The sequence below is a fragment of the Rhodoplanes sp. genome, from assembly GCF_013377085.1.
Classification (GTDB): domain Bacteria; phylum Pseudomonadota; class Alphaproteobacteria; order Rhizobiales; family Xanthobacteraceae; genus Rhodoplanes.
Map to the genome: position 1 here is coordinate 1 of NZ_JACAAX010000051.1, position 46833 is coordinate 46833.

Genomic DNA, 46833 nt, shown 5'->3' on the forward strand with positions numbered 1-46833 from the left:
CCGCGGCACCGCCGCCCCGTCGGGCCGGCGAGCGGCTCGCCAGTGCGCCGCTCGAGCGGCTGCGCCCCTATGTCAACGCGCATGATCCGGCCAAGCCGGCCGCCGCCGGCGAGTCCGGGCTGATTGCGCGCCTTCAGGCCTATGCGACCTCGGGCGTCGGCGCCGACGCGCTGCGTGACGCCGCCCTCGCGGCACGACCCGCCGGCCTCGAGCCGCCCGGCACCAGCACCGGACCGGAGGTCGGCCGTACGCCGGAGCGCAGCGTCACGGCCCCGGCCGTGGACCCCGCGGCCGATCCCCACGGCGGCATGGGCCATGGCGGTCCCGCCGCCGGAGCCGCGGGCACGCCGGCCGAGCCGCCCGCCATGGCCGGTCCTCCGGTCGGCAGCACGGCCCCGACCACACAGTCCAACGAGGACAATCGCTGAGGCACTGACGCTCGCGGCTGAAGTTTTTCAAGAACTTCAGCCGCGTCGTCCAACGGATTAAAATGTCTTCAGAAAAGTCTTGCGCCGAACCGTCGGGGAGAGGCGTCGAAACGCCGTGTTGGTCGCCGCCGGCGGGCGGGAGGGACCGTTGAATCCCGACCTGTTCATCCCCTTCCTGCTGCTCACCTTGGTGCTGATCCTCACGCCGGGGCCGATCGTCACCCTGATGATCTCGACCGGCGCGACGCAGGGCCCGCGGGCCGTGCTCGCCACCTCGGTCGGCACCATGGCGGGCAATACCGTGCTGATCGGCTCGGTGGCGTTCGGCCTGAGCCTGGTTCTGGCGAGCGCCGCCGTGGTGTTCGAGGTCATCCGCTGGGCCGGCGTCGCCTATCTGATCTGGCTCGGCGTCCAGGCTTTTCGGCGGGCCGGGCAAGGGGCGGCCGCGCCGGCGCCCGGCGGCGTCCACGTCTCGCGCGGCTTTCTGGTCGCGGTGTCGAACCCCAAGACCATGGCGTTCTTCACGGCCTTCCTGCCGCAATTCGTCGACCCGAGCCTGCCGACGACCTTCCAGCTCGCCGTCATGGTGGCCGTCTCGGTGCTGCTGTCCGGCCTGCTCGATGCGGCCTGGGGCATCGCGGCCGGCTTCGGCCGCGCCTGGTTTCTGGCGCCGTCGCGCCAAAAACTGCTCGGCCGGGTTTCGGGTGCCGTGCTGATCGGCGGCGGCGTCTGGCTGGCGCTGTCGCGGCGGCCGGCGTGACGTCGCTGCATCACGATACCGTCCGGCACCTTGCCGGCTCTGCGCCGGCAGGCTAGACCCGCACCATGCTGCGCACCGCCCTCTATGCCGGATCGTTCGATCCGGTCACCAACGGCCATCTCGATGTCGTTCGCCAGGCCGCCCGCCTGGCCGATCGGCTGGTGCTGGCGATCGGCATCCATCCCGGCAAGGTGCCGCTGTTCTCGGCCGAGGAGCGCGCCGCCATGCTGGTGGAGACCTGCACGCCGTTGGCCGCGCGCGAGGGCTGCGCCATCGAGGTCGTCACCTTCGCCGGCCTGGTCGTCACGGCGGCGCGGGAGGCGGGCGCCGTCGCCCTGATTCGCGGGCTGCGCGACGGCACCGACCTCGACTACGAGATGCAACTCGCCGGCATGAACGGGGCAATGGCGCCCGAGATGGCCACCGTGTTCCTGCCCGCCTCGCCGCTGGTGCGCCCGATCACCGCCACACTGGTTCGCCAGATTGCGGCGATGGGCGGGGACGTCTCGGCCTTCGTGCCGCCGGCCGTGGCCGCCCGGCTGAAGGTCCGGTTCGCCGCCCGGCCTCCTGGACCCTGAGACGCGCGCTTCATGCGATCAGCCCGTTTCACGCCTCGCCGTCGGCGCGTGCCCGTCCGGGCCGCCGTCGATCGTTCCATCGCAACCCGCAAGGACGTTCCATGATCCGACTGATTGCCGCCTTCGCCGTGCTGATGCTCTCGGCCGTCGCGCAGGCCCAGCCGCTGCCGGCCGGGGTCGACCCCCAAAACACCATCCTGCTCGACACCAAGGACGGCCGCATCGTCATCAAGCTGCGGCCCGATCTCGCGCCCAAGCATGCCGAGCGCTTCAAGCTGCTCGCCCGCGAGAAGTACTACGACAACGTGCCGTTTCATCGGGTGATCGCCGGCTTCATGGCGCAGACCGGCGACGGCCAGTTCGGCAACGGCACGGGCGGCTCGAAATATCCGAACCTGCCGGCCGAGTTCTCCAACGTGCCGTTCAAGCGCGGTATCGTCGGCATGGCCCGCTCCAGCGATCCCAACTCGGCCAACAGCCAGTTCTTCATCATGTTCGCCGAGAACCCCGGCCTCGACGGCAAGTACACGGTGGTCGGCGAGGTGGTCAGCGGCATGAACGTCGTCGACAAGGTCAAGAAGGGCTCGGAGACCGACAACGGGCGGGTCACCAATCCGGACAAGATCGTCCGCATGCAGGTCGCCGCCGACGCCAAATGATCGCGGCGCGAAAAATGATCACTGCCTAGGAGACGCATCGGCCGCGGCCCGAAGCGCCGCGCCGATGACGAGACGACAAACCGAGTTCGCCAACCAGGGACAGCCAAAGAACCATGAGCGAAGCGACCGAGAACACCCTTCTGCTGGAGACCACCAAGGGCCCCGTCACCATCGAGATGCGGCCCGACCTCGCGCCCGGCCATGTCGCGCGGATCAAGGAGCTGGTCCGCCAGGGTTTTTACGACGGCATCGTGTTCCACCGCGTGATCGAAGACTTCATGGCCCAGACCGGCTGCCCGCACGGCACCGGCACGGGCGGCTCCGGCCAGAAGCTCAAGGCCGAGTTCTCCAAGGAGAAGCACACCCGCGGCACCGTCTCGATGGCCCGCGCCCAGAGCCCGGATTCGGGCGACAGCCAGTTCTTCATCTGCTTCACCGACGCGACCTGGCTCGACGGCCAGTACACGGTTTGGGGCAAGGTGACGGCCGGCATGGACAACATCGACAAGATCGAGCGCGGCGAGCCGGTCAAGACTCCCGACAAGATCATCACGGCCCGCATGGCCGCCGACGCGGCGGCCTGATCCGGCGCTTCTTCACCTTTCCCCGCGCGCGGGGAGAGGTCGACGCGCGCCGCGCGGCGGGTGAGGGGGCGCCTCCGTATCCACGCAACGCCGCCTCATCCCGACCTTCTCCCCGCGCGCGGGGAGAAGGAGAGCGGTCTCCGTGCCGGCGACTTTCATCATGCGCACCGATCTCTTCGATTTCGTCCTGCCGCCCGACCTGATCGCGCTGCGGCCCGCGAGCCCGCGCGATTGCGCGCGGCTGCTGGTCGTGCGTCCCGGCGGCGCTCCGGAGCTCGACGACCGCGTCGTGCGCGACCTGCCGGCGCTGCTGCGCCCCGGCGACCAGATCGTCGTCAACGACACCAAGGTGATCCCGGCGCAGCTTTTCGGCCGGCGGCTCGGCCGCGGGGCGGAGGCCCGCGTCGAGGCGACGCTGATCGAGCGGCTCGACGGCTCGCGCTGGCGGGCCCTGGTCAAGGGCGCCAAGAAGCTCGCCGCCGGCGACGTGGTGCGGTTCGGCGACGAGGGAAAGGTCTGCTTCCTCGGCCAGCTCGATGCCACGGTGGAGCAGAAGGGCGACGACGGCGCCGTGACGCTGGCGTTCGCGTTCCACGGCCCGGTGCTCGACCAGGCGATCGACGAGCGCGGCGCCATGCCGCTGCCGCCCTATATCGCGGCGCGCCGTCCTGCCGACGAAAAAGACCGCGCCGACTACCAAACCCTGTTCGCCCGCCAGGAGGGGGCGGTGGCGGCGCCGACCGCCGGCCTGCACTTCACCGACGACCTTTTGGCGCGCCTGTCCATGGCCGGCATCGGGCTGCACACCGTGACGCTGCATGTCGGCCCCGGCACGTTCCTGCCGGTGAAAGCGGAGGACACGGCGGATCACCGCATGCATGCCGAGCACGGCGTGGTGACGGCCGAGACGGCCGCGGCCTTGAACGCGGCGCATGAAAAGGGCGGCCGCATCGTCGCGGTCGGCTCGACCTCGCTGCGGCTCCTGGAAAGCGCCGCCGCCGAAACCGGCGTGATCCGGCCGTTTGCCGGCGCGACCTCGATCTTCATCACGCCGGGCTACTGTTTCCGCGCCGTCGACGTGATGATGACCAACTTCCATCTGCCGCGCTCGACCCTGTTCATGCTGGTCGCGGCCTTCTCCGGCCTCGACACCATGCGGCGCGCCTACGCGCATGCGATCGAGACGCGATATCGCTTCTATTCCTATGGCGATGCCAGCCTGCTGTTCCGCGGCGCGTGAGCCGGCCCATCACGTCGGAAGACGGGACTAGACTATTTTCCGCCGAGGTCGACCCACACTCCGTTCATTCCCGCGAAAGCGGGAATCCAGTGCCACGCGTCGAGTGGCCCCTGGATCCCCGCTTTCGCGGGGACGAGCGGACATCAGGATTGATTCATCGCTATCGAAAACTGCTCTAGGCCGCGCCATCTGATATTCAGTGTCCCCGACACGGACCCGAGACACTCTCGATGAACTTCGATCTCCTCTCCACCGACGGCGCCGCCCGGCTCGGCACGCTCGAGACGCCGCACGGCACGGTGCGCACGCCCGCCTTCATGCCGGTCGGGACGCAGGCCGCCATGAAGGGCGTGCACTGGCACGAGGTGCGCGAGGCGGGCGCCGACATCGTGCTGTCCAACACCTATCACCTGATGCTCCGGCCCGGCGCCGAGCGCATCGGAAAACTCGGCGGGCTGCACGCCTTCATGGGCTGGTCGGGCCCGATCCTCACGGACTCCGGCGGCTTTCAGGTGATGTCGCTGTCGGACCTGCGAAAGGTCGACGAGCAAGCGGTGACGTTCCGCTCGCATGTCGACGGGGCCACCGTGGTGCTGTCGCCGGAGCGCGCCGTGGACATTCAGCGGCTGCTCGGCTCCGACATCGCCATGCAGCTCGACGAATGCGTCGCGCTGCCGGCCGAGCGGGCCGATCTGGCCCGCGCGATGAATCTGTCGCTGCGCTGGGCGGAGCGCTGCAAGCGCGCCTTCGAGCCGGATCTTCCCTCGGGCCGCGCCCTGTTCGCCATCGTCCAGGGCGGGGACGTTCCGGCGCTTCGTCGCGAGAGTGCGCAAAAACTCGTCGAGATGGATTTTCAGGGCTACGCCATCGGCGGACTGGCGGTCGGCGAGCCCCAAGAGACCATGCTGGCCATGATCGAGGAGACGGCGCCGCTGCTTCCCGAGGACCGGCCGCGCTACCTGATGGGGGTCGGTACGCCGGACGATCTTTTGAAGTCGGTGGCGCGCGGCATCGACATGTTCGATTGCGTGCTGCCGACCCGCAACGGCCGCCACGGGCTCGCCTATACGCGCTTCGGGCCGGTCAATCTGAAGAACGCGCGCCACCAGGAGGACCCACGGCCGCTCGATCCGGAGAGCCCGTGCCGGATCGCCCGCGAGGTGCCGCGCGCCTATCTGCACCACCTGGTGCGGGCGAACGAGACGCTCGGCGCGATGTATCTCAGCATCGTCAACATCGCCTATTTCCAGACCCTGATGCAGGGCGTGCGCGCCGCCATCGCGGAGCGCCGCTTCGCCGATCACGCGAGCGCCGTCACGGCCGGCTGGAGCGCCGGCGACCTGCCGGCGCTGTGAGGGCAGTGCGGGTGAAGTGATTGCAGATTCGCGGCGCCAGCTCTCCCTCTCCCCGCATGGCGGGGAGAGGTGAAGCAAGGGCGCATCGGATCAATCCTGCTGCATGCCGCCCGACTTGGCGTAGACCTCGAGCCGGCTGCGCTCGTCGGCGATGTAGCGGGCGAAGTCCTCGATCGAGCCTTCCGCCGTCTCGATGTCGGAGGCCGCCAGCTTGGCCTTCACCTCCGGAGACTTCATGGCAGTCTGGATGGCGGCGTTCATCCTCTCGATGATCGGCTGCGGCGTTCCCTTGGGCGCGTAGAGGCCGGCCCAGTGGCCGATCCGGATGTTGGGGAAGCCCTGCTCGGTCGCGGTGGCGAGATCCGGATAGGTGCTCATGCGCTTGCCGTGGGTCGAGGCGATCGCCTTGAGGTTGCCGGCGCGCACCTGCGGCAGCACCACGATGCTGGCCTCCGAGGTCGCCGGCACGCTGTTCTGCAGCACCGCCGTGACACCCTCGCCGCCGCTCTTGTAGGGGACGATCTGCAGGTTCAGGCCGGAGGCCTCGCGCAGCATCTCGGCGACGAAATGCGGGGTGGTGCCGCGCCCCGCGGTCGCCCAGTCGGTGCCGCCGGGCCGGCTCTTGGCCCAGGCGACGAAGCTCTTCAGGTCGGTCGCCGGCACGCTCGGATTGATCGCGATGATCGAGGGCGACACCGCGATCATGCCGACCGGGACGAGGTCGGAGTCCGCGTAGGGCAGCTTCTTCGACAGGAGGCTGTTGACCACGACGCCACCGGCGCCGATCAGGAACGTGTAGCCGTCTGGCCGCGACTTCGCGACATAGTCGGTGCCGATCACGGCGCCGGCGCCCGGCTTGTTCTCGATCACCACCGGCTTGCCGATCTGCTTCGACACGGCCTCGGCGGCGACCCGCGCGACCAGGTCGTTGGCACCGCCGGGACCGAACGGGACGATCCAGCGGACGGTGGTTTCGGGCCATTCGGCCTGGGCCGAGAATGTGCCGCCGAGAAGCAGGAGAGCCGCGAGCAGAGCGCGGGGGAGGGTCATCATGGTCATCCCTGAAACGACAGTGTGGGGCCGAAGCCCGCCGCCGGGGACGTGTCGCCGATGAGGTGAGACATGGACGCGGCCGGCGGCGCGGAGCGATGAACGCCCGCGTTCTGGCGGGTGGGGCGGGTCGTGCCGGACCGGCGCGAGCGGCCGCCCGCCGAAAGATTACATCGCGGTCCGGCCGCTGGCTACGGCCGAACCACGGCCGGGTCGAACGGCATGCGTGCTGCTCCGGCGTGCATCGGGATGCCTTGCGGTGGCGTCCAGGCGCGGCCGAGGGCGGCGACGTCGTCGAGCGTCTCGAAGGCCAGCAGCGCCTCGCGCAGCCGCAGCACGGCCCGGGGCGGCAGCGCCTTGGCGGCGCAGCCGGCGAATTTCGCGGCGATCAGCTCGGGCGGCGCCGGGTCCTCGGGGCGCCGGCCGTAGGGCGAGTCCATCTTCAGGTGGAGACGACGGCCGTCGGTCAGCGTCACGGTCAGCTCGGTCAGATAGTTGCCGTCGATGGCCTGCGACGGATCCGGATGCGGCGCGGCCGTGACCCGGCTCATCAGCTCCTGCAGGCGCGGCTCGGCGCGCGGTGCGGCGCCGAAACTGTCGAGCCCGATGCGGCCGTCGAGCAGGCCGCGGGCGAGGCAGTACTGAACGCTGAACTTGGCGTCGAGCTCGGTCGCCAGCGTCGGCCGGTCGACATGCAGCAGCCGCAGCGGATGCACCAGCACGTCCATGCGGGCGACGTCGTCGACCGTGAACGCGTGCCGCTTCGCCAGGGTGAACAGCGCATCGAGCGCCGTGTGGGTGCTGTCGCAGCAGGGATAGAGCTTGATCCCGATGCCGGGCTCGACGATGTCGAGCGGCGCCGCCCAGTCGCGCGTCGCCGCCGCGGGGTCGAAGGTGCCGGTGCCGTTGTAGACCAGGAAGAATCCCTGCTTGTGCTCGAACGCATCCGGGTTGGCCGTGAAGCCCTCGCGGGCCAGCAGCGCCGCCATCAGGCCGTTGCGGGCGCAGTGGCCGACATGGAACGGCTTGGTCATGGTGCCGAAGTTGGCCTTGATGCCGCTGGCCAGCGAACCGCACATGGACAGCGCCATGGCGACCTGCTCGGCCCGCAGGCCCAACAGCTTGGCGCAGGCCGCGGCGGCGCCGAACACGCCCATGGTGGCGGTCGGGTGCCAGCCCTTCTCGTAGTGATGGAAGTTGACGCAGCGGGCGAGCCGCGTCTCGGTCTCGAAGCCGGCCACGAAGGCGAGCAGCAGGTCGCGCCCGCTGACCGTGCGGGTCTCGGCGAGCGCCAGCAAGGCCGGCAGCACCGGCGCGCTCGGATGGCCGCCGATCGCGACATTGACGTCGTCGAAGTCGAGCGCATGCGCGGCTGCGCCGTTGACGAGCGCTGCGCAAAGAGGGTCGAGGCGCTCGCGGCGGCCTATCAGCGAGGCCGGCCCGGGCGTGGCGAGCCCCGGCGTGCGCAGCAGGGTGCGCACCACCGGCTCGTCGGCGCCGGCGAGCGCGCAGCCGACCGTGTCGAGGATCACGGTCTTGGCGTTGTCGACGGCGCAGGCGGTGAGATCGTCCTGGCTCAGGCGGACGATGCGCTCGGCGAGATCCAGGCTGATGCTCATGATGAACTCGATCCTTGACCATGCGCCGGGACGGTGCGGCGCGAAAAGACGGAGCGTCGTCGTCGCGATCGTCAGTCGACCGTCACGCCGCTCTGGCGCACCACCGCCTGCCAGATGTCGAGCTCGCGCTTCAGGACTTCGCCGAAGGCCTCGGGGCTGCCGCGGAACGGCGCGGCGCCTTCCTCCTCGAACCGCTTCACCAGCCCGTCGCCGGTCGCGGCCTCGTTGATCGCCTCGTTGAGGCGGGCGAGCAGCTCCTTCGACATGCCGGGCGGTCCGACCACGCCCCACCAGGTGCTGACGTCGAAGTCCTTGACGCCCGCTTCCATCACGGTCGGCGTGTCGGGAAACAGCGCCGAGCGCTCCCTGCTGGTGACGGCGATCAGCTTGACGGTGTTGCCGCGCACCTGCCCGAGCATGGTCGGCACGGTGGCGAAGAACAGCTCCGCCTGGCCGCCCATCACGTCGACGGCCGCCGGCGCGCTGCCGCGATAGGGGATGTGAGTCAGCACCGTGCCGGTGCGCTGGCGGAACAGCTCGCCCGACAGGTGGTTGATGCTGCCGACGCCGGCCGAGACGTAGTTCAGGGCGCCGGGCTTCGCCTTGGCCCGGGCAACGAGTTGCTCGACCGTGTCGATGCCGATGTCCTTGTTGGCGACCAGCAGCAGCGGGCCGCGCCCGAGCAGGGCGATCGGGGTGAAATCCTTCAGCACGTCGTAGCCGAGCTTGCGGTCGATCGACGCCGTGGTGATGAAGGTCGAGGTGACGAAGAGGAGCGTGTGGCCGTCCGGCTTGGCGCGCGCCACCGCCTGGGCCGCGATGGTTCCGCCGGCGCCGCCGCGATTGTCGACCACGATGGTGTGGCCGAGCTTCGCCTGCAGGTAGCGGACGAGGTCGCGCGCGATCGCGTCGGTGCCGGCGCCGGCGACGAACGGCACCACCATGGTGATGGGGTAGTTCTGCGGAAAGGTCTGGGCCTGCGCGGCGACGGGCAGGAGCCCGATCGCCAGTGCGAGGACGAGACGGGCGGCATGGCGCGACGGCAGGGCCCGGATCATCTGCGTTCCACTCGATGTCGGAGGAGGTCGTCGGGACGTCGAGGGTTCAGCATATGTCGGCGACGCGGGGAGGCGCAAAGCCGCACGCGCCCGGCCGCGTGCGCCGGACGCAGTGCCCCCCTGATGTCCATGCATGCCGTCGGGGCGTCGCCCGCCGCAGTCGCGGGCGACGCCGAGCTCCGTCAGTCCGCAGCCGACTGCGGCCGCGAAAAGGCGAACAGGCCCACATCGATGGCGCCGAGGCGGAAGCCGGTCTCGCAATAGGCGAGGTAGTACTCCCACATGCGGCGGAAGCGGTCGTCGAAGCCGTGCGGCGCGACCGTGGGCCATGCGACGATGAACCGGTGCCGCCACTCGGCGAGCGTGCGGGCATAGCTTGCCCCGAACGCCGTGTCGGCGACCGGCACCAGGCCGGCGCGGCGCGCGTGCTCCAGCATCATGGCGCGGGTCGGCAGCATGCCGCCCGGAAAGATATAACGTTGGATGAAGTCGGGGTTCTTCCGGTAGCTGTCGAAGCGGCTCGCCTCGATCGTGATGGCCTGCAGCACCGCGGTGCCGCCGGCGCGCAGCCGGGAAAACAGCGTCTCGAAATAGGTCGGCCAGTATTTCTCGCCGACCGCCTCGATCATCTCGATCGAGACGATGCGGTCGAAGGCGCCGTCGACGTCGCGGTAGTCCTGCAGGCGGAGATCGCAGGCTTCGCCGAAGCCGGCCGCCGTGAGCCGCTGCTGCGCATGGGCGTGCTGCTCGGCCGACAGCGTCAGCCCGGTGACGCGGCAGCCGGAAGCGGCGATCTTTTCCGCGAGCGCGCCCCAGCCGCAGCCGATCTCCAGAACGTGCTCGCCGCCCGACAGCTTCAGCAGCGTCGCGATGCGGTCGAGCTTTTCGCGCTGGGCATCCTCGAGCGACTGGTCGGCGTCCGTGTAGATCGCCGACGAGTAGGTCATGCTGCGGTCGAGCCAGGCCGCATAGAAGGTGTTGCCGAGGTCGTAATGCGCCGCGATGTTGCGGCGGCTGCCGCGCTTCGTGTTGGCGCGATTGCGGTGGCGCAGCCGGTCGAGCAGGCGTTCGGTCTTGAGGCCCGCATAGACGTCGGTGAGGCCCGCGTCGTTCTCCGAGAACAGCGTCAGCAGCGCGGGCAGATCCGGGGTCGACCAGTCGCCGTCCATGTAGGACTCGGCGAAGCCGAGATCGCCGCGCCACAGCACGCGCCACAGCGGTCGCCAGCGATGCAGCACCCAGGTGGCGGCGGAGCCCGGCTTGCGGCCGCGATGCTCGATCCTGAGCCCCGACGGCAGCACCACGGTGAGGCTGCCGACATCGAGCCGGCGCAGCACCCGCGCCAGCAGATGACCGGCGAGCGATCGGCGCGGCCGCGCGACGGCGGCCGGACTGGACGCGACGGCATCCGCGTCGCAACGGGTGTCGCAAGGGGCGACGTGTGTCATGCTCCACTCCGCACGATGGTGACGGGTTGCGCCGGCGGGGCCGGGTGGGGCCGAAGCCCGATGCCCTTGCGCCACAGCTTCAGCGCTTCCCAGTGGATCGCCGCGATCACCTTGGCGGTGACCAGCGGATGCGTCAGGAACGTCTTCAGCAGGGTTGCGTCGCTTATCTCACGTCGCTGTCCGGTCAGCGCCGCGACGATCACGCCTTCGCCTGCCTTGAGGCAGCGGATCGCCACCGAGACCGTGCGGTCGGGCGGCGACACGCGGAACTCGTAGCGCAGGTCCATGTCCATGAACGGCGATACGTAGAAGAGCTTGTCGCACTCTTGCCGAACGGCGCCGGTCTGATCAGGTTCCGCCGGGATCAGATAGGAGTGGCGCTCGCCGAACGTGTTGGAGACCTCGTAGAGGACGGCGGCCAGCGTGTCGTCGGCGCGCCGGCAGAAATAGACGCTCAGCGGATTGAAGACGTAGCCCAGCACCCGCGGCATGCACAAAATCTGAACCGAGCCGCCGGTGATGTCGAGGCCCGCTTCCGCCAATATATTGTCGATTTGGCTGCGCAGCGGCTCGTCCGTGCCGGCGCCGTGATCGGCGTCGCGGAACGAGAACAGGTTGAGCTTTTTTCGCGAGAACAGTGTCAGTCGCGACGCCAGGTCGTCGATCTCGGCGAGGTCGAGCAGCATCCAGAAGCAGCGGTAGCGCAGCGCGTGCGACCGCGGCTTCAGGCGGCGATGGACCACGGCACCCGTGTAGACGGCGGATCTCGGGGCGGCAGATCTGGGGGCGGCAGGTCTCGTCATGCCGGCAGCGTCGGTTGCGGCACGCGCTTGCGTGCCTTGTCGAGCGGAATTCTGCCGCTCTCGTTCGCCACCGTCCAGGGGCGGCGCACGTCGCCGATCGCCTCGGCGACGGCGAGCCCGGCCTGCAACCCGTCCTCGTGGAAACCGGCGCCGAAATGGGCGCCGCAGTACCAGGTGTTGCCGACGCCCTGCAGCGACCAGAGCTGGCGTTGTGCCGCGAACGCCTCGAGATCGAACAGCGGATGCTCGTAGGTCTCGCTGTGGATCAGCGTGCCGGCGTGCGGCGGCCGCGGCGGGTTCAGGGTCACGAACAGCGGCGTCTCCTCGGGGAGGTTCTGCAGCTTGTTCATCCAGTAGGTGACGGTCACGCGGGGCTTGTCGCCGGGACCCGTCCGGGTTCCGATCGCGTTCCAGCTCGACCACGCGGCCCGCCGTTTCGGCATCAGCGAGTCATCGGTGTGGAGAACGGCGACATTGCGGCTGTAGCGGAAGGCGCCGAGCAGGGCGCGCTCGTCGAGGCTCGGATCGGCCAGCATGGCGAGCGCCTGGTCGGCATGGGTGGCGATGACGACGTGATCGAACTCGTGCGCCTCGTGGTTCTGGTCGATCACGGTGACGCCGGCAGCGTGCCGTTGAATGCGCGCCACGCCGCAGTCGAGGCGGATGCGGTCCTTGAAGGCGCGGGTGAGGCGCTCGACGTAAGTGGCGCTGCCGCCGACCACGGTGCGCCACACTGGCCGGTCGCGGATCTTCAGCAGTCCGTGGTTCTCGTGGAAGCGGATGAAGGCGGCGGCCGGATACTCCAGCATCTCCTGCGGAGCGGCCGACCAGATCGCGCCGGCCATCGGCAGCAGATGGTCGTCGCGGAACGCCCGCGAATAGCCGTTGCGGCGCAGATAGTCGCCGAGCGTGACATGCACCTCGTCGAGCCCGCCGGCGTCGTGCGGCGCCTGCCGGTAGAACCGCAGGAGGCCGGCCAGCATCGACCAGAAGCGCGGCCGCAGCAGATTGCGCTTCTGCGCAAGCAGCGCCGAAAAGCTGCCGCCGCCGTATTCCAGCGCGCCGTCGTCGAGCGACACCGCAAGCGACATGTCGGACGCCAGGGTCGGCACCTCGAGATGGCGGAACAGCGCCGTCAGGTTCGGATATGTGCTCTCGTTATAGACGATAAAGCCCGTGTCGACCGGCAGGCTGCCATGGGTCTTTGGGGTGCGCACCGTGTTGGAGTGGCCGCCGATCCGCTCGGCACGCTCGAACACCGTGACGTCATGGGCTTTCGACAGCAGCCAAGCCGCCGCCATGCCGGAAATGCCGGTGCCCACCACCGCGACCGAAAGGCGTCGCCCGCCCGCTTGATCCGCCATTGCCCCTCGACCCCGTGCGTGCGCCCGCCTGTTGCGGCTGAGATGGATTACGGAGTGGCCTTGCGGTTGGATCACCGGCGCGGCCGGGGCGTGCCCTGGTGATCCAAGCCGCCGGGATCGCCGTATCGGGGACATGCTTGTTAGAACCGCCAATCCCGATCACAGTCCCCTGGGCGGCGCCGTGGCGGTGCTGCTGCCGGGACGGCGGTCCCGGCCGTTCCGGCCGGGACAGGCCATGGCGACCGTCGAGGAGGCAGCGGGAAGCGTGCGGGACTACGACCGGCTGATCGAGGCGATCGCGGCGCGTCAGGACCGCGAGGCCTTCGCGGCCTTGTTCGGCCACTATGCGCCGCGCGTAAAAGCGTTTCTGATGCGCTCCGGCACGCCGGCCGACCTCGCCGAGGAGCTCGCCCAGGAGACCATGGTCACGGTGTGGCGCAAGGCCGCACTGTTCGACGCGGCGCGGGCAGGCGCCTCCGCCTGGATTTTCGCCATCTCCCGCAATCTGCGTATCGATGCGGCACGGCGGCAGCGCCGCGAGGCGCTGCATGCGCTCGCCGAGGAGCCGGAGGCCGAGCTCGCCGCCGCCCCCGACCACGACATGGTCGCGGCCGAGCGGCAGCAGCGGGTCCGCGCCGCCCTCGACCATCTGCCGGGCGAGCAGCGCCGCATCGTCGAATTGTCGTTCTTCGAGGGGCGGGCGCATGGCGACATCGCCGGCCTGCTCGACATTCCGCTCGGAACCGTCAAGTCGCGTCTGCGTCTCGCCATGAACCGGATGCGAGCATTGCTGGGTGACCTGATATGACCGTGGCCCATCATCCGACCGAAGCGACGCTGGCTGCCTTCGCGGCCGGGACCCTCGACGAGGGCCGCATGCTGGTCGTCGCAGCCCATCTGGCCGCCTGTCCCGACTGCCGCCGCAGCGTGCGCATGCTGGAGGCGACCGGCGGCGTCATGCTCGACGATCTCGCCCCGGCCGACTTCGCCGCCGACGGGCTTGTCCGCGCGATGGCGCAGCTCGATGCCCCGCCGGCCGCGCCGGTGGCGGCGCGGCGCGCCGAGACGATCCCCGGCCTGATGCCGGCGCATGCTCGCCTGCTCGCCCCTTACGATCTCGGACCATGGCGCTGGGTCGGCCCGGGCGTGTCGTGGCGCATGGTCGACGCGCCGACGCTGCCGGGCGGCCGGGTGTTCCTGCTCAAGGCCACGGGCGGCACCGCACTGCCCGACCATACCCACACGGGCACCGAGCTCACCTGCGTGCTCACCGGCGCGTTCCGCCACGAGCACGGCCGCTACGGCCCCGGCGACATCGACGAGGCGGACGACGAGGTCGATCACACCCCGGTGGTCGAGGCGGGCAGCGACTGCATCTGCCTGGTCGCCATGCAGGGACGGCTCAAGCTCAACGGCCTCCTCGGCCGGGTGCTGCAGCCTTTCGTCCGGCTCTAGCGGGGAGAGGCCGTCATGCTGGAGCTCTCCCTGCTGGTCGCCCTGGTCGTCGCCGCGGTGGCGTTCTCGATGGTGATGTCGGTCGCCACCGTGATCGAGCGGCGGACCGGCAATGCCGGCTGGGTCGACACCATCTGGACCTTCGGGCTCGGCGCCGTGTGCGCCGGGGCGGCGCTGGCGCCGCTCGGCTTCGAAGGCTGGCCGGCCGCCCGCCAGCTCCTGGTCGCTGTGCTGGTCGCAACCTGGGCGGTGCGGCTCGGTAGCCACATCGCCAAGCGCTCGGCCGGGGCGGGCGACGATCCGCGCTATGCGGCGCTGCGCCAGCAATGGGGCCGCGATGCGCCGCGCAAGATGGCGATCTTCCTGCAGATGCAGGCGCTGGTCTCGATCCCGATGATCGCGACGGCGCTTCTGGCCGCGCACCGGCCGGCGCCGGGACTGGGCCTGTCGGATCTCGTCGGCCTCGCGCTGGTGGTCGCCGGCATCGCCGGCGAGGGCCTGTCGGACCGCCAGCTCCGCGCCTTCCGGGCGGAAAAGGCCGAGAAGGGCCGCATCTGCGACGCGGGGTTTTGGGGCTGGTCGCGCCATCCCAATTACTTCTTCGAGTGGCTGACCTGGGTCGGCATCGCCGTGATCGCGCTCGACGTGTCGGGCAGCTACTGGGTCGGTTGGCTGGCGCTCGGCGGGCCGGCCTGCATGTATTGGCTGCTGGCGCATGTGTCCGGCATCCCGCCGCTCGAGGACCACATGCTGGCCCGCCACGGCGCCGCCTTCCGGGCCTATCAGGCGCGCACCAGCGCCTTCTTCCCGCTGCCGCCCCGTTCCACCACCGCGACGGACCACCCCCGATGAGCCTGATCGCCACCGCGATCGGCGGCGTCGAGCGCCTGCCGATCCCCGACCGCGTCACCCGCGCCGGCATCGCGTTCCTGGTCGGCCAGACCCGCCGCAAGCTCGTCGATGTCGATCCGGCGCTGGAGCGCCGCTTCGCCGTCGACATGGCGGAGCACCCGATCGCCGTCCATACCGGCGAGGCCAACGCCCAGCACTACGAGGTGCCGGCAGAGTTCTTCGCGCTGGTGCTGGGCCCGCGCAAAAAGTACTCGTGCTGCCTGTACGGGGAGGGGGCCGAGACGCTGGCGCAGGCCGAGGAGCGCGCGCTCGCCGAGACCATGGCGCACGCCGATCTGGCCGATGGCCAGAGAATCCTCGAGCTCGGCTGCGGCTGGGGCTCGCTGTCGCTGACCATGGCCGAGCGGTTTCCGAATGCCCGCATCACCGCGGTGTCGAACTCGCTCTCGCAACGCGCCTTCATCGAGGGCGAGGCGTCACGGCGCGGCCTGCGCAATCTTCACGTGGTCACGGCCGACATGAACGCTTATCGGCCGGAGCAAACATTCGACCGGGTCGTGTCGGTCGAGATGTTCGAGCACATGGCCAACTGGCAGGCCCTTCTGGCCCGCATCCGGACCTGGCTGACGCCGGGCGGGCGGCTGTTCGTGCACGTGTTCAGCCACCGCGCCGCGCCCTACCGGTTCGACCATCGCGACAAGACCGACTGGATCGCCCGGCACTTCTTCACCGGCGGAATCATGCCGAGCCACGGGCTGATCCGTGTCTTCGACGCGTTCAGCGTCGAAGCGGAGTGGCGGTGGAACGGCCGGCACTATCAGCGCACGGCCGAGGACTGGCTGAAAAGATTCGACGCTGCCCGCGAAAGGATTGATCCGATCCTGGCCGACGTCTACGGCCCCGACGCCGCCCTGTGGGGGCGCCGCTGGCGGCTGTTCTTCCTCGCCACCGCCGGCCTGTTCGGCCACGCCGACGGCGACGAATGGGGCGTCAGCCACTATCGCTTGAAGCCGACCGGGTGGTGAGCGGGCGAAGTCGGTCTTGCGACGCCACGCGACGCCGCGGCGTCGCGTGATCGCAGGATGACGACCCGGTCTTTCGCGCCGTGTCCCGGCCGAACCCAGACAATCCCTGGTCTCTCATCCCTCCGCCGGTGGTTCGCGGAACGGAGCATGTCGGACGCCGGGCCGCGCCGGGGCCGTCGCGCTGCGGCCGGCGGCGCGACGCGATACAAGGATTGACGCCGCTCGCAATGGTTGTGTTATCGTCGAATTTCGTCGCCGCGACATTCCTGATCATCCCGGCAACGGTGCAGAGCGTTTTGTCGGTCGACCCGGGGATCGAGCGTGCGGCTCTCGACATCGAACCGCAATGCCATAGGCGTTCGGTCGCTTCGTTTCGATCGCCTGCAAGCTTTCAACTTCGACAGGGGATTGGGCATGGTGTGGAAAGGCGATGCCAAGAACCGGCTGGCGAAAAGCTTGGTCACTTTGATCGACGATATCGATCAGAAGGTGCCGTCGCGCGACACCCACAACGATGGAACCATCGGTGACGCAGCTCACCAGAAAAAGGGAAAGGCCTCCGATCACAATCCCAATCTGACGCAGGGCGGCAAGGGTATCGTCACGGCCATGGACGTCACCCATGATCCGGCCGACGGTTTCGATGCCGGCGCATTTGCCGAGCAGCTTCGGCTGGCCCAGGACCCTCGCATCAAATACGTGATCTTCGACGGGCGGATTTTCAGCAGCACGGTGTCGCCGTGGACATGGCGGAACCGCGACAAGGGGCCCGGCGACCACAGCGAGCACGTTCATATCTCGGTCGTGGACGATCCGGCGCTGTTCGACGACACGCGGGCGTGGCCTGTCAATCTGCCCACGTCGACCGTCGGGCGGGTGACCGGCTTCCCGCCCACCATCAAGCTCGGCAGCAGCGGACCGGCCGTACTCGATCTGCAGAACCTGCTGGGGGTCGGCGCCAGCGGCGAGTTCGGACCGGAGACCGAGCAGGCGGTGCGGGCCTTCCAGGACAGCCGCAACCTGCTGGCCGACGGGATCGTCGGGTCTCACACCTGGGGAGCCTTGTTCGCATCGCGGTCCCGGTCGGCTGAGCCACGTAGCGCGGGCGGCCTTTCACCGGCGCTCATCGAGCAGATCTGCACCCTCGCCGGTCGCTCCGATCTCGCCCGCGTCGATTGGCCCGGTCGCCGGGTCGCGCCCGTGGGCTACGTCAAGGGTATGGCCGTCGCGTTCGGCCACGTCTACGCGAAATGGAAGGGAGGAGATTCCGCCGCCCGTCTGATGGCTGCCAAGAACAGCGGCAACGACGCCAGCGACGCCCTCTCTTGGTACGATTCCCGTTTCCGCGCCGCCGGCATGGACAATTCCGAGTCCGGCGCGACGACGTTGCGTCACCTGTTCGTGCTGCTGATCGGACTCGGCATGCGCGAGAGCAGCGGGAGGCACAATGCGGGGCGCGACATGTCGGCGAGCAATCTGGACGCCGACACCGCGGAAGCCGGACTGTTTCAGATGAGCTGGAACGCGCGGCGCGCGAGCCCCGAGATACGGCGGTTGTTCACGGCCTACTCGGCCAAGCCGGAGGGGTTCCTCTCGATCTTCCAGGAGGGCGTGCCGCCGCCCGCGGCCTCGGACCTGGAGAACGTCGGCACCGGCGAAGGCGTGGAGTATCAACGGTTGTGCAAGGCGTGTCCGGCCTTCGCGGTCGAGACCACCGCCGTCGGGCTGCGGGTTCTCCGCAAGCATTGGGGACCGATCAACCGCCATGAGGCGGACCTGGCGCCGGCGGCCGATCGGCTGTTGCAGGAGGTGCAAGGCGCCGTCGATGCCGCCGACGTCGTGGCGGTTGTTCCGCAGCCCGAGCCAGCCGGCACCGTGCCGAAGATCGTGGTGCCGCCGCTGGCCACCGACCCCCTGCATCTGCTTGTCCTCGTCCTCGTGTTGCTGTCGAAGGAGAAGGCAATGGCCGACGGATCCGCAAGGACGGGACAGGGCGTTGATCCCGTCACCATCCTGTTGCCGCTGCTGCTGCAATCGCTGCTGACCGGCAAGCGGATCGACACCACGGAGCTTCTCGCCTCCCTGGTGACCGGAAAGCCGATCACGCCGCCGGCGGTCGGCCAGACGCCGTCGGCGACGCCCGCAACGCAGTCCACGCCGGTGACGGCACCTGCGGCTCAGACGCCGATGGCGCAGCCCATCGATCTCGGCGCGCTGCTGATGCCGTTGATCTTCGAAAAGATCACCGGAAAGCCATGGCCCGGCACGACACCGGCCGAGCCGCCCAAGCCGGAGCCCAACCCCAACGAGCCCGTCCTCTCCAAGCCGAGTGTGCAACTCGGTGTCGCCGGCCTCGCGCTGAGCACGATCCTGCAGGCGCTCGGTGTCGTCGGGCTGCCGTTCGGCATGGGAGGCGGCGGTGCCGCGACTCAGAACGGCACGCTCGCCACTCTGATCCCGCTCGCGACCGCCGCGGTCGGCGCCACCGGCGGTTTCGGCGCATTGGCGAACGGAGCTGTTGTTCTGCTCGGCGGGCTGGTGAATCTGCTGAAAAAATCCAAGTAGCCGGTCGTTGCCGTCGATACTGGTCCAGCCCGCTCGTCGCGGGCGAGCCCAGTTCGCTCCGAGCCGGACAGGACGGGTTTCGCGAGGGTCACGGCCCCAGCCTCGTCTGCAGCAGCATTTATGCGACAAGGCCGGGGCCGTGAACACGACCGGGATGGCTGATCACCGGTCGTGTATCGGGGTGTCGTCGCACACCGTCCCGGGGGGTGCGTCGAGGCGAAACGTCTCAGCCCGCCATCCAGTTGCGCGACGCGGACGCCGCCAGATAGCCGGCCGCGGCGCCGAAGCCCGAGAGCACGGCGCCCCAGGCGATGTCGGCGAGGGTGAGCTGCAGCGTCCAGTTGCGCAGCGTCGCGTAGTTGGTGAGGTCATAGGTCGCATAGGCCAGCGCCCCGAACAGGGCGCCGTAGGCGATCGCCGGGGCGATGCTGCCGGCCTTGAGGGCCGGCGCCACCGCGAAGGCGACGATCCCGATCGGATAGACCAGATAGAACACCGCGGCGGGCGCCAGCCGGGGCGCCTCCAGCAGGATGTCGCCGAGGGTCGGCCGGTACAGCACGCTGCCCATCTTGTAGAGCCAGACCGCGTCGACGGCGATGAAGGCGACGAGCGTGCAGACATAGGCAATGGCGTAGGGCACAGGGCAATTCCTCTGGTTGATGCCCCGCTTACGCCGGGGATCCGCCGGCGGATCACCGTGCCGGGACGGAGCAGGCCGGCCGGGACGGAATGCCGCAAGCTGATCCACGCGCGGCTATGCGGCGTAATCGCTCCGCTCTATAGAATAGGAGACGACATGACCCCGGCCGTGCAGGCGATCGACACGATGGCGAAGCGGACCAAGCTCACCGAGCGCTCGAAGATCAAAAAGCCCTCGCGCGCGGAGGTGGAGGCGGCGTTCCGCACCATCCTGCGCTGGACCGGCGACGATCCCGATCGCGAGGGCCTGGTGGAGACGCCGGCGCGCGCCGCGCGCGCCTACGAGGAGTTCTTCCGCGGCTACGACCAGGACGCGGCCGCGATCTTGCGCAAGACCTTCGAGGAGACCGACGGCTACGACGAGATGGTCGTGTTGCGCGGCGTGCGCTTCGAGAGCCACTGCGAGCACCACATCGTGCCGATCATCGGCCGCGCCTGGGTGGCCTATGTGCCGGACGGGCGGGTGGTCGGCATCTCCAAGCTCGCCCGGGTGGTCGAGGTGTACGCCAAGCGGCTCCAGATCCAGGAGAAGCTCACCTCGCAGATCGCCAACACGATCCAGGAGGTTCTCAAGCCCCAGGGCGTCGCCGTGGTGATCAAGGCCGTGCACCACTGCATGACGACCCGCGGCGTGCAGCAGCACACCACCGATCTGGTCACCAGCCGCATGCTCGGCGTGTTCCGCGACAATACCGCCACCCGCCAGGAGTTTCTGTCGCTGATCGACTGACCCGCCGAGGCCGGAGCGGTGCCGTCGTCACGGCGGCGCGAGGGCGAGCAGCACGGTGAGCACCAGCGGGATGGCGACCGCCGCCAGCACGGTCTGGACCGCCGTGATGCCGGCCATCAGCGGCGCATCGCCGCCGAGCTGCCGCGACAGGATATAGGCCGAGGAGGCGGTCGGCATCGCCTCGAACAGCAGCACGACCACGAGCGGCGGCCCGCGCAGCCCGAGCGCGAGCGCGCCGGCGAGCGCCACCACGGGCATCAGCAGGAACTTCGCCGCCGACGACACGGCGACCGGGGCGAGCCAGCGGCGCGCCGCACCGAAATCGAGTGCCGCACCGACGCACAGGAGGCCGAGCGGCAGCGATGCCGCGCCGAGCGCCCGCAGCGCCGGCTCCAGTCCCGGCGGCAGGCCGAGGCCGGTCGCCTGCAACGCGATGCCGCCGACGCAGCCGAGCACCAGGGGATTGCTGACGATCTGGATCACGACGCCGCGCGCGCTCAACCGGGCGGCGCCGAACCGGGCGAAGACCAGCACGCAGAGAATGTTGACGACCGGCACGATGGCGGCGGTGCAGATGGCGGAGAGGGTGATGCCCTGTGCGCCGAACAGTCCGACCGCGATGGTGACGGCGACGTAGTTGTTGAACCGCACGCTGCCCTGGAAGACCGACGTGAACCCCGCCCCGTCGATCCGCATCAGCGGCCTCGCCATGACGACCAGGGCCGCCACCGCGAGGATCGAGCCGATCAGCGTCACGGCCATCTCCCAGACCGGCAGGGCCTCGATCCGGGTGGTTGCGAGCCCGTGCAGGAACAACGCCGGCAACAGCACGAAATAGGCGAGCCGCTCGGCCTGCGGCCAGAACGCGTCGGCCAGGAAGGCCGTGCGCTTCAACCCGTGTCCGAGACCGATCAGGAGGGCGATCGGCACCAGCGCGAGGAGAACCGGGCCGGTCATCGGCGCAGGTCCGGGCGAGGGCGGGTTTCTTGGAGGCGGCGAGACACGAGAGATTTCCCGGAACACACGACGCAGGAGAGCTGCCGACGCTGCAGCGGTCGCCGTCAGGCACGGACGCCATCGTACGCGGCTGCGACAGGCATCGACCACAGATTCCAGATTCGGTCGAGCACCACGGCCGCCGTCGTCTCGGCGGTCCGCCGGCCTCAGGCGGGCGGGGCGGGGTTTTGGCGGGCATCCGGCGGCGGCGCCGCCATTCGGACCACGCGGTCCGCCAGGCTGCGCACCACTCCGGTCACGCCGTTGCGGGCGAACAGCATGGTGAGGATCAGGCACAGCCCGTAGAGGAGGCCGGCGAGCGAGATGTCGATCTGCGACGTCCAGTCGGGCATGAAGACGATGAAGATCGCCCCGATCACGGCGCCCGGAATGCTGGTGACGCCGCCGACGATGGCGCCGATCAGGATCTCGATCGACTTGGTCGCCTCGAACGAGGACGGGTTGACGAAGCCGTTGACCATCGCGAACAGCCCGCCGGCCAGCCCGGCGAAGGCGGCGCTCACCGCGAAGGCCGAGAGCCGGACCCTGGTGAGGTCGATCCCGAGCGTCTCGGCGACCAGCGGGTTGTCGCGCAGCGCGCGCAGCGACCGTCCCGAGTCGCCGAAGAGGACCCGCAGCGTGATGACGATGCACAGCGCCAGGCCGGCCAGGCACCAGTAGTAGTTCCAGGTCTCGAGCGGTGCCGCGAACCAGCCGGGCAGCACCGGCCGGCGCAGCCGGATGCCGGCCTCGCCGCCGGTGACGTGGTCGAACTTGATGAGGATCTGCGGGACCAGCGCGGCGAGCCCGAACGTCACGATGGCGAGCTGCAGGCCGGGCAGACGGAGCGCCGGCAGGCCGACCGCGACTCCGAGCGCGACCGTCACGACCGCCGCGCACAGAAGTGCGGCCGCCGGCGGCACGCCGAAGCGGCTCACCAGGATGGCGAACACATAGGCCCCGCAGGCGAAGAAGGCGCCCTGGGCGAGGCTGACCTGGCCGGCATGGCCGAGCAGCAGGTTGAGCCCGAGCACGGCGATCGCATAGGTCAGCATCACGCTGATCTGGAACAGCAGGAAGCCGGGCACGATCAGCGGCGCCGCGACGGCCGCCGCGACGGCGAGGCCGGTCGCCAGCCATGGGAGGACGCGCGGCAGCCGGCTCATGCGCGGACCACCGTGGTCTTGCCGAACAGCCCGGCGGGCCGGACCAGCAGCACGGCGAGCGTGATGACGATCGGGATGGCGAGCCGGAGCTCCGCCCCGAGGAAGCTCAGATAGGTGGCGCCGAGGCTTTCGGTCACGCCGACCACGATGCCGCCCACCACGGCGCCGAGCGGACTGTCCCAGCCGCCCAGCGTCGCCGCGGCCAGCGAATAGAGCAGCAGTGGCACCATCATGGTCGGGCTGAGGAATAGCTTCGGCGCCACCAGCACGGCGGCCATGAAGCCGATCACGCTGGCGAGCCCCCAGCCGAGCAGCAGCATGGTCTCGACCCTTATGCCGACCAGCGGGCTCTTCTCGCGCTCCGCCGCCGCCGCCCGCATGGCGAGGCCGAGGCGGGTGAAGCGGAAGAAGGCGGAGAGAAGGACGGCGAGCGCCACCACGGCGACCCCGACCCCGACGGCGTGCAGCGTCACGGTGATGCCGGCGACCGTCCAGGACCGGTTCGGGATGATCTGGAAGAACAGCCGCTGGTCGGCCCCCCAGATCCACAACGACGCGGCCTGGAAGGCGAGCATGAGCCCGATCGTCACCACCACGATGGTTTCGCCCGACGCGCCCATCAGGGGCCGCACCGCCACGCGGAACACGACGACGCCGAGAACAGCGGCCAGCAGGACGCCGGCGGAGAGCGCCAGCGCCGGGTGAAAACCCCATTCGTGGAGCTGCCAGGCCACGAAGGTGACGAAGGTCGCCATCTCGCCCTGGCCGAAATTGATGATTCCGGTGGAGCGGTAGATCAGCACGAGCGCCAGCGCGAGCGATCCGTAGATGCCGCCCGTCGTGATCCCCTCGATGACGTGCTGGATCAGCAGGGCCACGTCAGACTCCCAGATAGGCGTGCCGGACCGAGAAGTCCTGACGCAGCGTGTCGCTCGGGCCCGACATCGTGATGGTGCCGGTGGTCATCACATAGGCGTGCCGGGCCACGGCGAGCGAGAGGTCGGCGTTCTGCTCCACCACCAGGATGGCGAGACCGCGCGACGCATTGAGGTCGGCCAGCACCTTGAAGACGTCGCGCACGATCGTCGGGGCGAGGCCGAGGGAAGGCTCGTCGCACAAGAGCAGGCGCGGCCGGCTCATCAGGGCGCGGGCGATCGCCAGCATCTGCTGCTCGCCGCCGCTCAGGCTGCCGGCGGACTGCCGGCGCCGCTCGCGCAGGATCGGGAACACCGTGAACCAGTGGTCCATGTCCTCGGCGACGCGCCGGCGCGAGCCGACCGTGTAGGCCCCGAGCCGCAGGTTCTCCTCGACCGAGAAGTCCGAGAAGGTGCCGCGCCCCTGCGGGATGTGGGCGATGCCCAGCCGCACCCGCTCGGCGGCGCTGCGTCCGGCGATCTCGGTGCCGTCGAGCAGGATCGAGCCGCGGGCCGGAATCTGGCCCGCGATCGCCCGCATGGTGGTCGTCTTGCCTGCCCCGTTGGTGCCGAGCAGCGCCACCACGCTGCCCTCGTCGACGGCGAGATCGATGCCGTGGACCACCTCGATGCGGCCGTAGCCGGCGTGCAGGCCCGACACCGTGAGGAGCGTCATGCGGCCGCTCCCAGATAGGCGGCGACGACGGCCGGATCGGCGCGCACCTCGGCCGGCGTGCCTTCGGCCAGCTTCTGGCCGAGATGCAGCACGACGATGCGCGAGCACAGGCCCATCACCAGCTCGATATGGTGCTCGACCAGCAGCACGGCGACGCCGAAGCTCTCGCGGATCGCGCGGATCAGTGCGCCGAGCTGGGTGACCTCGCCATGAGTGAGGCCGGCGGCCGGCTCGTCGAGCAACAAGACGCGCGGTCCGGCCGCGAGCGCGCGGGCGATCTCCAGCCGCTTGAGCAGCGGATAGGGCAGGGAGCCGGCCTCGACGTCGCGCACCTCGGCGAGGCCCAACGTGGCGAGGATCGGATCGCAGGCGGCGGTCAGCATCGCCTCGTCGCGTCGGCCGGCGCGCGGATCGAGCAGCGCCACCGCGCCGTACTGGCGGGTGCGGTGATGGGCGCCGAGCAGCACGTTCTCCAGCACCGTCATGCCGGCATAGACGCCGACATTCTGGAACGTGCGGGCGATGCCGAGCCCGATGACGCGCCGGCACGGCACGAGATCGATGCGCGTGCCGGCGAGCGCGATGGTGCCCGAGGCGGGCGGCACCAGCCGGGTGATGGCGTTGAACAGCGTCGTCTTGCCGGCGCCGTTCGGGCCGATCAGGCCGCAGATCTCGCCCGGATAGACGTCGAAGCTCACCCCGGTAAGCGCCGCGACCCCGTCGAAGCGGACGCCGAGGTCGCGGATCGAGAGGAGCGGCTCGCGGTGCGGAGCGTCTGCCATGGGCCGTCGCTGTTGCTCTGCGGCGTGACGGCCCGGGCTGCGAATTTGCGAGCCCGGGCCGTGTCGATCTTGTTCAGGTCGTCAGTTCTGGTCGTCAGCTCCGGTCTCAGTCCGGGAGCGGGGTCTTGCCTTCGTACGAGATCACCTCGCCGATCGGCTGGTACTCGGCCCCGTCGAACTGGAAGAGCTGCAGCGACTCGATCGGATAGCCGTCGACGCCCGACTTGGTCGTCACCTTGATGCCGGGCATCAGCAGGCCGAGCGAGAGGCCGTCGAGATTGCGCGCCGCGCGCATCAGGCTTTCGCGCGTCGGCTCCTTGATGGTGGAGAGCAGATGGATCAGCGCGTCGCCGATCAGATAACCCTGCTGCCCGAGCGTGTCGATCTTGTCGAAGCGCGGCTTGAACGTGTCGTAGGTGTCCGAATAGTCCTTCAGGCCCGGATCGGAGGCGACCTTGCTCTGGTCGAAGGGCTTGAGGAACTGCGCCGTGATGACTCCCTTGGCGTTGTCGAGCCCGGCCGGCTTGAGGTTCGCCACCGACGAGGAGGCGTGGGACATCAGGATGGTCGGCTTCCAGCCGCTCTCGGCGGCGTAGCGCACCGCCTGTGCGCCCTGGCGCGGCGCGGTGGCGATCATCAGCGTGTCGGCCCCGGTGGCGCGCAGATTGCTGAGCTGGGTGTCGACGGTCGGATCGTTGCTGGTGGTCGCCTGGCTTCCGACCATGGTCACGCCGGTGCCGGCGAGCGCGGTCTTCAGGCCGGCCAGGAAGCCCTGACCCATGTCGGTGTTGAGATACAGCACCGCCACCTTGGCGTTCGACTTGAAGCGCTTCAGGTACTCGACGAACACGGCCGCCTCGGTCGGGAACGAGATCAGGAGGCTCATCGACCACGGATGGGTCTTCTCGCTGCCCCATTCGGCGACCGCCGAGTAGAGGAACAGGTTCGGCACCTTCTGCTCGTCCGCATAGGGCGCGACCGCCTGGTTGCTGGCCGTCGTCATGGTTCCGACCAGGGCGAACACCTTGTTGGACTCGACCAGACGGCGCGCGTTGGTGAGGGCGCGCTGCGGGTCGACGGCGTCGTCCAGAATGGTCAGCTCGATCTTGCGGGTCTTGCCGTCCGCCATCTTGACGCCGCCGGCGGCGTTGATGGCGTTGACGCGCAGCTCGATGCCCCGCGACACGCCGCCGAGCGCGGCGGCCGGGCCGGACACCGGCGCCGTGATCCCGATCAGCACCGAGGTGTCGGTGATGCCGGGACTCGGCGTCTGGGCGGAGGCGCCGGCCGCACAAAGGGCGGTCGACAGCAGCGGCAACATCAGCAGCGCGGCGCGCCGTGACACTTTGTGCATGGTCATTGTCGTATCCCTCTCGACGCAGCGTTCGACGATGGACCGATGGCCGGGCCGAAGGCGCCGGCCGGCTCTCACGTGAAATAGGCGCCCTTGTCGGCGACGATGAACTGTCCGGTGATCGCGTCGCTTTCCGGCGAGCACAGGAAGACGAGCGGCCCCTTCAGGTCTTCGCTGGTGATGTCCTCCTTGATGGCGCGGGCCGTCCGGATGGCGGCGGCGAGCTCCGGCTTCGCCGTGAAAGCCGCGCCGGCGGCGGGGTTCGCCACCAGGCCGGTCGCCAGCGTGTTGACCCGGATGCCCTGGGCGCCGAGCTCGCGGGCGAGCGCGCGGGTCATCGCCAGGATGCCGCCCTTCATGCTGACGTAATGCAGCCGGTTGGGCAGGCCTTCCTGCATGGTGGTGGAGCCGATATTGACGATCTTGCCCCAGCCGTTGGCGGCCATGCGGGGCGCCGCCGCCTTGGCGCACAGGAAGCTGCCGCGCAGGCCGACGGCCATCACCCGGTCCCACGCGTCGACGTCCAGCGCGGCGAGCGGCACCGGCGGCACGTTCGAGCCGACCACGGCATTGTTGACCAGGATGTCGAGCCGTCCGAACGCCTCGACGGCCGCTGCCGCCATCGCCTCGACGGAGCGCTCGTCGGTGACGTCGACCGAAACCGCGAGGGCTCGTCCGCCGGTCGCGCGCAACGCCGCGGCGACCGGCTCGGCGTCGACGATGTCGGCCACCACCACGCTCGCGCCTTCGGCGCACAAGGCTTCGGCGAACACCGCGCCGAGCGCGGCCTTGGGGCCGTAGGCGGCCCCGGTGACTATGGCGACGCGACCGGCGAGGCGGCCCTGGCCGCTGCTGCGGTGCACCGACGACGGATCAGACATGGCTCAGTGGCCTTCCTTGTATTCCTCGGCCTTGGTGTTCGCGATCCGGATCAAGAGCTCGGCCGCCTTGCGGTCCTCGTCGAGGAACGTGACGAACGCCTCCGGACTGGTCGGGGCCGACATGACCGCCTGCTGGTCGAGGAACGCCTTGAACTTCGGCTCGTTGAACAGCTTCACGAACTCGGTGCTGATCCGCTCGATCGCCTCCGGCGGGGTGCCCTTGGGAGCGCCCAGGCCCCACCAGCCGATGCCCGGATAGTCGCCGATGCCGGCTTCCGCCGCGGTCGGCACGTCGGGCAGCAGCGGCGAGCGCTGCGGCGAGCTGACGGCCAGCGCCTTGACCTTGCCGCTGTCGAGCGCGCCCAGGAAATTGCCGACGCCGAACCGCGTGATCTGGGCCTCTCCGCCCATCAGGGCCTGTGCGGCCGGTCCGCCGCCCTTGTAGGGGATGCCCTGGATCTTGGTGCTCCACTGGTTGTTCATCCAGCGCAGGAACAGATCCGGCAGCGAGCCTTCGCCGAGCGTCGCATAGTTCAGCGCGTCGGGTCGCGCCTGGGCCTTGGCCTTGAGCTCGGCGATCGTCGCGACCTGCAGGTCGGACGACACGAACACGCCCTCGACCAGGAAGAACAGCCGGCCGATCGGCGCGATCGCGTCGGGCCGGTAGGGCAGCTTGGTGAACAGCAGCGGATTGTAGGACATCGTGTTGTGATAGACGGCGCAGATCGTGTAGCCGTCCGGCGCCGACTGGGCGCAGGACTGGGCGCCGAGGATGCCCGCGGCGCCGCCCTTGTTCTCGATGATCAGGGGCTGTCCGAGACGCGGCTGCAGCTCGTTGGCGGCGGCGCGAAGAATGACGTCGGTGACGCTGCCGGCCGCGATCGGGACGATCAGCCGGATCGGCTTTTGCGGGTAGGTCTGGGCCTGCACGCCGACCGTCCATCCGGCGACGAGGAAGCCCAAGGCAAGACGGGTGAGCACCTTCATGGGTCGGTCCCCTCTGCGCGTTTTCGCTGTGATTTGTACCGTCCCGTCGGCGGGCCGCGACAGGCGTCGCGACGACGGGTCCTCGAGCGTTCCGGTCGGCCCGGCTATTTCTCCACGCGCGTGCCGTACAGGCCGTGCGACGTGTCCTTCACTGTGAAGAACACGACGTCGGCATCCGGCCCGGCGCGGCCGCCATGCACGACGTTGGAGGGCTGATAGATCACGGTGCCGGGGCCGGCCAGGAAGGTCTGCCCGTCGACCTCGGCGTGCATCACGCCCTCGATGATGAACGTCCACTGCTCGTTCTGATGCCGGTGCGACTCGGTCACCTCGCCGGCCTTCAGGCGCACCAGGCCGCACATCATGCGCTCGCCTTCGACGACCTTGCCGGTCGCCGACGTGTAGCCTTTGCCGACATCGAATGAAGCTGCGTCAGCCAGATTGAAGACATACTCCTTGTCGCCCGCTTTGGTGACGGGCGGCTTCCAGGGCTGCTGCTTCGGATCGTCTGTGGATGTCATGGCGATATCCTTCTGGCCTCGGTCGCGCTTCAGGTCCTCGACGAACCCGGCCGTCCCGCAGGCGTCCGCGCCGCATGACGCATCTGCGAGCACCGAAGCCGCCTCGGGTCCTCGGGCGGCGCCGGTGACGATGGCAAGGCGGTCGGAGCCGGAGTCGACAGGCCCGCCGCAACGCCGGAATCCTCTGCATGCAAACCGGGACGCGTCAAACCTCGCCGGCCGTTCCTGCACGCACCGAACAGAGATCGTGCGCTGGCCGAACAAGCCGGGGCTCGCACCAGCGCCGGTGGCCCGCCCGGTCGCCCGGCGGCGGCGCCACGGCAGCCCTGCCGCCGGGCGTGTTGCGGCCGCCCCGGGGCGGCCCTAGGATCGGAAAAAACAAGAGATCGACGAGATCGCGGGAGGCCGGCATGGTCATGGTCGATCTGGGGACGCAGCCCGGACGCAAGCAACGCATCTGGCAGGATGCGATCGCCTGGCATTTCGGCGAGGCCGATCTGTCGATCCAGCGGCCGGACCGCTTCGTCGGCCGGATCGTGACGCTCGGCGACGGGCCGATCCGGCTCGTCAAGGTGGAGAGCGACAACGAGATCGGGGTGCGCACCCGCCGGCATGCCGCCGGCGACACCGAGGAGGTCTTCGTGATCGCCCTGGTGAACCGCGGCGAGGTCGAGTTCCAGCAACGCGGGCGGACCTGCGTGCTGTCGGCCGGCATGACCACCATCTTCGATGCCTCCGAGCCCTATGTGATCCGCCACGACAATCCCGCCGACGTGATCAACCTGACGGCGCCGGCCTCGCTGCTGCGGTCCTTCGTGCGGCGCCCGCACGACCATGTCTGCCGCGCGGTGGCGACCCGCGGCCTGGTCGGCAAGGTGTCGCGCGATCTTCTGGTCGGTCTCGCCGAGGCGGCCCGGGTCGGCCGCGGTGCGGTCTCGCACGGCTCGCTCCAGCTCGCGCTGGCCAGCATCGCGGTGCTGCTGGAGGAGCGCGAGCCGGCGCAGCCGGGCCTGAGCGCCCGGCAGGCCGCCATGCTGCGGCGCTGCAAGGAGATCATCGACGCCTCGGTGCACGAGCCGGACCTCGGCCCGAAGCTGCTGGCGCACCGCATGGGCGTCTCGGTGCGCTGCCTGCACGGGCTGTTCCACGCCGCCGGCACCACGGTGTGCGGCGACGTGCTGGCGGCCCGGCTCGAGAGCAGCCTGAAGGCGCTCGGCGATCCCGGCATGGCGGCGGTCCGCTTGAAGGAGATCGCCTTCGCCAGCGGCTTCGCCAACCCGTCGGCGTTCTCGGCGCAGTTCAAGAAGCGCTTCGGGAGGACCCCGGGCGAGATGCGCGAGCAGCTTCTGGCGCGCCGCGACGCCTGACCGCCGGGGTTCTCGCCGAAGCGGACCGGCGGCAGGCCGCCGGTCGCGGGTTCGACGGCTTGTCCGGGTGGCTCATACCGGTCTTCACAAACTCCGACTCGTCATGCGCGGGCTCGACCCGCGCATCCATCGCCTAAACGAGAGCTTCTTTCGAAGCTCGATGGATGGCCGGCTCAAGCCCGGCAATGACGATGACGGTCGAAGCCGACGAGGCCTGGCATTATTTGCTCGCGCCCGTGATCTTCATCGACCACAGATTCCAAATTCGGTCGATCACCACCAGATTGGTGGCGTCCGCCTTGGCGCCTTCTTCCGCGGTCAGGTAGGTCGGCTCGCCGCCGAGCGCGATCGCCTGCGCCTGCAGCCGCGCATTGACGTCGGTGTAGTAGGCGCGGAACACCGCGGCCTTGACGGTCGGGCCCACCGTGACGTCGCCGTGGCCGCGCATCAAGACCACGGTCTTGTCGCCGAGCGACCTCGCCAGCGCCTTGCCGATCGCGGCGTTGCGCACCAGCATGTCGGTCGCGCCGAATTCCGTACGGATGTCGAAGATCGGCACGCCTGCCGCCAGGAAGGCGGGGTTGTGATACATCGCCTGCAGCGGGACCTTGCTGACGCTGAACGGGATGACACCGGGCGAATGGGTGTGCACCACGCTCATCACGTCGGGGCGCGCCCGATAGATTTCCCCATGGATGAAGCGCTCGAGGAAGACGGCGCGGCCGCGCGCGTCGATGGCGTTGCCGTCGAGGTCGAACTCCATGATGTCGTCGGCCGTCACCAGGGCGGGGGCGAGCGAGCGCGCCATCAGAAAGCGGTTCGGGTTGGTCGGATGGCGCGCGCTGACATGGCCGAAGCCGTCGAGCACGCCGAACTCGGCGAGGATGCGGCTGCCGATGACGATGTCGTTGACCAGCGTGGCGTCGACGCCGGCGATCGGGCTGGTCGTCGCCGTCACGGCGGGGGTCTGGGCGGACGCGCCGGACACCCCGAGCAGGGTGGCGACGGCGGCGACGAGGCCGAGCCGCCAGCGCGGATCGCGGCGCAGCGGAGCGCGTGAGGACGTCGTGTCGGGATGCATGCGGGGGGCTCCTCGGGTTGCCCGGTCTTGGCGCCGGGTGACGGGAGCAGACGGGCGCCGCCGCGGCCTGTCAAGCCGCCGGCCGCTGCCGGCGAGAGAGCGCCGGGATGGATCCGGCAGCAACGGGGCGCGGCGGAGAGCGTCGCCGAAGTAAAAGCGCGAGATCCCGGGTCTCGCGCTCGCCCTTCGTTCGATCTCTTCGGTCCGATCTCTTCGGTTCGATTGCGGATGCCGGCGGGTTCGCCGGCATGCCTGGTGGGCCGCGCTGGACGCGGCCGTTGTCAGCGCGCCGCGCGAAGCCGCGGCTTGGCGGTGGCGGTCGTCTTCTGGTCGGCAGCAGTGCCCGGCTTGTTGCCGGAGAACGCCACCACGGTGGTCGCGGCCGGAGCGGCGACGGGTGCAGCCGCGATCGGTGCGGCTGGCTTGGCGGCCCGCTTGGCGGCGGCGGCCTTGGCCTTGGCGACGAGGCGCGAGGCCTTCTTCTTGGGCGCCTTGGTCTTGGCGGTGGCCTTGCCGGCCGGGGTCGATGTCTTGGCCGCTGCAGCCGGTGCGTCGACCGGAGCCGTTTCAACCGGGGCGGCGACGGCCGCTTCGGTCACGGCAATGTCGGTGGTCACGGCAATGTCGGTCACGGCTTTGGCGGCGAGCTCGGCCAGCACCTCGCGCTCCGCCTGCAGCCAGTACTGATCGTCACGGCCGTCGACCTGCCCGTTCGCATTCCAGATGTGATAGGCGCGCTCGCGTATGAGCTCCTGGAGTGTCTGTGCCATTGCAACCTCCTGTCCCTCGGAGCCCCATGGATGGCGCCGGTATGGTTAACGGAGGGTAAATAACACGCCCTGCGGGAGGCATCGCCTAGTGCGCAAGTTTTAGGCAGCCTGGTCTGGGGGACTATGCTGGCCGGCCGCTACAGCCAGCGGCGTTCGGTGCTCGGGTCCGGGATCCGCCGCGCCGCCACCAGCCGGTTCCAGATGAACAGCACCAGCACGGCCCCGACAGTGGCGCCGATGAAGCCGGCCCCCTGGTCGATGCGGTACCAGCCGATCGTCTGACCGATCCAGGTGGCCATGAACGCGCCGGCGATCCCGAGCAGGGTGGTGAGGATGAAACCTGACGGCTTGTTGGGGCCGGGCGCGAGCAGGCGGGCCAGGATGCCGGCCACGAACCCGATCACGATGATCCACACGATACTCATCAAGCGTCCTCCGCTGTGCGCCTTCGGGCGCGGCCGGTCTGCCGTGCTCAACGCGCGCATGGGGCTCCGGTTCCCTGGTGTGGCGCCGCAGGCGGCGTGTCGGCAAGCTGCCACGCCGGGGCGGCTTTGTCCGGAACGCCACACGGGCGGGCGGTCGATCGTGAGAAAACCGCGGCAAATCGAGGGTCCGCCGGCCATTTTCGCGTGGCACGGCCATTGCGAGAGCTGGCCCATCGTAACCTTCAACTCTGCGCGAGAGGACCAATGGCTGACGTCACCTTCACCTCGCCCGCCATCCCCAAGGACGTGACCGTCTACGCGGTCGCAGGCGATACCCGCACGCTCCTGTCGGTCGCCAAGGAGCACAAGGTCCCGATCCACTTCGAGTGCGAGAACGGCGAGTGCGGCTCCTGCGCCTGCGAGGTGTCGGTGCTGACCGGCAAGACCCCGCTCGGCATCAGCCTCACCGAGAAGGAGAAGATCGCCCTCAAGCTGGCCGGCAAGATCACGGCCCAGCAGATCCACGATGCCGAGGAGCGCGACCTGCCGCCGCCCTGGCGGCTGGCCTGCCAGTTCATCGTTCGCCACGAGGATATTCTGGTGAAGTTCTAGGGGCGGGCTGCGCCGGCCCGGCCGGCCACCCGGCGCTTCCCGGATTTCACCGACGCTCGGTTCGGGCTACGGTCGCGCCTCTCTCGGGAGGCGTTCGCATGTACTATTTCAAGGGGCGCGGATTTCTGTGGCACGACACCAAGGGGCCGGTGTTGTGGTGGCCGCTCAACTGGGTGTGGTTCGCGCTGTTCGAGCTCAAGCGCTGGCGCGAGGACAAGGCGGCCGAGCGGGCCGAGCGGCGGGCGGCTCGCGCCGCCGGCGGGTCTGCGCCCGAGGCTCCGCCTCCCGAGGCCGGCAAGGCCGGCGGACCGTGACGGCCCGACCCTCCGGTCGATGACGGCCATCGCCGACGAGTCCGCGGCGCGGCTCGCCCACCTGGAGGCGGGCACCACCACCGCCGAGGCGTTCGCGCTCTTCGACGCGCTGCCCGGCGCCACCATTCCCGAGATGATCGGGCGCTGGCGCGGCCGCGGGCTGCCGACCGGGCACCCGTTCGACGGTCTGCTCGAATCGCTCGGCTGGTACGGCAAGGAATTTTCAGACCCTGAAACGGTTTATCCACTGTTGTTCAGACGACGTGACGGTTCGGCGGTGGCGCTCGATCCGGGTCTCCTGCCGGTCGGCCTCCTGGTGCGCCGGCCGCGACTCGCCCGCTCGGGGCTGGCACAGCGCGCCTTCCGGCTCCTGCTGCCGCTGCTGACGACGCGCCGCCCGAAGGCCCGGCTGCGTCTCGTCGAGTGTCGCGGTCGGCTGGGCGCAGCGATGATCTACGACGACCAGCCGATCTGCGACGTCTTCCGCACCGTCGATGCCGACACGCGCCTCGGCCTGATGGATCTGCGCGGCCTGCCGGCGCCGTTCTTCTTCGTGCTGCGCCGCGATTTCGGCGCGGCTCCGGGTCAGCCCCTGTAGGCGACCAGCACGGCACCGCCGGCGATCAGCGCGACGCCGAGCCAATTCGCGGCCGACAGCCGCTCGCCCAGAAAGGCTGCGCCGAACACCGCCACCAGCACGACGCTGAGCTTGTCGATCGGGGCGACGCGGGCGGCGTCGCCGAGCTTGAGGGCGCGGAAATAGCACAGCCACGAGCCGCCGGTGGCCAGCCCGGACAGCGCCAGGAACAGCCAGGTGCGCCCCGGCACCGTGCCGGGCGCCTGCCACTGTCCGGTGGCATACAGGATGGCGGCGAGCACACCGAGAATCACCCCGGTGCGTACGAAGGTGGCGAAGTCGGAATTGACCGCCTCGACGCCGATCTTGGCGAAGATCGCCGTCAGGGCGGCGAACACGGCGGCCAGCAGCGCCCAGAACTGCCAGGACGATTGCCACGACGAGAGGAGCGGTCGCATCGGTGCCTCCAGCGGAAACGGTCGTGAGGGGCTTGTAGCGGGCTTTCGGGCGCCGCCAAAGCCGGCCGGGTGACGGTGATCCCGGCGGCGGGGTGCCGCGTGCCCGCCTCACGGGCGCGAAAAACCCCGATCAGGTTTTTGTGAGGGGCATCCCGCGACCATTCGGGCTAGATCGGGGCTTCGCAACAGGAGAACGAGTGACGTGAATATCGAACGGTTCGCCGAGCGTTTTTCCCCCATGGTCCTCAGCCTCGTGCGGATCATGACGGCCTTGCTGCTGCTGCAGCATCCCCTCACGAAGTTCTTCGCATGGCCGGTCGCGGGCCGCACCGTGGAGCTGCTCTCGCTGTACTGGATCGCCGGGGCGATCGAGATCGTGTTCGGGCTCCTGCTGCTGATCGGTTTCTACACCCGCACGACGGCTTTCATTCTCTCGGGCGAGCTGGCCTTCGCGTATTTCATCGGACATGCGCCGCGGGGCTTCTTCCCACAGGGCAACGGCGGCGAGGCGGCCGTGCTGTTCTGCTTCATCTTCCTCTATTTCGCCTGTGCCGGTGGTGGGCCGATCAGCCTCGACGCCCTCTGGCGCCGCCGCTGAGGCGGCGACGCCGACCGACGTCTCGTGTCGCCCGGGGGCGTCCGCCCGGGAGGAGTGCCGTCAGAACCGAGAGGTGCATCATGATGGGTCTACGCATCGCCATGGCTGCCGCGGTCGCGGCGGTTCCGTTCGGCCTGCCGGCGCTCGCCTTCGATCCGCCCGGGGCACGCGGGGACCGCGGCCGCGAGGTCGAGCGGGCGCCTGCGCCCCGCGAGGCCGAACGACCGGCCGCTAATCCGAATCCTGCGGCGGGCCGTCGTCCCGACGGCCCGCCCGGGCCGCCGCCGCCCGGTCCTCCCGGTCCGGAGCGGCCCGAGGCGGCGTTCGGGCGCCGCGACGTCATCGCGCCGACCACCAATGTGGTGGCGCCGACCGTGGTGGCCCCGGGCGCCGGAGCGACCGGCGTCGTGGTGGCGCCCAGCCTGCGTGGCGGGCCGGTCGCCGCACCAGTGGCGCCGCCGCCGTCGTTCGGGACCATCTCCTCGGGGGCCGTCGCCGCCTCCGCCGGCGGCCCTGCCGCGCCGATGCCGGCCGGCGCCGTGCGCACGCTGCCCGACGGCAGCGTCTCGGTGGTGATGGAGGGGGCGCAGTACTTCCGCTACGGGCCGACCCTCTACCGGGCCATGGTGGAGGGTGGCACCACGGTCTACGTGCCGTCGCCGTGAACGCAGGCCGAGCCGGTCGCCGTTGCTGATGGACATGTGCAGAAAACGAAAAAGCCGGCCGCCCTGGGGCGACCGGCTTTCGTTTGTTTGTGCGTCGACGCGCGAAAGAGGAAATCAGCGCGAGTAGTACTCGACGACCAGGTTCGGCTCCATCTGGACGGCATAGGGCACGTCGCCGAGATGCGGGATGCGGGCGAGCTTGGCCGTCATCTTGCCGTGGTCGGCATCGATGTAGTCGGGCACGTCGCGCTCCGGGAGCTGGACGGCCTCGAGCACGATGGCGAGCTGCTTCGACTTGTCCTTCACCTCGATCACGTCGCCGACCTTGCAGCGATAGCTCGGGATGTTGACGCGCCGGCCGTTCACCTTGATGTGCCCGTGATTGATGAACTGGCGGGCGGCGAACGGGGTGGCGACGAACTTGGCGCGGTAGACGACGGCGTCGAGCCGGCGCTCCAGGAGGCCGATCAGGTTGGCACCCGAATCGCCCTTCATCCGGATCGCCTCGTCGTAGAGGCCGTGGAACTGCTTCTCGGAAATGTTGCCGTAGTAGCCCTTCAGCTTCTGCTTGGCGCGGAGCTGCACGCCGTAGTCGGAGAGCTTGCCCTTGCGGCGCTGTCCGTGCTGGCCGGGGCCGTACTCGCGGCGGTTCACCGGGCTCTTCGGACGACCCCAGATGTTCTGGCCCATCCGGCGGTCGATCTTGTACTTCGCTTCGTTGCGCTTGGTCATCGCGTCCTCGTGGCGGGGTTGCGCCCGCCTTGTTGGTGGTCGTCCCGCCCGGCGGCTTCGCCGCAAGTGGGACCATGAGGCTCGCGCCCTCCTTTGATCCGGCCGAAGAAGGCCGGACCCGACAGGCCGCCGCCCTGCGCGGGAGGCTGCCACGGGTCGCGAAACGCCGCGCTGGCCGTGAGGCCCGCGTGACGGGTGGGGTTTTAGGGGAACCGGCGGAAATGTCAAACCGGGCAGGGCGCCGGACGCGGGCCGCCCGCGCCCGCGGGGCCGTCACTTGCCGACGCGTCGGGGGGGGCTCGCCGAATCAAAATCCGTCGGTCGCGCCGTGGGCCACGGCGTCGGTCCGTCCGGACCCGGCGGGCCGGCGCTTCGCCTCCGGCAATCGCAAGCCGAATCGTGCCAGCACGGCGACGAGGGCCGGCGCCGGGGCGCGTCCGGAGGTGAACACGATGCGGTCGCTTCGCCTCGCGCCCCGTCGCGGCTCGCCCCCGTCGTCGCCGGCCGGGACCCCGGCATGGTCGAGCAGGTCGACCACCCGTCGGGCGATCGCCGGGGCGGGATCGATCCAGGCCACCGGCCACGGGCTCGCCGCCTCGAGCTGTTCGCGCAGCAGCGGGTAGTGGGTGCAGGCGAGTGCGACCGTGTCGGTGCGACGGTCGCCGTCGGTGACGAAGCAGGGGGCGATCTCGCGGGCGATCGCCGCCGGGTCCACCGGCTGGTCGCGCAGCGCATCCTCGGCGATGCCGGCCAGATGCGCCGAGCCGACCAGCGTGACGGCGCAGCCCTGGCCGAAATCGCGGATCAGCGCGCGGGTGTATTCGCGCTTGACCGTCGCCTCGGTGCCGAGCACCGAAACCAGCTTGCTCTTCGACGAGGCGCAGGCCGGCTTGATCGCCGGCACCGTGCCGACGAACGGCACCGTATAGGTAGCGCGCAGATGCGGCAGCACCAGCGTCGAGGCGGTGTTGCAGGCGATGACGACGAGGTCGGGCCGGTGGGCCGCGATCAGCTCGCCCATCAGCGGCACCAGGCGGGCCGTCAGGGCCGCCTCGCCATGCCGTCCATACGGGAAGAAGGCGTCGTCGGCGGCATAGACGTAGCCGGCGTCCGGCCGCGCCGCGACCACCTCGCGCAGCACGGTGAGGCCGCCGAGGCCGGAGTCGAACACCAGGATGGCGGGGCCGGGCTGCATGGCGGTATCGGGAATCCCTCGCGTGTTCATGGTTGTAGCGTATTTTCGGGCGGCCCGACAGCGTCCGGCCCGGCAGGGCGGGGCTGCGTCGCGCCCGACCACCAGGTGGCCGCACGGACGCCGACGCGGTGATTGCCGATGTCGGATCGCACAAGCGTGAAGGTGCAAAGTGCGCGTCATGCTTGTGTCACGAAGTCGTCACCCGCATCATTCGGCCGATCTCTCGCGGGTGGGGGCCGAGCATGGCGAAGAACATCGTCCTGTTGTCCGATGGCACCGGCAACAGCGCATCCTCCGTGCAGAAGACCAACATCTGGCGCCTTTATCGCGCGCTCGATCTCACCGCGGACGATCAGATCGCGATCTACGACGACGGCGTCGGCACCGGCTCGTTCCGTCCGCTCGCCGTCGCGGGTCAGGCGTTCGGTCTGGGGCTCGCGCGCAATGTCCGCGACCTCTTCACGTTCCTGTCGCGAAACTACGTGCCGGGCGACCGGGTCTATGCCTTCGGATTCAGCCGCGGATCGTTCACGATCCGGATGCTGGTCGGCATGGTCCGCCACAAGGGACTGGTCGACAGATCTCTGCCCGAAGACAAGTTCCAGAAGGAGGTTCTTCGCCGCTGGGCGGACTACCGCAAGCGGTTCGAGCGTCGGAAGCTGCGCTACACGCTCGGCCGCGGCAAGGACGAGCGGATGGAGAAACGGACGACCCTCACCACCTCGAAGGCCGACCAGGAGGGCTTGGTGCCGGATTTCGAGTTCGTCGGCCTGTGGGACACGGTGGATGCCTACGGGCTGCCGATCGACGAGCTGATGTACGGCATCGATCTGTGGATCTACCCGGTCAGCTTCGCCGACCGCCGGCTCACGCGCCACGTGAAGGCTGCCTATCACGCGCTGTCCGTCGACGACGAGCGTCGGACCTTCCATCCGGTCCTGTGGGACGAGATCGCCGAAGGGACGGATCCCGACATTCCCGCTGATCGACTGAAGCAGGTGTGGTTTCCGGGCGTGCACGCCAATGTCGGAGGCGGCTACGCCAAGGACGGTCTCGCCCTCGTGTCGCTCGAATGGATGCTGACGGCGCCGGAGCTGAAGACCCTGAAGCTCCATCAGATCCACGTCGACGAGATCAGGCGGCAGGTGGATATCTACGACGACCTGATCGATTCCCGGGCCGGGCTGGCCGGCTACTACCGCTATGCGCCGCGCAATATCTCGGCGCTTTGTCACGACGAGTTCGCCGAGGTCGAGATCGCGCGCCCGAAGATCCACGAAAGCGTGTTCAGGCGGGTGAAGGGTCATCACGTCGCCTACGCGCCGCCGGGCATCCCGGCGGAATACGACGTCGTCCTGCGCGACGGCACGATCGTGAAATGGGAGGACCGCGCCTCTGCTCCCGCCGCACAACAGTGCTTCGAGACCGACGATGCTGCCAAGCTCCGGGCGGAGCGCATGGAGGCGGCTTGGAACGTGATCTGGTGGCGCCGCGTGGTCTATTTCCTGACGCTGGGCTCGTCGGCGTTCCTGGCGGCTTTGCCGTGGCTGACCTCGTCCATCGGCGTGTCCGCGGTGCTTCCGCGAATCTCCGGGCGCCTGACCGCGTTGATCACGCCCGTCCTCGACATCGCCGCAACCGTGCTGCCGGGATTCGTCGCGACAAAATGGTTCGGGGCGTTCAAGCAGGAGCCCATCCTGTTCCTGATCGGTGCCGCCGCGGTCGCCGGGACCATGGCGCTCGGGATGAATCTCAAGCTGCGGATCGAATGCCGTGCCGGCCAGGTCTGGGCAAACCGTTACGAGGGCGGCGTGGTGCCGGCCTGGGCGAGCGAGGCGATCAAGACGTGGTTCTTCCGGTTCCGGACGAAACCGATGCTGGTCGCCTGGTACAAGGCGTTCGCGCGCGAGATCCTGCCGACCATCGCGATCTTCGGGACCATCCTGCTCCTGCTCTGGGCGGCGTCGACGGACTGGCGGATCGCCGTCGCGCTGGCCGTCGTGGCCGTCGTCATCGGTATGCGCAACATCGTCTTGCGGCTCTGATGTCGACGCCCGCGCCTACGGCGCGGCCGATCACGCAGCACGCCGATGAGGGCCGTGAGCGCGACCACGATCACGGAGCCGTTGACCACAAGCACCAGCACCGGGGGCCGGCGGACCGTGTCGGGGGTCGGCGGCGGCGGGCCGGGGCTTGTCAGCCGGCTTTGCGGCGAGCCTCGACGTAATGCCTCAGAACCGCGTTGATACGGCTCTCAGCGCGGCCCTGTTCGCGGAAATAGGCGAGTACATCGCGGTCGATCTCCAACGATACGGCTTCCGTTCCGGACGCATCGTCTGCAGTGGCCCAGAAGGCCTCGTCGAGGCCCGGGTGATCCGGGTCGGACGCCGCGATGGACTCGATCATATCCTCGCTCAGGCGATCGAGTCGGGCGTGATCGGTCTCCGAAGCAACCGGCCGATATGTCCCGTCGTCCTGGCGGAGCAGCAAGGTGCCGTCGGCCAATCGGGTGAACTCCGAGCTATCTCGCGGCATAATGTTCCCGCTCCTTCCGGCTCGCCGGCCACGCCGTGATGATCCAGGTCACGGGTCCGCGCATCGTGTAGACGACCGTGAAGACACGGCCGAGCGCCTGTCCGATGGTCACACGCCGCTCCTCGCCGTAGTCGCGCCGACGGTCGACGAAATCCAGGCACTTCGGATCGGCAAAGACTGCGGCCATGTCGCGGACGTCGAAACCCCGCTCGGCGAGCAACCAGCTTCGCTTCTTCGGATCGCAATCGAACACGCGTTCCATCGATCCGAGAATACGAGCGATGGCGTCAATGCGCCACCATCCTCAGCTCCGCCCGAACACGCGCCTAAAAATCGTGTCGACGTGCTTCATGTGCCAGCCGAGGTCGAACTGCTGCTCGATCTCGGTGTCGGAGAGGTAGCGGCGCACGTCGGGGTCGGCTTTCAGCAGCGCCATGAAGTCGGAGCTTTCGCCGGCCCACACCTTCATGGCGTTGCGCTGGACGAACGCATAGGAGTCCTCGCGGCTGACGCCCTTTTGCGTGAGCGCGATCAGCAGGCGCTGCGAATGCACCAGGCCGCCGAGCCGGTCGAGATTGCGCTTCATGGTGTCGGGATAGACCAGCAGCTTGTCGACGAGGCCGGTGAGGCGGGCCAGCGCGAAATCGAGCGTCACGGTGGCGTCCGGGCCGATCATCCGCTCGGCCGAGGAGTGCGAGATGTCGCGCTCGTGCCACAGCGCGACGTTTTCCAAAGCCGGCGTCACATAGGCGCGCACCATGCGGGCGAGGCCGGTGAGATTTTCGGAGAGCACCGGGTTGCGCTTGTGCGGCATCGCCGAGGAGCCCTTCTGGCCGGCCGAGAAGAACTCCTCGGCCTCCAGCACCTCGGTGCGCTGCAGGTGGCGGATTTCTGTTGCCAGCCGCTCGACCGACGACGCTACCACGCCCAGCGTCGCGAAGAACATGGCGTGGCGGTCGCGCGGAATCACCTGGGTCGACACCGGCTCGACCGTGAGGCCCATCTTCTGCGCGACGTGCTCCTCCACCCGCGGATCGACCTGGGCGAAGGTGCCGACCGCCCCCGAGATGGCACAGGTCGCGACCTCCTTTCGCGCCGCGACCAGTCTTTCGCGGGCACGGGAGAACTCAGCGTAAGCCACCGCGAGCTTGAGCCCAAAAGTGGTCGGCTCGGCATGAATGCCGTGCGAGCGGCCGATCGTCGGGGTCAGCTTGTGCTCGAAGGCGCGGCGCTCGATCGCGGCGAGGAGCGCGTCGACATCGGCAATCAGCAGGTCGGCGGCCCGGGCGAGCTGAACGCCGAACGTGGTGTCGAGCACGTCCGAGGAGGTCATGCCCTGGTGGACGAAGCGCGCCTCCGGCCCGACGATCTCGGCGAGATGCGTCAGGAAGGCGATGACGTCGTGCCTGGTGACGCGCTCGATCTCGTCGATGCGGGCGACATCGAACACGGCGTCCCGGCCCTTCGCCCAGATCGTCTTCGCCGCCTCGGGCGGCACGATGCCGAGCTCGGCCTGGGCGTCGGCGGCGTGCGCCTCGATCTCGAACCAGATTTTGTAGCGGGTCTGCGGGTCCCAGATCGACGCCATCTCGGGACGGGTGTAACGCGGAATCATCGACGTGCTCGCTCGCTGTGGGACGACGGGCCTCTAGCAGATCGGCTCGCCTCGGGCCATGCCGGATCGCCGGCCCGGTCGCCGCCGGGGGCGCCGCGGGCGCGCCGAAATCGCCGCTGCTGCAAGGTTTTCGCGAGGCGCCTGCAGCCGTTTCCCCAGGTCGCGAGGCCGACCGCCGCGGTCATCTCCGTAATCCCCCGGCACGACGATCGTAACACGGCCGCGCTATGTATTCATGAACGTTGACACTTGGGTGCGTCAAGTTAGCATTACATCAATACGGTGTAGCGCCGCCGACGAGGATGGATCAAGCAATAATTCGTCACGCTGATTGACTTCCGGAGTGTCTCCGAGGGCGACATTGACGCTGCTTCGGGTCGTTTGAACGACTGCTGCAGCAGTTCCTCGGGCCAGAGACGAACGAATACGCTCCAGGAGCCCGGCCGAGCCGTGGCGAAAGCTTTTGTGTCCGATCGCCGGCCTGCACCGTAACCGTTGTCTCCCCTGGCGCGCCCGGGGGAGTGGAGGTCGCGGCGATCCTGCCGCGACAAACCCCGCCGTACGGGCGCCGAGCGGCGTCCCGAGGCAACCCTGTGGAGGGTAATTAGATGGCTGAACCAACCCGGAGCTTGTCCGGCTTGACCGAGCAGGAAGCGGTCGAGTTCCACGCGCAGTTCAAGACCACCTTCAGCGCATTCGTCGTCATCGCGGTTCTCGCCCACGTTCTCGTGTGGGCGTGGAAGCCGTGGTTCTGATCGGGAGACATCAACATGGCCAACCCGCAAGACGACTACAAGATCTGGCTGGTGATCAACCCGTCGACTTGGCTGCCGGTGATCTGGATCGCGGCGCTGCTCGTCGCGATCGCCGTGCACTCCTTCGTGCTCAACAATCCGCGCTACAACTTCATCGATCAGAAGGCCGCGGCCGAGAAGATCGAGAAGAAGTGATCTAGGCGAGCGTACCGGGATAGGCCGACAACGGCCGATCCCGGATCGCCGATCCTCCTCGAGGAGTCGTTTCGTCGCCGCGCCGCCGCGACCGTGCCGGGCGATCCCGTGCCGGCTGGGGTGACGCGGACTTCCGACGGAGCGGCAAGCTGCCGGTGGACCGCTCACGCGGATTTCGGGCTCTCTCCGACCCGAGCCCGTCGTGACCGGTCCTTCGGCTGTTCGCCGCGAGGCGACGATCATGCATCATGTCGCCAAACTGCTCGAAACCTTGTCCTCGCTGCCGGTGAACGTCGCAGTTCTTGAACCCGACGGGACGATCAGCGAGTTGAACAGGGCGTGGCGGGCGTTCGCCGCGGCCACCGGCCGCTGACGCCGGACGCCTGCGTCGGCGCCAACGACTTCGACGTCTGCGAGGCCGAACAAGCGAAGGCGCTGCGCGACCTGGTCGCCCGCCGCCGCGACGTGCGCTCGGGGCCCGCATAGATGCGGGCGGCCGCGACGCCGCAGCCTGGTCCGACCGGCTGAACTGAACGCCCCGACGCTCGACAATGACCGCGGCGCCCAACAGAGCGCCCCTTCGCTTCGGTGGAATCGGCAGGAGCCCATCCATCTGCTCCCGAAAGTGGCGAGGTGGCGGTGGTCACGGCCATCGTGCCGTCGCCGGCCGGAGCCGCTGGGACTAGACTCGGCGTGTAGGTGTTCACACGGTTGACACCATGAACTGTCAACTACACATTACAAGCATCGATGTCACGGGCGGGCCGCCGGCTCATCCGCTCCGCCGCGCATCTGGTGTCGACCCATGACCATGCTCGCCTTGCCGCTGGAGTCCGTGGTGTCGGTGCCGCTCCAGGTGGCGGTGCTCGATCCGGGCGGCCTCATTCGCGAGGTCAATGCCGGCTGGCGCAATTTCGCGGCCGAGGGCGCGCCCGGTCTGCCGGGCGCCGGCGTCGGTGCCGACTACCTGGCCCATTGCACGTCCGAGCAGGCCGTCGGCCTCGGCGCCGTGATCGGCGGCCGCTGCGACATCTTCACGGCGGTTTATCCTTGTCACGCCGCCGACCTGACCCGCTGGATGCTGATGGTCGGTCTGCCGCTGTCGCCCGGGCGGCCGCGGCGCATCGCCGTGATGCATCTCGAGGTCTCGGCGCTGCTGCCCTTCGATCCCGGCCGCGACGTGCTGCGGGCGACGCATTTTCCCGAGGTGCTGCCGGCCAATACGCTCGACGCCATCGTCCATGCGGTGGAGCACGCGATCGCCCGCACCATGCCGCATTCCCCGTCCGGGCCGGTGCCGGCCGCGAGCGCGCCACTGCGCTGCGCCGCAACGCCGTCGCCGCCCGTCACCGCAGGCCTGCCCAAACGCCAGCGCGAGGTGCTCACGCTGCTCGGCGAAGGCATGAGCAATGCCCAGATCGCCGGCGCGCTCGGCATCTCGATGAACACCGCCAAGCTGCACGTCTCCGCCGTGCTGCGGCGTCTCGGCCTCGGCAACCGCATGCAGGCCGTCGCGCTCGGCGCCCGGCTTTCGACCGTCCGCGTCGAGTCGGCCGCCGCCGAATAGCCGCGGACGCTCACGCGCCCGCCGCATGGCCACGGCGCCAATCAACCGATCGTTCCGATTGACAAGCGCAGTTGTCAATCTCACCTTACGGTCGGGCTGAACCAACCCGGTTGCAGTCCCGCGGGGGACCCGCAATGCAGATAGCCCTGGCACGGTTCGAGACGTTGCGCGCGCTCGCCGTCAACGTCACCGTGCTCGATCCGGACGGCACCATCGTCGAGACCAACGCCACCTGGCGGGACCCCAGCCCCGCCAACGGGGCGACGTTGCCGGATGGCGGGCGCGGCCTCAATTACCTGTCGCTCTGCCCGCCCGAGCGGGCGCGCCAGCTCGAGGCGCTGATCGAGGGCCATTGCGACCTGTTCACCTGCGTCTATGCCTGCAGGTCCGCGCGCGACACGCGCTGGATGCTGCTGGTCGCGGTCCCGCTCGACGACACCAGGCCGCGCGGCGTCACGCTCCTGCACGTGAACCTGTCGGGGCTGTTGCCCTTCGACATCGCCCGCGAGGGCTTGCGGGCCCTGCACGCGCCCGAGGCTGTTCCGGCCCCGACGCTCGACGCCATCGTTCACACCATCGAGGACACCATCGCGCGCTCGATGGGCCAGGGTCGATCGGCGGCAGGCCCGGGCGCCGTCGCGGGGCCGGTGGCGGCCGCGGGAGCGGGCACCGCAGCGGACGCGACCGCGGAGCGGTGCGCCGAGGCCGGGTCGGAGCCGGTGTCGATCGTCGATCAGTTCCCGAAGCGCCAGCGCCAGGTGTTCCGGCTGCTCGGCGAGGGGCGCAGCAACGGCGAGATCGCCGCGGCGCTCGGCATCTCGGCCAACACCGCGAAGCTGCATGTGGCGGCGGTGCTGCGCCGGCTCGGCCTCGACAACCGCATGCAGGCCGTGGCGCTCGCCGCCCGCGTCACCGGCGAGCCGAGCTGAGTCGTTTGCGGGCGCCTTCGGTCACGCCATCTCGCCGCGCGCCGCCGCGGCGGCGGCCCGGATCGCCGCGATGTTCTGCGCATAGGCCGCGGGTGTCCGGCCCTTGAACACGGCCGAGCCGGCGACCAGCACATTGGCGCCCGCCGCCGCGATCCGGCCGGCGTTCTCGGGGGTGACGCCGCCGTCCACCTCGATGTCGATTCGCCGGTCGCCGGCCATCGCCCGCAACCGATGGATCTTCTCCAGCGCGCCCGGGATGAAGGCCTGGCCGGCGAAGCCCGGATTGACCGACATCACCAGGATCAGGTCGACGTCGTCGATCAGGTGCTCGATGGCGGTCTCCGAGGTGCCGGGATTGAGCGTCACACCGGCCTTCTTGCCGAGCCGGCGGATCTCCTGGAGCGAGCGGTGCACGTGCGGGCCCGCCTCGACATGCACCGTGATGACGTCGGCGCCGGCCTTGGCGAACGCCTCGAGATAGGGGTCGCAGGGCGCGATCATCAGATGCACGTCGAAGGGCTTTTTGGTGTGCGGCCGCAACGCCTTCACGATGTCGGGTCCGATCGTGATGTTGGGCACGAAATGGCCGTCCATGACGTCGACATGGATCCAGTCGGCGCCGGCGGTGTCGATGGCGTGCACCTCCTCGCCGAGACGGGCGAAGTCGGCCGACAGGATGGACGGGGAAATCTTCAACGGGAGGAGAGGCGACCGGGACATGGGCTCACGCGGGTTCTGAAGCGATGAGCGGGTGTGCCGCAGATCGCCCCGGCGCTCAAGCGCCGCGCGTGCGGGGGAGGGGCTCGCCGGCGCAGGGCGGGCGCGCCGGATCGACCCGGCAGTTTATGCCCCGGACCCGCAGGGCGGGCAGCTTCTGCCGGCCGCAGGCGTGTCTGATCTGCTGAATTAAAAGAGAAATATCTTCGGCACGGCTCTTGCTCCTGGTCTTGTCGGATACGGTCTACCAGACGAGCCACGCCATGATGCTCCTTGCCGGTTCGGCCCTGTCGGCCCTCGATGCTCTGAAATCGCTGCGGGATCTCGTGTCCCCCGGCTCGACGTCGTCGACCACCGCCACTACGGCGTTCGGGGTCTCCGACACGAGCAGCAGCACCGCCGCGTCGACCAGCTCGGCGCAGGGCACGAGCTCCACGGTGTCGCCTGACACCATGCGGGCGCTGCTCGCCCTGCAGGCCAAGAACGGCAGCGCCGGCAATCTCTCGTCGCAGCTCTTCGCCCGGCTCGACCGTGACGGCAACGGCCGCATCAGCAAGACCGAGTTCGACAAGGTGGCGTCGAGCCTCGGCAGCACAACCCAGACCAACTCGCTGTTCGATTCGCTCGACAGCGACGAGGACGGCGAGATCGGCGGCAACGAGCTGGATGCGGCGCTCAAGCGCCAGACCCTGCCCACGACCCAGACCGTGTCGGCCAATGCGAGCACCCAGGAGCTGTTCCAGCGCCTGCTGCAGCAGCAGACCAATATGCTCACAACGACGGCGACCGGCCAGACCATGGCCCGCGCGATCTGATTCGCGAGCGGCGACGCTCGCTCGCCCCGCAACCGACCACCTTCACGCTCCGACTGTTGACGCGCCGAGGCCGCGCCGCGCCCGATGTCGGCGCGACGGGCTGCGCGTGTCGTCTCAGGCCGGATCCGGTCGATCCCTTCGGTGGTCATTCCGGGACGGCGTCCCCGGGTCCGGCCTTCGGCCGGCCCGAAGACACGCTCCGCGCCGACCCCGGAATCCAACCATGTCCTCAGCATCCGTCGCTGGATTCAGGGTTCGCACCGTCGGTTCGCCCCGGAATGACGGTTAACCGGTCAGCCGGATTTCGTCTCAGAGCCTGACTCGAAATTCGTCCTTTATCGACAGGGCCTGGCGAGGCGGCG

General features: G+C 69.4%; 50 protein-coding genes and 2 pseudogenes. 26 read left to right on the plus strand and 26 right to left on the minus strand.

Annotated features, from left to right (window positions below):
- The 7 genes and pseudogenes from HXX10_RS25530 to tgt form a co-directional block, all read left to right on the plus strand.
- Positions 1-428: pseudogene (locus HXX10_RS25530) on the plus strand (hypothetical protein); the annotation flags it as partial.
- A gap of 148 nt (positions 429-576) precedes the next feature.
- A complete protein-coding gene (locus tag HXX10_RS25535) occupies positions 577-1188 on the plus strand; it encodes a LysE family translocator (RefSeq protein WP_296526124.1) in 612 nt (203 codons plus the stop codon).
- Positions 1189-1253: 65 nt separating this feature from the next.
- Positions 1254-1766, plus strand: a complete 513-nt coding sequence (gene coaD, locus HXX10_RS25540) for a pantetheine-phosphate adenylyltransferase (RefSeq protein ID WP_296526125.1) — start codon at positions 1254-1256, stop codon at positions 1764-1766.
- 101 nt (positions 1767-1867) lie between these two features.
- Entirely contained in the window at positions 1868-2425 is a 558-nt protein-coding gene (locus HXX10_RS25545) for a peptidylprolyl isomerase (protein WP_296526127.1), read from the plus strand.
- 113 nt (positions 2426-2538) lie between these two features.
- A complete protein-coding gene (locus HXX10_RS25550) occupies positions 2539-3009 on the plus strand; it encodes a peptidylprolyl isomerase (RefSeq protein ID WP_296526128.1) in 471 nt (156 codons plus the stop codon).
- 160 nt (positions 3010-3169) lie between these two features.
- On the plus strand, positions 3170-4249 hold the full coding sequence (gene queA / locus HXX10_RS25555; protein WP_296526177.1) for a tRNA preQ1(34) S-adenosylmethionine ribosyltransferase-isomerase QueA: 1080 nt from the start codon (positions 3170-3172) through the stop codon (positions 4247-4249).
- A 230-nt stretch (positions 4250-4479) separates the two neighbouring features.
- Entirely contained in the window at positions 4480-5604 is a 1125-nt protein-coding gene (gene tgt / locus HXX10_RS25560) for a tRNA guanosine(34) transglycosylase Tgt (protein WP_296526129.1), read from the plus strand.
- A gap of 90 nt (positions 5605-5694) precedes the next feature.
- Here tgt and HXX10_RS25565 read toward each other — a convergent pair whose 3' ends face one another.
- The 6 genes from HXX10_RS25565 to HXX10_RS25590 all read right to left on the minus strand — a co-directional run bounded on the left by HXX10_RS25565 (position 5695) and on the right by HXX10_RS25590 (position 12946).
- The gene (locus HXX10_RS25565) at positions 5695-6657 is read right to left on the minus strand and encodes a tripartite tricarboxylate transporter substrate binding protein (RefSeq protein ID WP_296526130.1); all 963 of its coding nucleotides are present in this window, start codon (positions 6655-6657) and stop codon (positions 5695-5697) included.
- Positions 6658-6845: 188 nt separating this feature from the next.
- Positions 6846-8273 carry an MmgE/PrpD family protein gene (locus tag HXX10_RS25570; RefSeq protein WP_296526131.1) on the minus strand — a complete coding sequence of 476 codons (1428 nt, stop codon included), beginning with the start codon at positions 8271-8273 and terminating at the stop codon, positions 6846-6848.
- Positions 8274-8344: 71 nt separating this feature from the next.
- Complete coding sequence (locus HXX10_RS25575; protein ID WP_296526132.1) at positions 8345-9331, minus strand: tripartite tricarboxylate transporter substrate binding protein; 987 nt, start codon at positions 9329-9331, stop codon at positions 8345-8347.
- 182 nt (positions 9332-9513) lie between these two features.
- Positions 9514-10779: a cyclopropane-fatty-acyl-phospholipid synthase family protein gene (locus HXX10_RS25580; RefSeq protein WP_296526133.1), complete on the minus strand. Its 1266-nt coding sequence runs from the start codon at positions 10777-10779 to the stop codon at positions 9514-9516.
- Positions 10776-11582 (minus strand): DUF1365 domain-containing protein, encoded by an 807-nt coding sequence (locus tag HXX10_RS25585; RefSeq protein ID WP_296526134.1) that lies wholly within the window; start codon positions 11580-11582, stop codon positions 10776-10778. The genes HXX10_RS25580 and HXX10_RS25585 overlap by 4 nt, the downstream gene beginning before the upstream one ends.
- Positions 11579-12946: an NAD(P)/FAD-dependent oxidoreductase gene (locus HXX10_RS25590; protein ID WP_296526136.1), complete on the minus strand. Its 1368-nt coding sequence runs from the start codon at positions 12944-12946 to the stop codon at positions 11579-11581. Before HXX10_RS25590 ends, HXX10_RS25585 begins: the two co-directional genes overlap by 4 nt.
- 235 nt (positions 12947-13181) lie before the next feature.
- On the opposite strand from HXX10_RS25590, the gene HXX10_RS25595 reads away from it, so the two are divergent.
- The 5 genes from HXX10_RS25595 (at position 13182) to HXX10_RS25615 (ending at position 18843) form a co-directional block, all read left to right on the plus strand.
- Positions 13182-13754: a sigma-70 family RNA polymerase sigma factor gene (locus HXX10_RS25595; protein WP_296526137.1), complete on the plus strand. Its 573-nt coding sequence runs from the start codon at positions 13182-13184 to the stop codon at positions 13752-13754.
- Complete coding sequence (locus HXX10_RS25600; protein WP_296526138.1) at positions 13751-14401, plus strand: ChrR family anti-sigma-E factor; 651 nt, start codon at positions 13751-13753, stop codon at positions 14399-14401. Before HXX10_RS25595 ends, HXX10_RS25600 begins: the two co-directional genes overlap by 4 nt.
- A 15-nt stretch (positions 14402-14416) precedes the next feature.
- Entirely contained in the window at positions 14417-15253 is an 837-nt protein-coding gene (locus HXX10_RS25605) for a DUF1295 domain-containing protein (protein WP_296526139.1), read from the plus strand.
- Positions 15250-16278: a cyclopropane-fatty-acyl-phospholipid synthase family protein gene (locus HXX10_RS25610; RefSeq protein ID WP_296526140.1), complete on the plus strand. Its 1029-nt coding sequence runs from the start codon at positions 15250-15252 to the stop codon at positions 16276-16278. Before HXX10_RS25605 ends, HXX10_RS25610 begins: the two co-directional genes overlap by 4 nt.
- A gap of 321 nt (positions 16279-16599) precedes the next feature.
- On the plus strand, positions 16600-18843 hold the full coding sequence (locus HXX10_RS25615) for a peptidoglycan-binding domain-containing protein (RefSeq protein ID WP_296526141.1): 2244 nt from the start codon (positions 16600-16602) through the stop codon (positions 18841-18843).
- Between the two features lie 226 nt (positions 18844-19069).
- Here HXX10_RS25615 and HXX10_RS25620 read toward each other — a convergent pair whose 3' ends face one another.
- On the minus strand, positions 19070-19483 hold the full coding sequence (locus HXX10_RS25620; RefSeq protein WP_296526142.1) for a DUF2177 family protein: 414 nt from the start codon (positions 19481-19483) through the stop codon (positions 19070-19072).
- 186 nt (positions 19484-19669) lie between these two features.
- Between HXX10_RS25620 and folE the strand changes: the two genes are divergently transcribed.
- A complete protein-coding gene (gene folE / locus HXX10_RS25625; RefSeq protein WP_296526178.1) occupies positions 19670-20272 on the plus strand; it encodes a GTP cyclohydrolase I FolE in 603 nt (200 codons plus the stop codon).
- Positions 20273-20299: 27 nt separating this feature from the next.
- On the opposite strand, the gene HXX10_RS25630 is transcribed toward folE, so the two are convergent.
- The 9 genes from HXX10_RS25630 to HXX10_RS25670 form a co-directional block, all read right to left on the minus strand.
- On the minus strand, positions 20300-21229 hold the full coding sequence (locus HXX10_RS25630; protein WP_296526143.1) for an AEC family transporter: 930 nt from the start codon (positions 21227-21229) through the stop codon (positions 20300-20302).
- A 206-nt stretch (positions 21230-21435) separates the two neighbouring features.
- Entirely contained in the window at positions 21436-22434 is a 999-nt protein-coding gene (locus HXX10_RS25635; RefSeq protein WP_296526144.1) for a branched-chain amino acid ABC transporter permease, read from the minus strand.
- Complete coding sequence (locus HXX10_RS25640) at positions 22431-23312, minus strand: branched-chain amino acid ABC transporter permease (protein WP_296526145.1); 882 nt, start codon at positions 23310-23312, stop codon at positions 22431-22433. The genes HXX10_RS25635 and HXX10_RS25640 overlap by 4 nt, the downstream gene beginning before the upstream one ends.
- Before the next feature lies 1 nt (position 23313).
- Entirely contained in the window at positions 23314-24024 is a 711-nt protein-coding gene (locus tag HXX10_RS25645) for an ABC transporter ATP-binding protein (RefSeq protein ID WP_296526146.1), read from the minus strand.
- Positions 24021-24806: an ABC transporter ATP-binding protein gene (locus HXX10_RS25650; protein ID WP_296526147.1), complete on the minus strand. Its 786-nt coding sequence runs from the start codon at positions 24804-24806 to the stop codon at positions 24021-24023. Before HXX10_RS25650 ends, HXX10_RS25645 begins: the two co-directional genes overlap by 4 nt.
- A 106-nt stretch (positions 24807-24912) precedes the next feature.
- On the minus strand, positions 24913-26166 hold the full coding sequence (locus HXX10_RS25655; protein ID WP_296526148.1) for an ABC transporter substrate-binding protein: 1254 nt from the start codon (positions 26164-26166) through the stop codon (positions 24913-24915).
- Positions 26167-26234: 68 nt separating this feature from the next.
- Entirely contained in the window at positions 26235-27041 is an 807-nt protein-coding gene (locus tag HXX10_RS25660; RefSeq protein WP_296526149.1) for an SDR family oxidoreductase, read from the minus strand.
- 3 nt (positions 27042-27044) lie between these two features.
- Positions 27045-28028: a tripartite tricarboxylate transporter substrate binding protein gene (locus HXX10_RS25665; protein ID WP_296526150.1), complete on the minus strand. Its 984-nt coding sequence runs from the start codon at positions 28026-28028 to the stop codon at positions 27045-27047.
- A gap of 104 nt (positions 28029-28132) precedes the next feature.
- Positions 28133-28813 (minus strand): cupin domain-containing protein, encoded by a 681-nt coding sequence (locus HXX10_RS25670; RefSeq protein ID WP_296526151.1) that lies wholly within the window; start codon positions 28811-28813, stop codon positions 28133-28135.
- A 146-nt stretch (positions 28814-28959) separates the two neighbouring features.
- On the opposite strand from HXX10_RS25670, the gene HXX10_RS25675 reads away from it, so the two are divergent.
- Positions 28960-29916, plus strand: coding sequence for a helix-turn-helix domain-containing protein (locus tag HXX10_RS25675; protein ID WP_296526152.1), 957 nt, complete (start codon positions 28960-28962; stop codon positions 29914-29916).
- A gap of 220 nt (positions 29917-30136) precedes the next feature.
- Here the strand turns inward: HXX10_RS25675 and HXX10_RS25680 are convergent, their stop codons facing one another.
- The 3 genes from HXX10_RS25680 to HXX10_RS25690 form a co-directional block, all read right to left on the minus strand.
- Positions 30137-30997, minus strand: a complete 861-nt coding sequence (locus tag HXX10_RS25680; protein ID WP_296526153.1) for a class II aldolase/adducin family protein — start codon at positions 30995-30997, stop codon at positions 30137-30139.
- A 281-nt stretch (positions 30998-31278) separates the two neighbouring features.
- On the minus strand, positions 31279-31767 hold the full coding sequence (locus tag HXX10_RS25685) for a DUF2934 domain-containing protein (RefSeq protein ID WP_296526154.1): 489 nt from the start codon (positions 31765-31767) through the stop codon (positions 31279-31281).
- 137 nt (positions 31768-31904) lie between these two features.
- Positions 31905-32192: a GlsB/YeaQ/YmgE family stress response membrane protein gene (locus tag HXX10_RS25690; RefSeq protein ID WP_296526156.1), complete on the minus strand. Its 288-nt coding sequence runs from the start codon at positions 32190-32192 to the stop codon at positions 31905-31907.
- A 264-nt stretch (positions 32193-32456) separates the two neighbouring features.
- On the opposite strand from HXX10_RS25690, the gene HXX10_RS25695 reads away from it, so the two are divergent.
- From HXX10_RS25695 to HXX10_RS25705, 3 genes are all read left to right on the plus strand, one after another.
- Positions 32457-32804: a 2Fe-2S iron-sulfur cluster-binding protein gene (locus HXX10_RS25695; RefSeq protein WP_296526157.1), complete on the plus strand. Its 348-nt coding sequence runs from the start codon at positions 32457-32459 to the stop codon at positions 32802-32804.
- Positions 32805-32902: 98 nt separating this feature from the next.
- Positions 32903-33118: a hypothetical protein gene (locus tag HXX10_RS25700; protein WP_296526158.1), complete on the plus strand. Its 216-nt coding sequence runs from the start codon at positions 32903-32905 to the stop codon at positions 33116-33118.
- Between the two features lie 19 nt (positions 33119-33137).
- A complete protein-coding gene (locus HXX10_RS25705) occupies positions 33138-33716 on the plus strand; it encodes a DUF4334 domain-containing protein (protein ID WP_296526159.1) in 579 nt (192 codons plus the stop codon).
- Here HXX10_RS25705 and HXX10_RS25710 read toward each other — a convergent pair.
- The gene (locus HXX10_RS25710; protein ID WP_296526160.1) at positions 33704-34153 is read right to left on the minus strand and encodes an EamA family transporter; all 450 of its coding nucleotides are present in this window, start codon (positions 34151-34153) and stop codon (positions 33704-33706) included. The two genes, HXX10_RS25705 and HXX10_RS25710, sit on opposite strands and share 13 nt — an antisense overlap.
- Positions 34154-34355: 202 nt before the next feature.
- Here HXX10_RS25710 and HXX10_RS25715 point away from each other — a divergent pair, with 202 nt between their 5' ends.
- Together HXX10_RS25715 and HXX10_RS25720 are read left to right on the plus strand one after the other, a co-directional pair.
- Positions 34356-34751 carry a DoxX family protein gene (locus tag HXX10_RS25715; protein WP_296526161.1) on the plus strand — a complete coding sequence of 132 codons (396 nt, stop codon included), beginning with the start codon at positions 34356-34358 and terminating at the stop codon, positions 34749-34751.
- Positions 34752-34831: 80 nt separating this feature from the next.
- Complete coding sequence (locus HXX10_RS25720) at positions 34832-35416, plus strand: hypothetical protein (protein WP_296526162.1); 585 nt, start codon at positions 34832-34834, stop codon at positions 35414-35416.
- Positions 35417-35530: 114 nt separating this feature from the next.
- Here the strand turns inward: HXX10_RS25720 and rpsD are convergent, their stop codons facing one another.
- The gene (rpsD, locus tag HXX10_RS25725; RefSeq protein ID WP_296526163.1) at positions 35531-36148 is read right to left on the minus strand and encodes a 30S ribosomal protein S4; all 618 of its coding nucleotides are present in this window, start codon (positions 36146-36148) and stop codon (positions 35531-35533) included.
- A gap of 307 nt (positions 36149-36455) precedes the next feature.
- The gene (murI, locus tag HXX10_RS25730; protein ID WP_296526165.1) at positions 36456-37343 is read right to left on the minus strand and encodes a glutamate racemase; all 888 of its coding nucleotides are present in this window, start codon (positions 37341-37343) and stop codon (positions 36456-36458) included.
- A gap of 242 nt (positions 37344-37585) precedes the next feature.
- Here murI and HXX10_RS25735 point away from each other — a divergent pair, with 242 nt between their 5' ends.
- Positions 37586-39388 carry a DUF2235 domain-containing protein gene (locus HXX10_RS25735; protein WP_296526166.1) on the plus strand — a complete coding sequence of 601 codons (1803 nt, stop codon included), beginning with the start codon at positions 37586-37588 and terminating at the stop codon, positions 39386-39388.
- A 151-nt stretch (positions 39389-39539) separates the two neighbouring features.
- On the opposite strand, the gene HXX10_RS25740 is transcribed toward HXX10_RS25735, so the two are convergent.
- From HXX10_RS25740 to purB, 3 genes are read right to left on the minus strand one after another with little or no spacing between them, the layout of a single operon-like run.
- Positions 39540-39848, minus strand: coding sequence for a BrnA antitoxin family protein (locus HXX10_RS25740; RefSeq protein WP_296526167.1), 309 nt, complete (start codon positions 39846-39848; stop codon positions 39540-39542).
- Positions 39849-39864: 16 nt separating this feature from the next.
- Positions 39865-40140 (minus strand): BrnT family toxin, encoded by a 276-nt coding sequence (locus HXX10_RS25745; RefSeq protein ID WP_296526168.1) that lies wholly within the window; start codon positions 40138-40140, stop codon positions 39865-39867.
- 42 nt (positions 40141-40182) lie between these two features.
- Positions 40183-41493: an adenylosuccinate lyase gene (gene purB, locus HXX10_RS25750; RefSeq protein ID WP_296526169.1), complete on the minus strand. Its 1311-nt coding sequence runs from the start codon at positions 41491-41493 to the stop codon at positions 40183-40185.
- Between the two features lie 608 nt (positions 41494-42101).
- On the opposite strand from purB, the pseudogene pufB reads away from it, so the two are divergent.
- The 5 genes and pseudogenes from pufB to HXX10_RS25775 form a co-directional block, all read left to right on the plus strand.
- A pseudogene (pufB, locus tag HXX10_RS25755) lies at positions 42102-42242 on the plus strand (light-harvesting antenna LH1, beta subunit); the annotation flags it as partial.
- A 21-nt stretch (positions 42243-42263) separates the two neighbouring features.
- Positions 42264-42443, plus strand: coding sequence for a light-harvesting antenna LH1, alpha subunit (gene pufA / locus HXX10_RS25760; RefSeq protein WP_296526171.1), 180 nt, complete (start codon positions 42264-42266; stop codon positions 42441-42443).
- Positions 42444-42645: 202 nt separating this feature from the next.
- Positions 42646-42816, plus strand: coding sequence for a hypothetical protein (locus HXX10_RS25765; RefSeq protein WP_296526172.1), 171 nt, complete (start codon positions 42646-42648; stop codon positions 42814-42816).
- Positions 42817-43248: 432 nt separating this feature from the next.
- Positions 43249-44010 (plus strand): helix-turn-helix transcriptional regulator, encoded by a 762-nt coding sequence (locus HXX10_RS25770; protein WP_296526173.1) that lies wholly within the window; start codon positions 43249-43251, stop codon positions 44008-44010.
- Positions 44011-44144: 134 nt separating this feature from the next.
- Positions 44145-44939 (plus strand): PAS and helix-turn-helix domain-containing protein, encoded by a 795-nt coding sequence (locus tag HXX10_RS25775; RefSeq protein ID WP_296526174.1) that lies wholly within the window; start codon positions 44145-44147, stop codon positions 44937-44939.
- Positions 44940-44960: 21 nt separating this feature from the next.
- On the opposite strand, the gene rpe is transcribed toward HXX10_RS25775, so the two are convergent.
- Positions 44961-45659, minus strand: a complete 699-nt coding sequence (gene rpe / locus HXX10_RS25780) for a ribulose-phosphate 3-epimerase (RefSeq protein WP_296526175.1) — start codon at positions 45657-45659, stop codon at positions 44961-44963.
- A 260-nt stretch (positions 45660-45919) separates the two neighbouring features.
- On the opposite strand from rpe, the gene HXX10_RS25785 reads away from it, so the two are divergent.
- A complete protein-coding gene (locus HXX10_RS25785; protein WP_296526176.1) occupies positions 45920-46471 on the plus strand; it encodes an EF-hand domain-containing protein in 552 nt (183 codons plus the stop codon).
- Positions 46472-46833 lie beyond the last annotated feature (362 nt).

Bases quoted from the DNA above. Each gene is read 5' to 3' on its own strand.
- HXX10_RS25745 (WP_296526168.1), bottom strand. From the start codon at position 40,140: ATGGAACGCGTGTTCGATTGCGATCCGAAGAAGCGAAGCTGGTTGCTC.
- HXX10_RS25610 (WP_296526140.1), top strand. From the start codon at position 15,250: ATGAGCCTGATCGCCACCGCGATCGGCGGCGTCGAGCGCCTGCCGATC.
- HXX10_RS25575 (WP_296526132.1), bottom strand. From the start codon at position 9,331: ATGATCCGGGCCCTGCCGTCGCGCCATGCCGCCCGTCTCGTCCTCGCA.
- murI (WP_296526165.1), bottom strand. From the start codon at position 37,343: ATGCAGCCCGGCCCCGCCATCCTGGTGTTCGACTCCGGCCTCGGCGGC.
- HXX10_RS25635 (WP_296526144.1), bottom strand. From the start codon at position 22,434: ATGAGCCGGCTGCCGCGCGTCCTCCCATGGCTGGCGACCGGCCTCGCC.
- HXX10_RS25570 (WP_296526131.1), bottom strand. From the start codon at position 8,273: ATGAGCATCAGCCTGGATCTCGCCGAGCGCATCGTCCGCCTGAGCCAG.
- HXX10_RS25785 (WP_296526176.1), top strand. From the start codon at position 45,920: ATGATGCTCCTTGCCGGTTCGGCCCTGTCGGCCCTCGATGCTCTGAAA.
- HXX10_RS25600 (WP_296526138.1), top strand. From the start codon at position 13,751: ATGACCGTGGCCCATCATCCGACCGAAGCGACGCTGGCTGCCTTCGCG.
- rpsD (WP_296526163.1), bottom strand. From the start codon at position 36,148: ATGACCAAGCGCAACGAAGCGAAGTACAAGATCGACCGCCGGATGGGC.
- queA (WP_296526177.1), top strand. From the start codon at position 3,170: ATGCGCACCGATCTCTTCGATTTCGTCCTGCCGCCCGACCTGATCGCG.
- HXX10_RS25775 (WP_296526174.1), top strand. From the start codon at position 44,145: ATGCAGATAGCCCTGGCACGGTTCGAGACGTTGCGCGCGCTCGCCGTC.
- pufA (WP_296526171.1), top strand. From the start codon at position 42,264: ATGGCCAACCCGCAAGACGACTACAAGATCTGGCTGGTGATCAACCCG.
- HXX10_RS25650 (WP_296526147.1), bottom strand. From the start codon at position 24,806: ATGGCAGACGCTCCGCACCGCGAGCCGCTCCTCTCGATCCGCGACCTC.
- HXX10_RS25735 (WP_296526166.1), top strand. From the start codon at position 37,586: ATGGCGAAGAACATCGTCCTGTTGTCCGATGGCACCGGCAACAGCGCA.
- HXX10_RS25580 (WP_296526133.1), bottom strand. From the start codon at position 10,779: ATGACACACGTCGCCCCTTGCGACACCCGTTGCGACGCGGATGCCGTC.
- HXX10_RS25585 (WP_296526134.1), bottom strand. From the start codon at position 11,582: ATGACGAGACCTGCCGCCCCCAGATCTGCCGCCCCGAGATCCGCCGTC.
- HXX10_RS25675 (WP_296526152.1), top strand. From the start codon at position 28,960: ATGGTCATGGTCGATCTGGGGACGCAGCCCGGACGCAAGCAACGCATC.
- rpe (WP_296526175.1), bottom strand. From the start codon at position 45,659: ATGTCCCGGTCGCCTCTCCTCCCGTTGAAGATTTCCCCGTCCATCCTG.
- HXX10_RS25665 (WP_296526150.1), bottom strand. From the start codon at position 28,028: ATGAAGGTGCTCACCCGTCTTGCCTTGGGCTTCCTCGTCGCCGGATGG.
- HXX10_RS25685 (WP_296526154.1), bottom strand. From the start codon at position 31,767: ATGGCACAGACACTCCAGGAGCTCATACGCGAGCGCGCCTATCACATC.
- HXX10_RS25630 (WP_296526143.1), bottom strand. From the start codon at position 21,229: ATGACCGGCCCGGTTCTCCTCGCGCTGGTGCCGATCGCCCTCCTGATC.
- coaD (WP_296526125.1), top strand. From the start codon at position 1,254: ATGCTGCGCACCGCCCTCTATGCCGGATCGTTCGATCCGGTCACCAAC.
- HXX10_RS25550 (WP_296526128.1), top strand. From the start codon at position 2,539: ATGAGCGAAGCGACCGAGAACACCCTTCTGCTGGAGACCACCAAGGGC.
- HXX10_RS25605 (WP_296526139.1), top strand. From the start codon at position 14,417: ATGCTGGAGCTCTCCCTGCTGGTCGCCCTGGTCGTCGCCGCGGTGGCG.
- purB (WP_296526169.1), bottom strand. From the start codon at position 41,493: ATGATTCCGCGTTACACCCGTCCCGAGATGGCGTCGATCTGGGACCCG.
- HXX10_RS25660 (WP_296526149.1), bottom strand. From the start codon at position 27,041: ATGTCTGATCCGTCGTCGGTGCACCGCAGCAGCGGCCAGGGCCGCCTC.
- HXX10_RS25590 (WP_296526136.1), bottom strand. From the start codon at position 12,946: ATGGCGGATCAAGCGGGCGGGCGACGCCTTTCGGTCGCGGTGGTGGGC.
- HXX10_RS25710 (WP_296526160.1), bottom strand. From the start codon at position 34,153: ATGCGACCGCTCCTCTCGTCGTGGCAATCGTCCTGGCAGTTCTGGGCG.
- HXX10_RS25645 (WP_296526146.1), bottom strand. From the start codon at position 24,024: ATGACGCTCCTCACGGTGTCGGGCCTGCACGCCGGCTACGGCCGCATC.
- HXX10_RS25680 (WP_296526153.1), bottom strand. From the start codon at position 30,997: ATGCATCCCGACACGACGTCCTCACGCGCTCCGCTGCGCCGCGATCCG.
- HXX10_RS25695 (WP_296526157.1), top strand. From the start codon at position 32,457: ATGGCTGACGTCACCTTCACCTCGCCCGCCATCCCCAAGGACGTGACC.
- HXX10_RS25770 (WP_296526173.1), top strand. From the start codon at position 43,249: ATGACCATGCTCGCCTTGCCGCTGGAGTCCGTGGTGTCGGTGCCGCTC.
- HXX10_RS25595 (WP_296526137.1), top strand. From the start codon at position 13,182: ATGGCGACCGTCGAGGAGGCAGCGGGAAGCGTGCGGGACTACGACCGG.
- HXX10_RS25545 (WP_296526127.1), top strand. From the start codon at position 1,868: ATGATCCGACTGATTGCCGCCTTCGCCGTGCTGATGCTCTCGGCCGTC.
- HXX10_RS25690 (WP_296526156.1), bottom strand. From the start codon at position 32,192: ATGAGTATCGTGTGGATCATCGTGATCGGGTTCGTGGCCGGCATCCTG.
- folE (WP_296526178.1), top strand. From the start codon at position 19,670: ATGGCGAAGCGGACCAAGCTCACCGAGCGCTCGAAGATCAAAAAGCCC.
- HXX10_RS25565 (WP_296526130.1), bottom strand. From the start codon at position 6,657: ATGATGACCCTCCCCCGCGCTCTGCTCGCGGCTCTCCTGCTTCTCGGC.
- HXX10_RS25700 (WP_296526158.1), top strand. From the start codon at position 32,903: ATGTACTATTTCAAGGGGCGCGGATTTCTGTGGCACGACACCAAGGGG.
- HXX10_RS25705 (WP_296526159.1), top strand. From the start codon at position 33,138: ATGACGGCCATCGCCGACGAGTCCGCGGCGCGGCTCGCCCACCTGGAG.
- HXX10_RS25720 (WP_296526162.1), top strand. From the start codon at position 34,832: ATGATGGGTCTACGCATCGCCATGGCTGCCGCGGTCGCGGCGGTTCCG.
- HXX10_RS25655 (WP_296526148.1), bottom strand. From the start codon at position 26,166: ATGACCATGCACAAAGTGTCACGGCGCGCCGCGCTGCTGATGTTGCCG.
- tgt (WP_296526129.1), top strand. From the start codon at position 4,480: ATGAACTTCGATCTCCTCTCCACCGACGGCGCCGCCCGGCTCGGCACG.